Source organism: Enterobacter sp. 22452, from assembly GCF_052045065.1.
GTDB classification, from domain to species: domain Bacteria; phylum Pseudomonadota; class Gammaproteobacteria; order Enterobacterales; family Enterobacteriaceae; genus Enterobacter; species Enterobacter mori.
Window position 1 is genome coordinate 1 of the sequence record NZ_JBQEOB010000007.1, and the last position, 55,139, is coordinate 55,139.

General features: G+C 59.0%; 56 protein-coding genes (1 of these 56 running past the window's edge). 32 read left to right on the forward strand and 24 right to left on the reverse strand.

Going from position 1 to position 55,139, the window contains the following annotated elements; genetic code table 11:
- Positions 1-160: 160 nt before the first annotated feature.
- Entirely contained in the window at positions 161-1,204 is a 1,044-nt protein-coding gene (locus tag ACTJJA_RS18635; protein WP_108416375.1) for an aminopeptidase, read from the reverse strand.
- A gap of 236 nt (positions 1,205-1,440) precedes the next feature.
- Here ACTJJA_RS18635 and cysG point away from each other — a divergent pair, with 236 nt between their 5' ends.
- From cysG to rpoS, 13 genes are all read left to right on the forward strand, one after another.
- Complete coding sequence (cysG, locus tag ACTJJA_RS18640; RefSeq protein WP_440668898.1) at positions 1,441-2,799, forward strand: siroheme synthase CysG; 1,359 nt, start codon at positions 1,441-1,443, stop codon at positions 2,797-2,799.
- A gap of 9 nt (positions 2,800-2,808) precedes the next feature.
- Positions 2,809-3,717, forward strand: coding sequence for a sulfate adenylyltransferase subunit CysD (cysD, locus tag ACTJJA_RS18645; RefSeq protein ID WP_010434549.1), 909 nt, complete (start codon positions 2,809-2,811; stop codon positions 3,715-3,717).
- A 9-nt stretch (positions 3,718-3,726) separates the two neighbouring features.
- Entirely contained in the window at positions 3,727-5,151 is a 1,425-nt protein-coding gene (gene cysN / locus ACTJJA_RS18650) for a sulfate adenylyltransferase subunit CysN (protein WP_431139012.1), read from the forward strand.
- Positions 5,151-5,756: an adenylyl-sulfate kinase gene (gene cysC / locus ACTJJA_RS18655; protein WP_010434543.1), complete on the forward strand. Its 606-nt coding sequence runs from the start codon at positions 5,151-5,153 to the stop codon at positions 5,754-5,756. The genes cysN and cysC overlap by 1 nt, the downstream gene beginning before the upstream one ends.
- Before the next feature lie 58 nt (positions 5,757-5,814).
- Complete coding sequence (locus tag ACTJJA_RS18660; protein WP_042716229.1) at positions 5,815-6,141, forward strand: DUF3561 family protein; 327 nt, start codon at positions 5,815-5,817, stop codon at positions 6,139-6,141.
- Positions 6,142-6,220: 79 nt separating this feature from the next.
- The gene (gene ftsB / locus ACTJJA_RS18665) at positions 6,221-6,532 is read left to right on the forward strand and encodes a cell division protein FtsB (protein ID WP_003862095.1); all 312 of its coding nucleotides are present in this window, start codon (positions 6,221-6,223) and stop codon (positions 6,530-6,532) included.
- Positions 6,533-6,551: 19 nt separating this feature from the next.
- Positions 6,552-7,262, forward strand: a complete 711-nt coding sequence (gene ispD / locus ACTJJA_RS18670) for a 2-C-methyl-D-erythritol 4-phosphate cytidylyltransferase (RefSeq protein ID WP_126544879.1) — start codon at positions 6,552-6,554, stop codon at positions 7,260-7,262.
- On the forward strand, positions 7,262-7,741 hold the full coding sequence (gene ispF, locus ACTJJA_RS18675; RefSeq protein ID WP_008499607.1) for a 2-C-methyl-D-erythritol 2,4-cyclodiphosphate synthase: 480 nt from the start codon (positions 7,262-7,264) through the stop codon (positions 7,739-7,741). The genes ispD and ispF overlap by 1 nt, the downstream gene beginning before the upstream one ends.
- Positions 7,738-8,787: a tRNA pseudouridine(13) synthase TruD gene (gene truD, locus ACTJJA_RS18680; protein ID WP_421510933.1), complete on the forward strand. Its 1,050-nt coding sequence runs from the start codon at positions 7,738-7,740 to the stop codon at positions 8,785-8,787. The genes ispF and truD overlap by 4 nt, the downstream gene beginning before the upstream one ends.
- Positions 8,768-9,529: a 5'/3'-nucleotidase SurE gene (gene surE / locus ACTJJA_RS18685; protein WP_421510932.1), complete on the forward strand. Its 762-nt coding sequence runs from the start codon at positions 8,768-8,770 to the stop codon at positions 9,527-9,529. Before truD ends, surE begins: the two co-directional genes overlap by 20 nt.
- Positions 9,523-10,149, forward strand: a complete 627-nt coding sequence (locus tag ACTJJA_RS18690; protein ID WP_010434533.1) for a protein-L-isoaspartate(D-aspartate) O-methyltransferase — start codon at positions 9,523-9,525, stop codon at positions 10,147-10,149. Before surE ends, ACTJJA_RS18690 begins: the two co-directional genes overlap by 7 nt.
- A 116-nt stretch (positions 10,150-10,265) precedes the next feature.
- Positions 10,266-11,390, forward strand: coding sequence for a murein hydrolase activator NlpD (nlpD, locus tag ACTJJA_RS18695; protein ID WP_431139008.1), 1,125 nt, complete (start codon positions 10,266-10,268; stop codon positions 11,388-11,390).
- A 59-nt stretch (positions 11,391-11,449) separates the two neighbouring features.
- Positions 11,450-12,442, forward strand: a complete 993-nt coding sequence (rpoS, locus tag ACTJJA_RS18700) for an RNA polymerase sigma factor RpoS (protein WP_013098493.1) — start codon at positions 11,450-11,452, stop codon at positions 12,440-12,442.
- Between the two features lie 54 nt (positions 12,443-12,496).
- Here rpoS and ACTJJA_RS18705 read toward each other — a convergent pair whose 3' ends face one another.
- Together ACTJJA_RS18705 and ACTJJA_RS18710 are read right to left on the reverse strand one after the other, a co-directional pair.
- Positions 12,497-12,874, reverse strand: coding sequence for a DUF4440 domain-containing protein (locus ACTJJA_RS18705; protein WP_440668899.1), 378 nt, complete (start codon positions 12,872-12,874; stop codon positions 12,497-12,499).
- The gene (locus ACTJJA_RS18710) at positions 12,871-14,079 is read right to left on the reverse strand and encodes an MFS transporter (protein ID WP_440668900.1); all 1,209 of its coding nucleotides are present in this window, start codon (positions 14,077-14,079) and stop codon (positions 12,871-12,873) included. The genes ACTJJA_RS18705 and ACTJJA_RS18710 overlap by 4 nt, the downstream gene beginning before the upstream one ends.
- 109 nt (positions 14,080-14,188) lie before the next feature.
- On the opposite strand from ACTJJA_RS18710, the gene ACTJJA_RS18715 reads away from it, so the two are divergent.
- The gene (locus tag ACTJJA_RS18715) at positions 14,189-15,076 is read left to right on the forward strand and encodes a LysR substrate-binding domain-containing protein (protein WP_440668901.1); all 888 of its coding nucleotides are present in this window, start codon (positions 14,189-14,191) and stop codon (positions 15,074-15,076) included.
- Here ACTJJA_RS18715 and ACTJJA_RS18720 read toward each other — a convergent pair.
- Positions 15,073-15,480, reverse strand: a complete 408-nt coding sequence (locus tag ACTJJA_RS18720) for a MarR family winged helix-turn-helix transcriptional regulator (RefSeq protein WP_100166286.1) — start codon at positions 15,478-15,480, stop codon at positions 15,073-15,075. The two genes, ACTJJA_RS18715 and ACTJJA_RS18720, sit on opposite strands and share 4 nt — an antisense overlap.
- A 172-nt stretch (positions 15,481-15,652) precedes the next feature.
- Here ACTJJA_RS18720 and ACTJJA_RS18725 point away from each other — a divergent pair, with 172 nt between their 5' ends.
- Genes ACTJJA_RS18725 through ACTJJA_RS18735 form a run of 3 tightly spaced genes read left to right on the forward strand, consistent with a single transcriptional unit; the run spans position 15,653 to position 17,904 of the window.
- Positions 15,653-16,255 (forward strand): non-oxidative hydroxyarylic acid decarboxylases subunit B, encoded by a 603-nt coding sequence (locus ACTJJA_RS18725; RefSeq protein WP_440668902.1) that lies wholly within the window; start codon positions 15,653-15,655, stop codon positions 16,253-16,255.
- The gene (locus tag ACTJJA_RS18730; RefSeq protein ID WP_010434519.1) at positions 16,245-17,672 is read left to right on the forward strand and encodes a non-oxidative hydroxyarylic acid decarboxylases subunit C; all 1,428 of its coding nucleotides are present in this window, start codon (positions 16,245-16,247) and stop codon (positions 17,670-17,672) included. The genes ACTJJA_RS18725 and ACTJJA_RS18730 overlap by 11 nt, the downstream gene beginning before the upstream one ends.
- Positions 17,673-17,682: 10 nt before the next feature.
- Complete coding sequence (locus tag ACTJJA_RS18735) at positions 17,683-17,904, forward strand: non-oxidative hydroxyarylic acid decarboxylases subunit D (RefSeq protein WP_440668903.1); 222 nt, start codon at positions 17,683-17,685, stop codon at positions 17,902-17,904.
- Positions 17,905-17,997: 93 nt separating this feature from the next.
- Here ACTJJA_RS18735 and mutS read toward each other — a convergent pair whose 3' ends face one another.
- Positions 17,998-20,559, reverse strand: coding sequence for a DNA mismatch repair protein MutS (gene mutS, locus ACTJJA_RS18740; RefSeq protein ID WP_440668904.1), 2,562 nt, complete (start codon positions 20,557-20,559; stop codon positions 17,998-18,000).
- Between the two features lie 113 nt (positions 20,560-20,672).
- Entirely contained in the window at positions 20,673-20,903 is a 231-nt protein-coding gene (locus tag ACTJJA_RS18745) for a SymE family type I addiction module toxin (RefSeq protein ID WP_440668905.1), read from the reverse strand.
- A gap of 175 nt (positions 20,904-21,078) precedes the next feature.
- Between ACTJJA_RS18745 and ACTJJA_RS18750 the strand changes: the two genes are divergently transcribed.
- Positions 21,079-21,423, forward strand: a complete 345-nt coding sequence (locus ACTJJA_RS18750) for a nitrous oxide-stimulated promoter family protein (protein WP_214598222.1) — start codon at positions 21,079-21,081, stop codon at positions 21,421-21,423.
- Positions 21,424-21,431: 8 nt separating this feature from the next.
- On the opposite strand, the gene ACTJJA_RS18755 is transcribed toward ACTJJA_RS18750, so the two are convergent.
- From ACTJJA_RS18755 to hypA, 10 genes are all read right to left on the reverse strand, one after another.
- The gene (locus tag ACTJJA_RS18755) at positions 21,432-22,649 is read right to left on the reverse strand and encodes an MDR family MFS transporter (RefSeq protein WP_440668906.1); all 1,218 of its coding nucleotides are present in this window, start codon (positions 22,647-22,649) and stop codon (positions 21,432-21,434) included.
- 15 nt (positions 22,650-22,664) lie between these two features.
- Positions 22,665-23,426: an ABC transporter ATP-binding protein gene (locus ACTJJA_RS18760; protein WP_010434502.1), complete on the reverse strand. Its 762-nt coding sequence runs from the start codon at positions 23,424-23,426 to the stop codon at positions 22,665-22,667.
- A complete protein-coding gene (locus ACTJJA_RS18765; protein ID WP_042717167.1) occupies positions 23,426-24,463 on the reverse strand; it encodes a FecCD family ABC transporter permease in 1,038 nt (345 codons plus the stop codon). Before ACTJJA_RS18765 ends, ACTJJA_RS18760 begins: the two co-directional genes overlap by 1 nt.
- A complete protein-coding gene (locus ACTJJA_RS18770) occupies positions 24,463-25,461 on the reverse strand; it encodes an ABC transporter substrate-binding protein (RefSeq protein ID WP_440668907.1) in 999 nt (332 codons plus the stop codon). Before ACTJJA_RS18770 ends, ACTJJA_RS18765 begins: the two co-directional genes overlap by 1 nt.
- Positions 25,462-25,613: 152 nt before the next feature.
- Positions 25,614-27,686, reverse strand: coding sequence for a formate hydrogenlyase transcriptional activator FlhA (gene flhA, locus ACTJJA_RS18775; protein WP_440668908.1), 2,073 nt, complete (start codon positions 27,684-27,686; stop codon positions 25,614-25,616).
- A gap of 62 nt (positions 27,687-27,748) precedes the next feature.
- A complete protein-coding gene (gene hypE / locus ACTJJA_RS18780; RefSeq protein ID WP_440668909.1) occupies positions 27,749-28,759 on the reverse strand; it encodes a hydrogenase expression/formation protein HypE in 1,011 nt (336 codons plus the stop codon).
- Positions 28,756-29,877: a hydrogenase formation protein HypD gene (hypD, locus tag ACTJJA_RS18785; RefSeq protein WP_440668910.1), complete on the reverse strand. Its 1,122-nt coding sequence runs from the start codon at positions 29,875-29,877 to the stop codon at positions 28,756-28,758. Before hypD ends, hypE begins: the two co-directional genes overlap by 4 nt.
- Positions 29,878-29,880: 3 nt before the next feature.
- Positions 29,881-30,153, reverse strand: a complete 273-nt coding sequence (locus ACTJJA_RS18790) for a HypC/HybG/HupF family hydrogenase formation chaperone (RefSeq protein WP_010434489.1) — start codon at positions 30,151-30,153, stop codon at positions 29,881-29,883.
- Positions 30,144-31,007 carry a hydrogenase nickel incorporation protein HypB gene (hypB, locus tag ACTJJA_RS18795; protein ID WP_440668911.1) on the reverse strand — a complete coding sequence of 288 codons (864 nt, stop codon included), beginning with the start codon at positions 31,005-31,007 and terminating at the stop codon, positions 30,144-30,146. Before hypB ends, ACTJJA_RS18790 begins: the two co-directional genes overlap by 10 nt.
- 3 nt (positions 31,008-31,010) lie before the next feature.
- The gene (gene hypA, locus ACTJJA_RS18800) at positions 31,011-31,361 is read right to left on the reverse strand and encodes a hydrogenase maturation nickel metallochaperone HypA (protein WP_126816862.1); all 351 of its coding nucleotides are present in this window, start codon (positions 31,359-31,361) and stop codon (positions 31,011-31,013) included.
- 211 nt (positions 31,362-31,572) lie between these two features.
- Here hypA and hycA point away from each other — a divergent pair, with 211 nt between their 5' ends.
- From hycA to hycI, 9 genes are all read left to right on the forward strand, one after another.
- The gene (gene hycA / locus ACTJJA_RS18805) at positions 31,573-32,037 is read left to right on the forward strand and encodes a formate hydrogenlyase regulator HycA (protein ID WP_440668912.1); all 465 of its coding nucleotides are present in this window, start codon (positions 31,573-31,575) and stop codon (positions 32,035-32,037) included.
- Positions 32,038-32,109: 72 nt separating this feature from the next.
- Complete coding sequence (locus tag ACTJJA_RS18810; protein WP_089601242.1) at positions 32,110-32,718, forward strand: 4Fe-4S dicluster domain-containing protein; 609 nt, start codon at positions 32,110-32,112, stop codon at positions 32,716-32,718.
- The gene (gene hycC / locus ACTJJA_RS18815) at positions 32,715-34,529 is read left to right on the forward strand and encodes a formate hydrogenlyase subunit 3 (RefSeq protein WP_440668913.1); all 1,815 of its coding nucleotides are present in this window, start codon (positions 32,715-32,717) and stop codon (positions 34,527-34,529) included. Before ACTJJA_RS18810 ends, hycC begins: the two co-directional genes overlap by 4 nt.
- Before the next feature lies 1 nt (position 34,530).
- On the forward strand, positions 34,531-35,454 hold the full coding sequence (locus ACTJJA_RS18820) for a respiratory chain complex I subunit 1 family protein (RefSeq protein ID WP_440668914.1): 924 nt from the start codon (positions 34,531-34,533) through the stop codon (positions 35,452-35,454).
- Positions 35,455-35,469: 15 nt separating this feature from the next.
- Positions 35,470-37,179 (forward strand): hydrogenase large subunit, encoded by a 1,710-nt coding sequence (locus tag ACTJJA_RS18825; RefSeq protein WP_440668915.1) that lies wholly within the window; start codon positions 35,470-35,472, stop codon positions 37,177-37,179.
- 9 nt (positions 37,180-37,188) lie between these two features.
- Positions 37,189-37,731, forward strand: a complete 543-nt coding sequence (locus ACTJJA_RS18830; protein WP_010434471.1) for a formate hydrogenlyase complex iron-sulfur subunit — start codon at positions 37,189-37,191, stop codon at positions 37,729-37,731.
- Positions 37,731-38,498, forward strand: a complete 768-nt coding sequence (locus ACTJJA_RS18835) for an NADH-quinone oxidoreductase subunit B family protein (protein ID WP_063622348.1) — start codon at positions 37,731-37,733, stop codon at positions 38,496-38,498. Before ACTJJA_RS18830 ends, ACTJJA_RS18835 begins: the two co-directional genes overlap by 1 nt.
- Positions 38,495-38,905, forward strand: a complete 411-nt coding sequence (locus ACTJJA_RS18840) for a formate hydrogenlyase maturation HycH family protein (RefSeq protein ID WP_032660335.1) — start codon at positions 38,495-38,497, stop codon at positions 38,903-38,905. Before ACTJJA_RS18835 ends, ACTJJA_RS18840 begins: the two co-directional genes overlap by 4 nt.
- The gene (gene hycI / locus ACTJJA_RS18845) at positions 38,898-39,371 is read left to right on the forward strand and encodes a hydrogenase maturation peptidase HycI (RefSeq protein ID WP_440668916.1); all 474 of its coding nucleotides are present in this window, start codon (positions 38,898-38,900) and stop codon (positions 39,369-39,371) included. The genes ACTJJA_RS18840 and hycI overlap by 8 nt, the downstream gene beginning before the upstream one ends.
- Positions 39,372-39,437: 66 nt before the next feature.
- Here the strand turns inward: hycI and ACTJJA_RS18850 are convergent, their stop codons facing one another.
- Positions 39,438-40,862: a 6-phospho-beta-glucosidase gene (locus tag ACTJJA_RS18850; RefSeq protein WP_440668917.1), complete on the reverse strand. Its 1,425-nt coding sequence runs from the start codon at positions 40,860-40,862 to the stop codon at positions 39,438-39,440.
- An 18-nt stretch (positions 40,863-40,880) separates the two neighbouring features.
- Entirely contained in the window at positions 40,881-42,332 is a 1,452-nt protein-coding gene (gene ascF, locus ACTJJA_RS18855; RefSeq protein WP_440668918.1) for a PTS cellobiose/arbutin/salicin transporter subunit IIBC, read from the reverse strand.
- Positions 42,333-42,545: 213 nt separating this feature from the next.
- On the opposite strand from ascF, the gene ACTJJA_RS18860 reads away from it, so the two are divergent.
- From ACTJJA_RS18860 to ACTJJA_RS18875, 4 genes are all read left to right on the forward strand, one after another.
- Positions 42,546-43,559 (forward strand): LacI family DNA-binding transcriptional regulator, encoded by a 1,014-nt coding sequence (locus ACTJJA_RS18860; RefSeq protein ID WP_214606284.1) that lies wholly within the window; start codon positions 42,546-42,548, stop codon positions 43,557-43,559.
- A gap of 134 nt (positions 43,560-43,693) precedes the next feature.
- Positions 43,694-44,239, forward strand: coding sequence for an electron transport protein HydN (gene hydN / locus ACTJJA_RS18865; RefSeq protein ID WP_440668919.1), 546 nt, complete (start codon positions 43,694-43,696; stop codon positions 44,237-44,239).
- Positions 44,240-44,245: 6 nt separating this feature from the next.
- Positions 44,246-46,462, forward strand: a complete 2,217-nt coding sequence (gene hypF, locus ACTJJA_RS18870) for a carbamoyltransferase HypF (protein WP_440668920.1) — start codon at positions 44,246-44,248, stop codon at positions 46,460-46,462.
- Position 46,463: 1 nt separating this feature from the next.
- A complete protein-coding gene (locus ACTJJA_RS18875) occupies positions 46,464-47,486 on the forward strand; it encodes a HoxN/HupN/NixA family nickel/cobalt transporter (protein ID WP_010434446.1) in 1,023 nt (340 codons plus the stop codon).
- Here the strand turns inward: ACTJJA_RS18875 and ACTJJA_RS18880 are convergent.
- From ACTJJA_RS18880 to norV, 4 genes are all read right to left on the reverse strand, one after another.
- Complete coding sequence (locus tag ACTJJA_RS18880) at positions 47,459-49,123, reverse strand: SgrR family transcriptional regulator (protein ID WP_440668921.1); 1,665 nt, start codon at positions 49,121-49,123, stop codon at positions 47,459-47,461. The two genes, ACTJJA_RS18875 and ACTJJA_RS18880, sit on opposite strands and share 28 nt — an antisense overlap.
- A gap of 98 nt (positions 49,124-49,221) precedes the next feature.
- Positions 49,222-49,380: a hypothetical protein gene (locus tag ACTJJA_RS18885; RefSeq protein WP_311391850.1), complete on the reverse strand. Its 159-nt coding sequence runs from the start codon at positions 49,378-49,380 to the stop codon at positions 49,222-49,224.
- A gap of 277 nt (positions 49,381-49,657) precedes the next feature.
- On the reverse strand, positions 49,658-50,791 hold the full coding sequence (gene norW, locus ACTJJA_RS18890; RefSeq protein WP_440668922.1) for an NADH:flavorubredoxin reductase NorW: 1,134 nt from the start codon (positions 50,789-50,791) through the stop codon (positions 49,658-49,660).
- Complete coding sequence (norV, locus tag ACTJJA_RS18895; RefSeq protein WP_440668923.1) at positions 50,788-52,233, reverse strand: anaerobic nitric oxide reductase flavorubredoxin; 1,446 nt, start codon at positions 52,231-52,233, stop codon at positions 50,788-50,790. The genes norW and norV overlap by 4 nt, the downstream gene beginning before the upstream one ends.
- A gap of 186 nt (positions 52,234-52,419) precedes the next feature.
- Between norV and norR the strand changes: the two genes are divergently transcribed.
- Entirely contained in the window at positions 52,420-53,934 is a 1,515-nt protein-coding gene (gene norR, locus ACTJJA_RS18900) for a nitric oxide reductase transcriptional regulator NorR (protein ID WP_440668924.1), read from the forward strand.
- Here norR and gutQ read toward each other — a convergent pair.
- Both gutQ and srlR read right to left on the reverse strand, forming a co-directional pair.
- A complete protein-coding gene (gene gutQ, locus ACTJJA_RS18905; protein ID WP_440668925.1) occupies positions 53,931-54,896 on the reverse strand; it encodes an arabinose-5-phosphate isomerase GutQ in 966 nt (321 codons plus the stop codon). The genes norR and gutQ overlap by 4 nt on opposite strands.
- Positions 54,889-55,139: the 3' end of a glucitol operon DNA-binding transcriptional repressor SrlR gene (gene srlR / locus ACTJJA_RS18910; protein ID WP_010434430.1), read on the reverse strand. It continues 523 nt past the right edge of the window; 251 of the gene's 774 nt are visible here — the last part of the coding sequence; the start codon falls outside the window, past its right edge; it ends in the stop codon at positions 54,889-54,891. Before srlR ends, gutQ begins: the two co-directional genes overlap by 8 nt.

Consider the following 55,139-nt stretch of genomic DNA (forward strand, 5'->3'; position numbering starts at 1 on the left):
AAAGTGGGGGTGATCGACCTGAAGAAAAAGTCGATCACCATGGGTAAAGGATGTTAAAAAGTGTTCACCATGTCCCCGAACACCTGTCTACCATGTCCCCGGACTGTACAGTGGGAGAGGGTTGGGGTGAGGGCATCAGGCCTCGCTATACTTAAAAACCTCAGGCTTTCCCCGCTTTCGCCAGCTCCTTCACCAGCGGCAGCATCACCTTCACCACATCACGGCTGCGGCGCTCAATTCGCTGAGGCAGCGCGCTGTCAATGTGCTGCTGGTTGTCCAGCATCACGTTATGCCAGCTTGTCCCCTCCGGGAACGCTTTCGTTTTCGCCCGCTGTTGATACCCATCTTTCTTGCCCAGACCCCAGTTCGTCGCCTCAACGTACAACACCGGAATGCCCGCTTTATCAAACACTTCGCCGTCGTTACAACAGCCGGTTCCTTTCGGATAATCCGGGTTGCCGCCGGGATTGGTGGTGGCATACACACCGTGGCTACGGGCGATGGCTAATGCCCGGTCGCGTGTTAATTTACGCACGCTGCTGGGGGTGCTCTGCCCACTATTAAAATAGAGCTTATCGCCGACGATCAAATTATCGAGATTGATCACCAACAGCGTATTTTTTTTCTCCTCATTGCTCATGCGTTTAAGGAGATTCTCAGCGCCAAGCTTTCCTTCTTCTTCTCCGCTGGTGGCAATAAAGCGAATCCCGTATTTCGTTGGGATATTTTTCATTCGCTCGGCCAGTTCAAGCATGACGCCCAGACCCGCCGCGTTGTCGTCCAACCCCTGCAACGTCAACCCGCCGAGGTTATTGTCGGTGTCGGCGTCGCTCATCGGGGCGAAGGTATCGAGATGCGCCATGATAATGATCTGCTCAGCCGCTTTCCCTTCGTGTGCGGCAATGACCGTACTGCCCGTCACGTTGTGCCAGTTTTTTGTTTTATTACGTGAGGTATAGATGTAGCGGCTGTGAAACGAGCGGATATCGCTCTGGTAGCCCATGTCGGCAAACTGCTGACGAATATAGTCTGCGGAGAGCATCTCGGCCGGTGTGCCGGTCATGCGTCCAGGGAAGACCGTGGCAATATGCCGCGCCTGCATATTGGCGATTTCACCATAAGGTTGGTTTTTTGCCTGAACCGGAAGGATGAAGCAAACGCCGAGCGCCAGGGCAGCAATACGGTGGCGCGTTGCGGAAAACATAGTGAGTCCTTAAAAACAGAGCAAATTTTTAACCCGCTTAGTATGAAACTGTGATCGTGCATACACAATTTGAATTGCTCTTAAATGCCCGAAATTTCGCGTGTTAAGCACTTTTTGATATTTGCTTTTCCAGGGCGTTATTCCATTGAGTAACTACTCATTCCAATTCGTAATTTCATTCGGTCTAAGTCGCCCCCTATAGTCCCACTATTCCTGTTGTTAGTGAGTTGTTGCCTGTGGACTATCTGCCCTTATTTGCCGCAATTAAAGAGAGACCGGTGCTGGTTGTTGGTACGGGTGAAATTGCCGATCGCAAAATCGCGTTCCTGCAACGGGCAGGCGCGCAGGTACGGGTAGTCGAAGAGGCGGATTTCGAGGAGTCGCAAATCGACAGCGTGGTGCTGGTGATTGCGGCCACCGAAAATCGTGAACTCAATCGTCGAATTTCTGACGCGGCGCAAGCCCGTTACCGCCTGGTGAACGTGGTGGACGACCAGCCTTTGTGCTCGTTTATCTTCCCGTCGATTGTTGACCGCTCGCCGCTGCTGGTGGCGATCTCCTCCGGCGGCACCGCGCCGGTGCTGGCGCGCGTGCTGCGGGAAAAAATCGAAGCGCTGCTGCCGACCAGCCTTGGGCGCATGGCGGAAAAAGCCAGCTTTTGGCGTAACCACCTGAAAACCCGCCTGACCAGCGTGGCGGAACGTCGTCGCTTCTGGGAGCGCGTGTTTCGCGGCCGCTTTGCCAGCCTGATGCATGCCGGTAATGAGACGGCGGCGCAGAAAATCCTCGAGGACGAACTGGATAACCCCGGCAGCACGAGCGGGGAGATCATTCTGGTGGGGGCAGGGCCGGGCGATGCCGGGCTGCTGACGCTGCGTGGCCTGCAGGTGCTGCAGGACGCGGACGTGGTGTTCTACGACCATCTGGTCACCGACGGCGTACGCGAGCTGATCCGTCGCGACGCGGAGCAAATCTGCGTCGGCAAACGGGCTGGCGAGCACTCGGTGCCGCAGCACGACACTAACCAGATGCTGGTTAACGCCGCCAAAGCGGGTAAAACCGTGGTGCGCCTGAAAGGGGGCGATCCGTTTATTTTCGGTCGCGGCGGCGAAGAGTTGCAGGCAGCAGCCGAAGCGGGCATACCGTTCCAGGTGGTGCCCGGCATCACGGCGGCCTCTGCGGTGACGGCCTACGCCGGTATCCCACTAACCCATCGAGATTATGCCCAGAGCGTGACTTTTGTGACCGGACACTACAAGGCCGACAGCACGCCGTTTGACTGGTCGCATCTCGCCCAGAGCCGCCAGACGCTGGCGATCTACATGGGCACGATGAAAGCGGCAGACATCAGCGAACAACTTATTCAGCACGGTCGCGAGGCGACGACGCCCGTTGCCGTGATTTCTCGCGGCACGCACGTCGATCAGCATGTTGCGACGGGCACGCTGGAACATCTTGCAACCCTGGCGAAAGACGCCCCGATGCCCGCCCTGATCGTGGTGGGGGAAGTGGTGCAGCTGCACAGCACGCTCGCCTGGTTTCAGAACACAACCGATACAGAAGGCTTTGGTTCTTCTGTCGTAAATTTGGCTTAAGGAACGGTTATGGACCAAAAACGTCTTACACACCTGCGGCAGCTTGAAGCGGAGAGTATCCATATTATCCGCGAAGTGGCCGCCGAGTTTTCTAACCCGGTGATGATGTACTCCATCGGTAAAGATTCCAGCGTCATGCTGCATCTGGCGCGTAAAGCGTTTTATCCGGGCACGCTGCCGTTCCCGCTGCTGCACGTGGATACCGGCTGGAAATTCCGCGAAATGTACGAGTTCCGCGACCGTACCGCGAAAGCCTACGGCTGCGAGCTGCTGGTGCATAAAAACCCGGAAGGGGTGGCGATGGGCATTAACCCGTTCGTGCACGGTAGCGCCAAGCACACCGATATCATGAAAACCGAAGGGCTGAAGCAGGCGCTGAACAAATACGGTTTTGACGCGGCCTTCGGCGGCGCGCGCCGCGACGAGGAGAAATCCCGCGCCAAAGAGCGTATCTACTCCTTCCGCGACCGCTTCCACCGCTGGGACCCAAAAAACCAGCGTCCGGAGCTGTGGCACAACTACAACGGCCAGATCAACAAAGGCGAAAGCATTCGCGTCTTCCCGCTCTCTAACTGGACCGAGCTGGATATCTGGCAGTACATCTACCTGGAAAACATCGAGATCGTTCCGCTGTATCTGGCCGCCGAGCGTCCGGTGCTGGAGCGCGACGGCATGCTGATGATGATCGACGACGATCGCATCGACCTGCAGCCGGGCGAAGTGATCAAACAACAGATGGTGCGCTTCCGTACCCTCGGCTGCTGGCCGCTGACCGGCGCGGTGGAATCCAGCGCGCAGACGCTGCCGGAGATCATCGAAGAGATGCTGGTGTCCACCACCAGCGAGCGACAGGGGCGCGTGATTGACCGCGACCAGGCAGGCTCCATGGAGCTGAAGAAACGTCAGGGTTATTTCTAAGGAGCCGCCATGAACACCACTATTGCTCAACAAATTGCCAATGAAGGCGGCGTGGAAGCGTATCTGCACGCGCAACAACACAAAAGCCTGCTGCGTTTTCTGACCTGCGGCAGCGTGGATGACGGGAAAAGTACCCTGATTGGCCGCCTGCTGCACGATACGCGCCAGATTTATGAAGATCAGCTCTCTTCCCTGCATAACGACAGCAAGCGTCACGGCACCCAGGGTGAAAAACTCGACCTGGCCTTGCTGGTGGACGGCCTGCAGGCGGAGCGCGAGCAGGGCATCACCATTGACGTGGCCTACCGCTACTTCTCTACCGAGAAGCGCAAATTTATTATTGCCGACACCCCGGGGCACGAGCAGTACACCCGTAACATGGCGACCGGTGCGTCTACCTGCGACCTGGCAATCCTGCTGATGGACGCGCGGAAAGGCGTGCTGGATCAGACCCGTCGTCACAGCTTTATCTCGACGCTGCTGGGGATCAAACACCTGGTGGTGGCGGTCAACAAGATGGATCTGGTTAACTTCAGCGAAGAGAAGTTCGAGGAGATCCGCCAGAGCTACCTGACCTTTGCCGAACAGCTGCCGGGCAACCTGGATATTCGCTTTGTACCGCTCTCGGCGCTGGAAGGGGATAACGTCGCCTCCCAGAGCGCGAACATGCCGTGGTACAGCGGCCCGACGCTGCTGGAAGTGCTGGAAACCGTTGAAATTCAGCGCGTCGTCGACACCCAGCCGATGCGCTTCCCGGTACAGTACGTGAACCGTCCTAACCTCGATTTCCGCGGCTTCTCCGGCACCCTCGCGTCAGGCTTCGTGAAGGTCGGCCAGCGCGTTAAGGTGCTGCCATCCGGCGTGGAATCCACCATCGCCCGCATCGTCACCTTCGACGGTGACCTGCAGGATGCGGGTGCCGGTGAAGCGGTAACGCTGGTGCTGAAAGACGAAATTGATATCAGCCGGGGCGATCTGCTGGTGGATGCCCACGAAACGCTGGCGGCAGTGCAGGGCGCGTCCGTGGATGTGGTGTGGATGGCCGAACAGCCGCTGACCGCAGGCCAAAGCTATGACATCAAAATTGCCGGTAAGAAAACCCGCGCCCGCGTGGACGGTATTCAGTTCCAGGTGGATATCAACAACCTGACCCATCGTGACGTCACCGAACTGCCGCTGAACGGTATTGGTCTGGTGGATCTGACCTTCGACGAACCGCTGGTGCTGGATCCGTATCAGCAGAATCCGGTTACGGGCGGGCTGATCTTTATCGACAGGCTGACCAACGTGACCGTCGGAGCTGGTATGGTGCGCGAGCCTAAAGAACAGGCTGCCGTGGCGTCAGAATTCAGCGCCTTCGAGCTGGAACTGAACGCGCTGGTGCGCAAGCACTTCCCGCACTGGGGCGCACGCGATCTGCTGGGAGGCAAGTAATGGCCGCCCATGATGAGAACGTCGTCTGGCATCCTCATCCGGTCACTGTCGCCCAGCGCGAACAGCTCCACGGCCACCGTGGCGTTGTACTGTGGTTTACCGGGCTGTCCGGCTCGGGTAAATCCACGGTGGCGGGCGCGCTGGAAGAGGCGTTGCATCAGCAGGGCGTAAGCACGTACCTGTTGGACGGCGACAACGTGCGTCACGGCCTGTGCAGCGATTTGGGGTTTAGCGACGATGACCGCAAAGAGAACATCCGCCGGGTGGGCGAAGTCGCCAGCCTGATGGCGGATGCCGGGCTGGTGGTGCTGACCGCGTTTATCTCACCGCACCGCGCCGAGCGCCAGATGGTGCGCGAACGCGTGGGTCAGGACCGCTTTATTGAGGTGTTTGTCGATACGCCGCTGGAGATTTGCGAAGCGCGCGACCCGAAAGGGCTGTACAAAAAAGCCCGTGCCGGAGAACTGCGTAACTTCACCGGCATTGACGCGGTCTACGAAGCGCCTGAATCGCCAGAGATTCACCTGGAAGGTCAACAATTGGTAACAAATTTAGTAAGCCAATTATTAGACCTGCTCAGACGGGACGATATTATCAGATCCTGAGACGGTATCGTTCGGGAGCTGTCTTCCCGAACGATGAGTCATGGTCACAGGATCAGCTATGCGCAACAGTGAAAACTACATTATCACCACCGGGTCGGAGCCGTTAACGACCGACGACGAGACGACCTGGTCCTTCCCTGGGGCCATTGTCGGCTTTATCTCGTGGTTACTGGCGCTGGGCATCCCGTTTCTCATTTACGGCGGTAACACGCTGTTCTTCTTCCTCTATACCTGGCCTTTCTTCCTGGCGCTGATGCCTGTGGCGGTGGTGGTGGGTATTGCGCTGCACTCCCTCTTCAATGGCCGACTCCTGTATAGTACGGTTATCACGATTGTGACCGTTGTGGTGATGTTTGGCCTGCTGTTTTTATGGCTGATGGGCTAACTTGCGACATAATTAAAACCCCGGAGTAGAGTCGAACGGAAAGTTATGGGATGATGATGCCGTTTTTTCAGGGGGCAGGATGGGTAAACTAACGCTGCTGTTGCTGGCTTTGCTGGTCTGGCTGCAATATTCGTTGTGGTTCGGTAAGAACGGACTGCACGACTATAGCCGGGTAAGCGATGACGTCGCGGCTCAGCAGGCAACAAACGCCAAACTCAAGGCGCGAAACGATCAACTCTTTGCTGAAATTGATGACCTCAATGGCGGGCAAGAGGCGATTGAGGAACGCGCACGCAATGAACTCAGTATGACTAAGCCGGGCGAAACTTTTTATCGTCTGGTTCCGGATGCGTCTAAACGCAATCAGGGCTCAGCACAAAACAATCGATAATCAGGCCCAGGATTACGACATGGCAGCAACTTTTTCGGACGTCTGTGCCGTGGTGCCGGCCGCAGGTTTTGGCCGGCGCATGCAGACAGAATGTCCCAAGCAGTACCTTTCAATTGGCGATAAAACGATCCTTGAGCACGCCGTGGCGGCGCTGCTGGCGCACCCGAGGGTGACGCACGTGGTCATCGCCATCAGCCCAGGCGATGCGCGCTTCGCGCAGCTCCCGCTGGCAAACCACCCACAGATTACCGTCGTTGACGGTGGCGCCGAGCGCGCCGATTCCGTGCTGGCGGGCATTCAGGCTGCCGGAAACGCATCGTGGGTACTGGTACATGACGCGGCGCGTCCGTGTCTGCATCAGGACGATCTTGCGCGTCTGCTGGCCCTGAGCGAAACAAGCAAGGTCGGCGGGATTCTGGCTGCCCCCGTGCGTGACACCATGAAACGCGCCGAGCCGGGCAAACAGGCTATCGCCCATACCGTTGAGCGCGTTGATTTATGGCATGCGCTGACGCCACAGTTTTTCCCCCGCGAACTGCTCCACGACTGCCTGACGCGTGCGCTTAAAGAAGGTGCGACCATCACGGACGAAGCCTCAGCGCTGGAGTATTGCGGTTTTCACCCTGAGCTTGTTGAAGGGCGCGCTGATAATATAAAAGTGACGCGCCCGGAAGATTTGCAGCTCGCGGAATTTTATCTTACCCGTTCGACCCATCAGGAGAAGGCATAATGCGAATTGGACACGGTTTTGATGTACACGCCTTTGGCGGAGAAGGCCCAATTATCATTGGCGGCGTGCGTATTCCTTACGAAAAAGGACTGCTGGCGCATTCTGATGGCGACGTGGCGCTGCATGCGCTGACCGATGCGCTGCTGGGCGCGGCGGCGCTGGGTGATATCGGCAAGCTGTTCCCGGACACCGACCCGGCATTTAAAGGGGCAGACAGCCGCGAACTGCTGCGCGAAGCGTGGCGTCGCATTCAGGCGAAAGGCTACACCCTGGGTAACGTCGATGTGACCATCATCGCTCAGGCACCGAAAATGCTGCCGCATATTCCGCAGATGCGTGTGTTTATTGCGGAAGATCTGGGCTGCCATATGGATGACGTCAACGTCAAAGCGACCACCACCGAGAAGCTGGGCTTTACGGGCCGTGGCGAAGGCATTGCCTGTGAAGCCGTGGCGCTGCTGGTGAAGGCGAGCAAATGACCGATTTTGACAACCTGACATACCTGCACGGTAAACCGCAGGGGAACGGGGTGCTGAAAGCCAGCCCGGAAGATTTCCTCGTGGTGGAAGATCTGGGCTTTGAGCCGGATGGCGAAGGCGAGCACATTCTGGTGCGCATTCTGAAAAACGGCTGCAACACACGGTTTGTGGCCGACGCGCTGGCAAAATTCCTGAAAATTCATGCCCGCGAAGTGAGCTTTGCCGGACAGAAAGATAAACATGCGGTTACTGAACAGTGGATCTGCGCGCGCGTGCCGGGCAATACGATGCCGGATTTAAGCCAGTTTGAGCTTGAAGGCTGTAAAGTGCTGGAGTACGCCCGTCACAAGCGCAAACTGCGTCTGGGCGCGTTGAAAGGCAACGCCTTTACGCTGGTGCTGCGTGAAGTGACTGACCGCGAAGACGTTGAAAAACGCCTACAGGCGATAAACGAACGCGGCGTACCGAACTACTTTGGCGCACAGCGTTTTGGTATCGGTGGCAGCAACCTGCAGGGCGCATTGCGCTGGGCGCAAAGCGATGCGCCGGTACGCGACAGGAATAAACGCAGTTTTTGGTTGTCTGCGGCCCGCAGTGCGTTGTTTAATCAGATTGTGAGCGAACGTCTGAAAAAATCGGACGCTAATCAAGTTGTTGTCGGCGATGCGCTACAATTAGCGGGACGCGGAAGCTGGTTTGTGGCAACGGTCGATGAAATGGCCGATGTCCAGTCTCGTGTGGACGCCAAAGCGCTGATGATTACTGCCGCGATGCCCGGAACGGGCGACTGGGGCACGCAGGGCGACGCGCTCGCTGCCGAGCAGTCAGCCGTCGCGGATGCGCCAGAATTACAATCACTGCTGGTGCGGGAAAAAGTCGAAGCAGCACGCCGCGCGATGTTGCTCTACCCGCAGCAGTTAAGCTGGAACTGGTGGGATGACGTGACCGTTGAGTTACGCTTCTGGCTACCTGCAGGTAGCTTTGCCACCAGTGTTGTCAGGGAACTTATCAACACCTCGGGTGATTATGCGAATATTGCTGAGTAACGATGACGGGATCCACGCGCCAGGTATACAGACCCTGGCGAAACACCTTCGCGAATTTGCGGATGTGCAGGTTGTGGCTCCCGATCGTAACCGCAGTGGAGCGTCTAACTCACTGACGCTGGAGTCGTCGCTTCGCACCTTTACCTTTGAAAATGGCGATATCGCCGTACAGATGGGCACGCCGACCGACTGCGTGTTCCTCGGCGTGAATGCGCTGATGCGCCCGCGCCCGGACATTGTGGTGTCAGGTATCAACGCCGGACCCAATCTCGGCGATGACGTGATCTACTCCGGTACCGTGGCGGCAGCGATGGAAGGCCGTCATCTGGGGTTCCCGGCGCTGGCGGTTTCGCTTAACGGCCATACGCATTACGACACGGCAGCGTCGGTCACCTGTGCGATTCTTCGCGCGCTGGGGCGCGAACCCCTGCGTACCGGCCGTATCCTGAATATCAACGTACCCGACCTCCCGCTCAATGAGATCAAGGGGATCCGCGTGACGCGCTGTGGCAGCCGTCATCCTGCTGACCAGGTTATTCCGCAGCAGGATCCGCGCGGCAATACCCTCTACTGGATTGGGCCTCCGGGCGAAAAATGCGATGCCGGTCCAGATACGGACTTCGCTGCTGTAGATGAAGGGTATGTTTCCGTTACGCCACTGCACGTAGATTTAACCGCGTATAGCGCGCATGATGTGGTGTCGGACTGGTTAGATCGGGTCGGGGTGAACGTGCAATGGTAAGCAAACGTGTACAAACTCTTCTGGAACAACTTCGCGCTCAGGGGATCACCAACGAGCATGTGCTGGATGCGCTTGCCCAGGTTCCGCGCGAGAAGTTTGTAGACGAGGCGTTTGAGCACAAAGCGTGGGAAAACGTGGCGCTGCCTATTGGGCAAGGCCAGACTATTTCTCAGCCCTACATGGTCGCGCGCATGACGGAACTGCTGGAGCTAACGCCGGAATCTCGCGTGCTGGAGATTGGCACCGGGTCGGGGTATCAAACCGCAATCCTCGCGCATCTTGTTCGCCATGTTTGTTCCGTCGAACGCATCAAAGGTTTACAGTGGCAGGCGCGTCGTCGCCTGAAACAACTTGATTTACATAATGTTTCAACACGTCACGGTGATGGATGGCAGGGTTGGCAGGCTCGCGCCCCGTTTGATGCCATTATCGTTACGGCCGCACCGCTGGAGATCCCGGCAGCACTCTTGTCGCAGCTGGATGAAGGCGGCATTCTCGTCTTGCCTGTGGGCGATGAACACCAGCTTCTGAAGCGTGTTCGTCGGCGTGGCGGCGAGTTTATTATCGATACCGTAGAAGCCGTACGCTTTGTGCCTCTGGTTAAGGGGGAGCTGGCCTGAGACTCGGATTTATCCAGGGTTATTAAGGCAAATTCAGCGTATTGTGTGGCGCAAAAGGTTCGTGCCATCACGGTTATTTTTAAGTCACTGGTAGTTAACACATTCCTGGGGGATAAATGAGCGCGGGAAGCCCAAAATTCACCATCAGCCGTGTTGCGGCATTATCACTGGTTTCGCTCTGGCTGGCAGGCTGTACAAGTTCGAATAACGCACCTGCGCCTGTAAGCTCCGTCGGCGGGAACAGCGGCTCGGGTAACACGTCCAGCGGAATGTTGATCACTCCTCCGCCGAAAATGGGCACCTCTACGGCGCAGCAAACTCCGCAGATCCAGCCGGTTCAGCGTCCAGCCACGCAGCCAACACAGATTCAGCCAGTTGAACAACCTGTTCAGACGGAAAATGGCCGCATAGTATACAACCGCAAGTATGGGAACATTCCGAAAGGGAGCTATACCGGCGGCAGCACCTACACCGTGAAGCGCGGCGACACGCTGTTCTATATTGCCTGGATCACCGGGAACGATTTCCGTGACCTGGCACAACGCAATAACGTGCAGGCCCCGTATGGACTGGAAGTCGGCCAAACGCTCCAGGTGGGCAACGCGACGGGTACGCCACTCACGCCGGGGAACACAGTTTCTGCGGCGGATGTGACCGCGCAAAATAACAGCGTTATGCCTGCACAAAAATCCACCACGGTGGTTGCTTCACAACCTGTAATTACGTATTCTGAGGATTCAGGTGATCAGAGTGCTAACAAAATGTTGCCGAATAATAAAGGGACTGCGACTGCTGTCACAGCACCGGTTACGGCACCTGTGGTTAGCTCTACTGAACCGACTGCCAGCAGTACCTCCACCAGTTCGCCTATCTCTGCATGGCGCTGGCCGACTGACGGCAAGGTTATCGAAAACTTCTCTTCCTCCGAGGGAGGAAATAAAGGGATCGATATCGCAGGGAGTAAGGGACAGGCTATCATCGCGACCTCAGACGGACGCGTTGTCTATGCCGGTAACGCTCTGCGCGGTTACGGTAATCTTATTATCATCAAACATAACGATGATTACCTGAGTGCCTACGCCCATAACGACACAATGCTGGTCCGGGAACAACAGGAAGTTAAGGCGGGGCAAAAAATCGCTACCATGGGTAGCACCGGAACCAGTTCTACACGCTTGCATTTTGAAATTCGTTACAAGGGGAAATCCGTAAACCCGCTGCAGTATCTGCCGCAGCGATAATTTGACGGGGCATGCCAGCCAGGGTGTCTCGTTCAGGGATCACGGGTAGGAGCCACCTTATGAGTCAGAATACGCTGAAAGTTCATGATTTAAATGAAGATGCGGAATTTGATGAGAACGGAGCAGAGGCTTTTGACGAAAAAGCCTTAGTAGAAGAGGAACCCAGTGATAACGATTTGGCTGAAGAAGAGCTGTTATCGCAGGGCGCCACACAGCGTGTACTGGACGCGACTCAGCTTTACCTTGGGGAGATTGGTTACTCCCCACTGTTAACGGCCGAAGAAGAAGTCTATTTCGCACGTCGTGCTTTGCGTGGTGATGTTGCCTCGCGCCGTCGCATGATTGAAAGTAACCTGCGACTGGTCGTGAAAATTGCTCGCCGTTACGGCAATCGTGGTCTGGCTCTGCTGGACCTGATTGAAGAGGGCAACTTAGGTCTCATCCGCGCAGTTGAGAAATTTGACCCGGAACGCGGGTTCCGCTTCTCAACCTACGCGACCTGGTGGATTCGTCAGACCATCGAACGGGCAATTATGAACCAAACCCGTACGATTCGACTGCCGATTCACATCGTCAAAGAGCTGAACGTCTATCTGCGTACCGCGCGTGAGTTGTCCCATAAACTGGACCACGAACCGAGCGCGGAAGAGATTGCCGAACAGCTTGATAAACCGGTTGATGACGTAAGCCGTATGCTGCGTCTCAACGAGCGCATTACCTCGGTTGACACCCCGCTGGGTGGCGACTCCGAAAAAGCGCTGCTGGACATCCTGGCCGACGAAAAAGACAACGGCCCGGAAGACACCACGCAGGACGATGACATGAAACAGAGCATCGTCAAATGGCTGTTCGAACTGAACGCCAAACAGCGTGAAGTGCTGGCACGTCGTTTCGGTTTACTGGGGTATGAAGCTGCGACACTGGAAGACGTCGGCCGCGAAATTGGCCTGACCCGCGAACGTGTTCGTCAGATTCAGGTTGAAGGTCTGCGTCGCCTGCGTGAAATCCTGCAGGGGCAAGGTCTGAATATCGAAGCGCTGTTCCGCGAATAAGCAACCTTTCGTCAAAAAATGGCTCGTCGTAAGACGGGCCATTTTTCTTTGGTGCTACGGCTGCGCCGTTTCGTGCAGCAGACGCCACGCAATTCTGTCGCCTTCCTGATTCAGCACCGCCGTCGACCAGCGCACGTTTACCGGCATATCGGGGCGGGTTTGTGTCTCGCGATAGTGAAGTACTGCGCCGTTATCCCAGGCTTCTATCGTGGCGAGTTCATCAATGACGATTTTCAGGCCGGGCCGGCTTCCACGCTGGGTGTCGAGAAAATGGGCAAGGGCGCGATAGTCAAGATGGGCGCCGCCCGGTGGTATCATCAGAAAATCCGGTCGAAAGCGGGTGAGCAAGGTTTCAGCCTCACCTTCACCTTTGCCTAACCAGTTTTCAAGCGCAATGTGGAGGTCGATAATGTCGTGTTCAAAAAGCGTCATGAATTCTCCTGTCGCAGCTGGCTGAGCACCTGCATCGTGTTAAGACGAAAAACGCACAATACAGGCACTAAAGTGATGCCTGCGGCAAAAATAAACATCCCGTGCCAGGCGACGAGCGGCGCAAGATAAACCTGCGCAATGCTCAGCACCTGCGCCAGTAGCAGGGTTCCCGCAAAAAAGCTTAGCTGACGATTAAGATTCCACAGGGCGCTGGCGTCAGGCATATCGTCCAGGGCTGTCGTCAGAAACGCGCTGCTCTGCGCCGTGCTGCTGCAAAGACTGCCTCCGGCCCCCATCAACACAAAGGCCGCGACAGATAACAGCGCTGGCGATGCCGAACTGACGTTCAGTAAAAGCAGAATGCCCGTTGCCTGCAAAAGGCACCCGATAACCACCAGAGGCCGGGGTCCGACGCGGTTAAAATAGCGTCCCGTTACCATAATGGCCATAAACGATGCCGCGGACCATGGCAGCATAAGCATGCCCGTTGCGGCGGGCGTCATGCTGGCTTCGCTCTGAAGATAATACATGCACGTTACGTTTACCCCGATAAAGATGCCGGGCACGCACACGTAGACAAGCATGGAAAAACGCAAAAGTGGATCGGTCAGCAAGGAGAGGTTTAATAGCCTGGCTGTTTTCTTCGGCGGCATTTCAGCGTTAAGCCATACGCAGGCTAAAACAAAGGTGACGATGGCGACGGGCAACGTGGCAAAAAAGATCCAGCGCCAGCTTAGCGTCTGCACCAGCAGTCCGCCGATAGCAGGAGAGCAGGCAGGGGCAAGCAACGCGACCAGCATCACCGCCGAGGAGAGTCTGGCGCGTTCGTGAGGCTTAAACTGTTGCCAGGTTAGCGCCTGTCCAACCGGGATCAGCAAGCCACCGCCAATCCCTTGCAGTGCACGCCAGGCAATCAGGCTTTCCAGTGAGGAAGACAGTCCCGCAGCAGCGGAGGCCGCGCTAAAGAGAGCCAGAGAGAGGAGGATGACGCGCTTTGGCCCGATACGTCGCGTCAGCGCGCTGCCGAAAGGGATCGCTAGCGTCAGACCGGCAATGTACCCGTTACTGACCCAGGCAAGCGCTGAGGGAGTGGTGTTGAACGCGCGCGCCATGGCCGGAAAGGCGACGCTGGCAATAAACATATTTATCAAATCAAGGAAAAAGCCGAGCAGATAGACAACGGCGACTTTGCTGCGATACGTCATGGTGGATCCTCCGGTGAGGTGGCGTATCGTATCGGCCCGCAAGCTACGGATAAACGCGACAAACAGCGATATACTGTCAAAATATTTTTGACAGTGATAAAGGTTAACGATGTTTACTCTACAGCGTACGGCGATGTTTATCGCAGTCGCGGAGGCGGGCAGCTTCACCGCCGCGGCAGAGGCAATGGGGCTGACAAAAGCCGTGGTGAGTTTCAACATTCGCCAGCTTGAAGACGAGCTGGGCGTTACGCTGCTGCTGCGGTCAACCCGCCGTCTGACGTTAACCGAGGCGGGCGCGCTTTTTCATCAGCGAAGCGTCGCGCTTCTGAAGGAGGCAGAACAGCTGCAGGACGATGTCCGCGCGAATCATGCGGGACTCTCCGGAGAATTGCGGATAACCACAACGCCCGAGTACGGCTCGCAGGTTGTGGTGCCTTTGTTGGCGGAATTTAGTCGGCAGCACCCGGAACTTCGCGTGCGCCACGTTTCGTCCTCTTTGCATGCCGACCTTATCTCTGAGCGCTTTGACGTCGCCATCCGGCTGGGAACGCTCGCCGATTCACGCTACCACGCCGCGATGATTACCTCTTTCGCCATATTGCCGGTGGCAGCGCCGGAATGGCTGGCTAACCATCCGGTAGAGACCCTTGAACAGCTGGCGAAAGCCGACTGGATCATTCACGAGCGTTTGCCCTCTCCACTGCGCTGGCAGGTGAAAGCGAGCAGCGGAGAGCTTGTCTCGTTTGAAATCACGAAAGCCCCGCGTCTCTATGCTGACAGTGCTCAGGCGCTGATGGCTTTCGCACGTGCCGGAAGCGGCGTGGCGTTACTGCCTGACTGGCTGGTGCGAAATGCGCTGGATGCAGGGCAACTGGCGTCGGTATTACCTGGCTACACCTTTGCACAGCAGGGCATCTATGCGGTTTATCCCGATGCCCAACACGTGCCCGCGAAAGTCCGAAAGTTTATCGATTTTATGCGTGCGAGGGTGAATTAGTCGTGCATCATCTTTTTGATAAGCGCAGAAAATTGCTCGCGTTCGGCCTTACTCAGGCGTCCTAAAAACGCCTCATCCACGTCATTGCCGACCGGTTTACAGCCTGCAAGCAGGGCTTCACCTTCTGGCGTCAGGAAGACAAACCGGCGGCGCTTATCTGCGGGATCGTGCTCGCGTTTTACCAGCCCACGCGCCTCCATGCGGCTGAGCATCTCTGCCAGCGTCGCTTTCGTGCTGACTGCCACTTCGGTCAATGCCACCTGTTCGATGCCCGGATGTTCGGCAATTGAGCGCAGAACCGCATATTGCGGCTTGGTCAGCTCCGGCAAAGCATGCTGCCATTGCGCAGTATGTTGTTGAAAAAGCTGGCGCAACAGGTGGAACGCTTCTTGTCTTAGTTCCATGAACACTCCGACGAAAAAAATCACTCTCTATGATAGCCGCTAACGCCCTGGATTATAACGCGGGAGTTTTTAGCATTTAGTGTGATCGTATGCGAACGATCTTGTCATGAACAGGTTCCAGGAGTAGGTTACTCCATATGTTCGTATACGAACAAAATGATTGAGGTACTGAATGAGATTGATAGTAGGAATGACGGGAGCAACGGGCGCGCCGCTGGGTGTGGCTTTATTGCAGGCACTGCGAGAGATGCCGGAGGTGGAAACCCATCTGGTGATGTCGAAGTGGGCAAAAACCACCATTGAGCTGGAAACGCCTTACACCGCGCATGACGTCGCCGCACTGGCTGACGTTGTTCACAGCCCGGCTGACCAGGCCGCTACCATCTCCTCCGGCTCGTTTCGCACCGACGGCATGATCGTCATTCCCTGCAGCATGAAAACGCTGGCGGGCATCCGCGCGGGCTACGCCGAGGGGCTGGTGGGGCGTGCGGCGGATGTGGTGCTGAAAGAGGGGCGAAAGCTGGTGCTGGTCCCCCGTGAAACGCCGCTCAGCACCATTCATCTGGAGAACATGCTTGCACTTTCCCGCATGGGCGTGGCGATGGTGCCGCCCATGCCTGCGTATTACAACCACCCGCAAACCGCCGATGACATTACCCAGCATATCGTGACCCGCGTGCTCGACCAGTTCGGTCTGGAGCATAAAAAGGCGCGCCGCTGGAACGGCTTGCGTGAGGCGAAACATTTTTCACAGGAGACTAACGATGGCATTTGATGATTTGAGAAGCTTCCTGCAGGCGCTCGATGAGCAAGGGCAACTGCTGAAAATTGAGGAAGAGGTGAACGCCGAGCCGGATCTGGCGGCGGCCGCCAACGCGACCGGCCGCATTGGCGACGGCGCGCCCGCGCTGTGGTTCGACAATATTCGCGGCTTTACCGATGCCCGCGTGGTGATGAACACCATCGGCTCCTGGCAAAACCACGCCATTTCGATGGGGCTGCCTGCGAACACCCCGGTAAAAAAACAGATCGACGAGTTTATTCGCCGTTGGGATAAATTCCCCGTTACGCCAGAGCGTCGCGCTAACCCCGCCTGGGCGCAGAATACGGTGGATGGTGAAGAGATCAACCTGTTCGACATTCTGCCGCTATTTCGCCTGAACGACGGTGACGGCGGTTTTTATCTCGATAAAGCGTGCGTCGTCTCGCGCGATCCGCTCGACCCGGACCACTTCGGCAAGCAGAACGTCGGCATCTACCGCATGGAAGTGAAGGGCAAGCGCAAGCTCGGCCTGCAGCCGGTTCCGATGCACGATATCGCTCTGCATCTGCATAAAGCGGAAGAACGCGGTGAAGATCTGCCGATTGCGATTACCCTCGGCAACGATCCGATCATCACGCTGATGGGCGCGACGCCGCTGAAATACGATCAGTCCGAGTATGAAATGGCCGGCGCACTGCGTGAAAGCCCGTACCCGATTGCCACCGCGCCGCTGACCGGCTTCGACGTGCCCTGGGGTTCTGAAGTGATCCTTGAAGGGGTCATCGAAGGCCGCAAGCGTGAAATTGAAGGGCCGTTCGGCGAGTTTACGGGGCACTATTCCGGTGGACGTAACATGACGGTTGTACGTATCGACAAAGTCTCTTACCGCACCAAACCGATTTTTGAGTCGCTCTACCTCGGCATGCCGTGGACCGAGATTGATTATCTGATGGGCCCGGCAACCTGCGTACCGCTTTACCAGCAGCTAAAAGCAGAATTCCCGGAAGTGCAGGCGGTGAACGCGATGTACACCCACGGCCTGCTGGCGATTATCTCCACCAAAAAACGTTACGGCGGTTTTGCCCGCGCGGTCGGTTTACGTGCCATGACCACGCCGCACGGTCTGGGCTACGTGAAGATGGTAATCATGGTGGATGAAGATGTCGATCCGTTCAACCTCCCGCAGGTGATGTGGGCGCTGTCGTCGAAAGTGAACCCGGCAGGGGATCTGGTACAGCTGCCGAACATGTCGGTCCTTGAACTTGACCCTGGTTCCAGCCCGGCGGGCATTACCGACAAGCTGATTATTGATGCCACCACGCCAGTTGCACCGGACACCCGTGGTCACTACAGCCAGCCGGTACAGGATCTGCCTGAAACCAAAGCCTGGGCTGAAAAATTGACCGCGATGCTGGCAGCACGCCAATAAGGAGGAAAAGATGATTTGTCCACGTTGTGCCGATGAGCATATTGAAGTGATGGCAACATCACCGGTGAAAGGGGTCTGGACGGTTTACCAGTGCCAGCATTGTTTGTATACCTGGCGCGATACCGAACCGCTGCGCCGCACCAACCGCGAACATTACCCGGAAGCGTTTCGCATGACGCAGAAGGATATTGATGAGGCACCGCAGGTGCCGACGATCCCACCGCTGCTGTAAAAAAAAGCCCGGTGGCGCTGCGCTTACCGGGCCTACGGGTTTTGTAGGTCGGGTAAGGCGAAGCCGCCACCCGACAAAACAGACTGCAGAAAACTAAACCAGGCTCTTCAACCGGTAAATCCACTCCAGCGCCTGACGCGGCGTCAGGGAATCCGGGTCGAGATTCTCCAGTGCTTCCTCGGCTGGCGACGTCTCTTCCGCAGGCACCAGCAGCGACATCTGCGTACCATCTATCTGCGTCGCCGCCGCGTTCGGCGACAGGCTTTCCAGCTCGCGCAGTTTCTGTCGCGCGCGCTTGATCACCTCTTTCGGTACACCTGCCAGCGCCGCTACAGCCAGCCCATAGCTCTTGCTCGCCGCGCCATCCTGCACCGTGTGCATAAAGGCGATGGTTTCGCCGTGCTCCAGCGCATCAAGGTGCACGTTCGCCACCCCTTCCATTTTCTCCGGCAACTGCGTCAGTTCGAAGTAATGGGTCGCAAACAGCGTCATAGCCTTGATTTTATTCGCGAGGCTTTCCGCACAGGCCCACGCCAGGGACAAACCATCATAGGTAGACGTTCCGCGACCGACTTCGTCCATCAGCACCAGGCTGTGCTCGGTGGCGTTATGCAGAATGTTGGCCGTTTCGGTCATCTCGACCATGAAGGTTGAGCGACCGCTCGCCAGATCGTCCGCAGCACCGACGCGGGTAAAGATGCGGTCGATTGGGCCAATCTCCACGTTTTGCGCCGGGACGTAGCTGCCGATATACGCGAGCAGCGCAATCAGCGCCGTCTGACGCATATAGGTACTTTTACCGCCCATGTTCGGTCCGGTAATGATCAGCATGCGTCTCTGCGGCGACAGGCTGAGCGGGTTAGCGATGAACGGTTCGTTCAGCACGCGCTCCACCACCGGATGACGCCCTTCGGTAATGCGAATGCCGGGCTTGTCGGTAAAGGTCGGGCAGGTATAGTTCAGCGTTTCAGCGCGTTCAGCAAGGTTGACCAGCACGTCCAGTTCGGCCAACGCGGCGGCGCTTAGCTGCAGATCGGCCAGGTGCGGCATCAGCATGTCGAACAGCTCGTCATACAGCTGCTTTTCCAGCGCCAGCGCTTTTCCTTTCGAGGTGAGAACTTTGTCCTCGTACTCTTTCAGCTCGGGGATAATGTAGCGCTCAGCGTTTTTTAGCGTCTGGCGGCGCACGTAGTGAATCGGCGCCAGGTGACTCTGCCCGCGGCTGATCTGAATGTAGTAGCCGTGGACCGCGTTATAGCCCACTTTCAGGGTATCAAGACCCAGACGCTCGCGTTCACGGATCTCCAGCTTATCAAGGTAGTCCGTTGCGCCGTCTGCCAGCGCGCGCCACTCGTCCAGCTCTTCATTATATCCGGGGGCAATCACGCCGCCATCGCGCACCAGAACCGGAGGCGCATCGATGATGGCGCGCTCAAGCAGTTCGCGGAGCTCGGTGAACTCGCCCATCGTTTCGCGCAATTTTTGCACCGGTGCGCTGTCGACGTTGCCCAACTGAGCGCGCAGTTCCGGCAGCTGCTGGAAAGCATGGCGCATACGTGCGAGGTCGCGCGGGCGTGCCGTACGGAGAGCCAGACGGGCGAGGATACGCTCCAGATCGCCCACCTGACGCAGTACCGGCTGTAATTCGGTGTAACTGTCCTGCAATGCGGCGATGGTTTGCTGGCGGCCGATAAGCGTATTGGTGTCGCGAATCGGCATATGCAGCCAGCGCTTAAGCATGCGGCTGCCCATCGGCGTAACGGTACTGTCGAGGACGGAAGCCAGGGTGTTTTCAACGCCGCCCGCCAGATTCTGGGTTATCTCCAGGTTACGGCGCGTGGCGGCGTCCATGATGATGCTGTCCTGCTGACGCTCCATGGTGATAGAGCGGATATGCGGCAGGGCAGTGCGCTGGGTATCTTTTACATATTGCAGCAGGCAGCCTGCCGCACACAGTCCGCGCGGGGCGTTTTCCACGCCAAAGCCAATCAGGTCGCGCGTGCCAAACTGCAGGTTGAGCTGCTGGCGCGCAGTATCAATTTCGAATTCCCACAGCGGACGACGACGCAGACCACGACGACCTTCAATCAGCGCCATTTCAGCGAAATCTTCGGCGTAGAGCAGCTCTGCCGGGTTAGTACGCTGCAATTCGGCAGCCATCGTTTCACGGTCAGCCGGTTCACTCAGGCGAAAACGCCCGGAGCTGATATCCAGCGTCGCATAGCCAAACCCTTTCCCGTCCTGCCACAGCGCGGCCAGCAGGTTATCCTGGCGTTCCTGCAGCAGCGCTTCGTCGCTGATGGTGCCGGGCGTGACGATGCGCACGACTTTGCGTTCAACCGGACCTTTAGAGGTTGCCGGATCGCCGATCTGTTCGCAGATGGCAACGGACTCACCCTGATTCACCAGCTTCGCCAGGTAATTTTCTACCGCGTGATGCGGGATGCCAGCCATGGGAATGGGCTCGCCTGCCGATGCGCCACGTTTGGTCAGCGAGATGTCGAGCAGCTGCGATGCACGTTTGGCATCGTCATAAAACAGCTCGTAAAAATCGCCCATACGGTAAAACAGCAGGATTTCAGGATGCTGTGCTTTCAGCTTTAGATACTGCTGCATCATCGGCGTATGTGCGTCGAAATTGTCGATTGTGCTCATGGAGTTATGATGTCCATTTCTTTGAAAATAAACCGTTTTGAGCGGCTCAGTGGCCGTTTGTTCCCTCTATTGTCGCATGAAAAAAAGGTACGGCGCAGAAAAATGTCGTCGCTTTACGAGGTGCCTTCCAACATAAGCTCGATGATGATTTTACCGTGCTCCACGCCCACTCTGACCCGGGAATGAGTGGTAAACCCCGCCTGTTCAAGCCAGTCACCTTTTAAGCTCAGCGCCGCATGCACGCTATAACGCTTCGGTATCTTGGTATTGCGGTCTTCATGGCGCTTTCTAAAATATCCCACTTTTAAATGGCGATAGGGTTTGCTGATCGCTCTCTCTTGCATAGGGTCTCCCGGCAACACGGACAAAGGTCATTTCTGATGCCTGTATAAAATACCAGTGATTGTCGGGAGATGCAGGGCTAAAACTGGAATCAGGCTTCAGAAAACGGGATGCAACAACTGAAATCCAGTGCTTAAAAATGTATTATCAATGCACGTTATTATTCGGTGAACCGTTATGTCAGGTAAACGCATATCACGAGAAAAAGAGACCATCGCGAAGATGATCGCGTTGTATGAAAAGCAATGCCCGCAGGCTTCTCAGGACGAAGGGCATTATCAGGCGCTTAGGGCCTATGCCGATAAGCGCCTCGATAAATGTGCGTTTGGGGAAGAAAAGCCGGCCTGTAAACAGTGTCCCATTCACTGCTACCAGCCCGCGAAGCGAGAAGAGATGAAGCAGGTGATGCGCTGGGCGGGGCCGAGAATGCTGTGGCGTCATCCGATTCTGACTCTTCGTCATTTGATTGACGATCGTCGTCCAGTACCGGCGTTGCCGCAAAAGTATCGTCCGAAAACGTAACGTATTTATTACCGAAGCGGTCGACAGATAATATGCAAGGCGACAGCGCTGCAGAGTGGGAAAATGGCCAGCAGCAGCCAGGGATAAACGGCCTCCAGCGAGGGCACCAGCGCGCGATCCAGCAGGCTGCCAAACAGCAGGTTTCCTGCCAGTACCGCAATGCCCCCGGCGGTTGAGAGTGCGCCATAGTGGGCCCCAAGCGTCGATTCCTCGGCGAAGCGGGGGATGAGATCTTTTGCCGATGGCACCAGCAGCATCTGCCCCAGCGTTAACAGCGTGACCATGCTCGCAGAGGGCAACAGCCGCAGCCAGCCTTCCGGCGGCTCCTTTGCGGCAAACAGCGCCACGCTGGCAAAGGCCGCAGAGAGCAGCAAAAAGCCCACGGGCAAAATTCTGACCGCGCCGATCCGCCTTGCAACACGCGCAAGAGGAAGCTGAAACGCGACGATCAGCACCGAGGCCAGCATAAACAGTGGGCCCAGATCTTTCTCGCTGCCTCCGGAGCGCTGGATCTCCACCGGTAGCGCCAGGTAGAGCTGGTTATAGCTAAACAGCCACGAGCTGTAGGCGATGATAAAGGCGACGAATCGCGTCTGGCGAAACGTTGTCCACCAGGGCTGAATAGCGAGCGGACGCTGGCTATGGCGGGCAGCCGGCAGGCAGAAGTAGAGCACCGCGAGCGCGACAACAAACACGCCGGCGCCGGCCAGCGCAACCTGACGAAAGCCAAGCCCCGTCAGCAGGGCACCCGCAATCGGGCCCAGCACCGCGCCCAGTTCTCCGCAAACGGCAAAGAGCGCAAACCACTCTGCGCGGCTCCGTTTACCTTTTGCCTCACTTTGCGTTCCCGCTTTCGCCAGCAGCGCTTCAATGGAGGGCGAGAAGAGCGCGCCGCCGATGCCGGTCAGACACGCCCCGAGAATAATAGGCCACAGCGATTGCCCGAAGGCCAGCAGCAGATAACCCGCTACGCGGATGACGCAGCCGCTCAGGATAACGATTTTCGCGCCGTAGCGGTCCGACAGCGCACCGCCAACGATAAACATCCCCTGCTGCGAAAACGTGCGCAGACCAAGCACCAGCCCGATCAGCCCGCCGGAAAGCAGCAGGTCATCGCGCAGGAATATCGCCAGGAAGGGCACAACGGCATAAAAGCCAATGTTGAAAACAAACTGGCTGCCCAGCAGAACGGGCGGCCAGAGGGTGGCGGCAGGGCGCAATGGCATGCTGTTTACTCGGCTCTACACAATAAAGTGAATGTGCTTTTTACCATGGTACGGCGAGATCTCAATTTTGGTTTTCACTCTGAAAACGTCCCATAGCAGCTCCTCCGACAGGATCGCCTGCGGGGTGCCGGTTGCGACGATCTGCCCTTTTTGCATAACGATCAGCGAATCGCAGAACATCGAGGCGTGGTTAAGATCGTGAATGGCGACGATGCTGGTCACCGGCAGCTCGCTGATGAGATGCATCAGCTGCATCTGATGGTGAATGTCCAGGTGGTTGGTGGGTTCATCCAGCAGGATTTCGGTTGGCGTTTGCGCCAGCGCGCGGGCGATATGCACCCGCTGCCGTTCTCCGCCGGACAGGCTCATCCAGCCCTGCTCGCTGCGGTCCAGCATATCGACACGCTGCAAGGCGGCAGTGACGGTTTCGTCATCCTGCGCGCTCCAGTTCGAAAAAGGGGAGTGGTGCGGAATGCGCCCGAGCTTCACCACGTCGCGCACGCGCATGTTGGCATCGGTCATGCCGTGCTGCTCAACGAATGCCACGCGGCGCGCCAGCTGCTTTTTGGCGATGCGGGAGATGTCCTGACCGTCCAGGGTAACGCTGCCGCTGTCCGGGCGACGCAGGCCTGCCAGAATGCGCAAAAGCGACGATTTTCCGCAGCCGTTAGGGCCGAGCAGGCCTACCGTTTCGCCGCGTGAAACCTTCAGCGAGACGCCGTTGACGATGACCTTTTTGCCTACCTTCCAGGTAATATTTTCAGCGCAGATGCTCATCACTTATTCCTTGAACGGTAGATAATTACGGCAAAGAACGGCACGCCCACCAGCGCGGTGACTACGCCGACGGGCAGGCTCTGTGGGGCTATCAGCATGCGCGAGGCGATATCGGCCAGCACCATCAGGATTGCGCCCGCCAGCGCGCTGGCAATCAGCAGCGTGCGGTGCAGCGGCCCGAACAGGAAGCGCATGACGTGCGGCACCACCAGACCCACAAAGCCGATTGAGCCCGCCATGCTGACGATGGTCGCGGTAATCAGTGCGGTGGTGGTGAACAAGGCAAGACGCACCCAGGGTACGGCAATGCCTAAAGAGGCGGCGGCATCGTCACCGAAGGTGAACGCATCCAGCGCCCGGGAATAGTAAAGACAGACGGCCAGGCCCGCCAGCACGACCACCAGCGCCAGCTGGAATTCCGGCCAGCGTACGCCGCTGAAGCTGCCCAGCAGCCAGAACATCACGTCGCGCGCCTGCTGCGCGCTGGCGGAGGTGCTGATGGTATAGGCGGTAATGGCGTTGAACAGCTGTGAGGCGGCTACGCCCGCCAGAATGGTGCGTTCATTGCCGCCGCGCGCGCCGTTCGTCAGGAAGGCGACAAACGCAAAGGCGGCAAACGCCCCGGCAAACGCGCCCGCAGAGAGCGACACCGCGCCGGTGCCAATCCCTAATACGACGACCGACACCGCACCGGTTGACGCACCCGCCGACACGCCGAGCACGTAAGGTTCCGCCAGCGCGTTCTTCAGCAGGCTTTGCAGCACGGCGCCGCAGATGGCTAACCCCGCCCCGCAGCAGGCCGCCACCAGCGCGCGGCTCAGGCGAAAGTCCCAGATCACGCTCTCATAGATGCGGTTGAGCGGAACGTCGGTCAGCCCCAGCTTATTGCCAATAGCGTAAAAGACGTTGGACAGCGGAATCGACAGCTCGCCGACGCTGACGCCGAGGGCGATCACTAGCAACAGCAGGACGACGGCAAGCAGAGCAGAGGTGGTCAGGAACAGGCCCTGTCGGGCCTGAAGTACGGCTGCCGTCATCAGTTCAGCCCCAGCTTTCTGAGCTGCTCGCCCACCTGTTCAGCGCCGTAAATCGTGCGGATTGTCGGGTTCATAGCCTGGCCGTCCATCACCACGATATGGCCTTTCTTCACCGCGTCCAGCTGGCTGACGGCGGGATCGCTTTTCAGGAATTTGATTTTCTCTTGCGCGTTATCCAGCGCCCAGCGGTTACGATCCAGGCTGGAGACAACAATCACGTCCGGGTTCGCGGCGATAATGCTTTCCCAGCCAACGGTTGGCCATTCGGTCTCAGCGGTAATGGCGTTATGGCCGCCCAGCACGTTGGCAATAAAACCGGAGGCGCTGTTTTTCCCGCCGACATAGGCATCCGCCGAAGGCGAGGCGCTTGAGAACCAGAAGACAAACGAGAGATCTTTTTTGTTTTTACCAAATTCCTGACGCAGGTCGGCCTCGCGTTTTTTGAAATCGGCAATGACGGCCTGGCCGCGCGCTTCAACGTTGAAAATCTTCGCGAAATCTTCAATCTCTTTATAAAGATACGTCATATCCCACAGCGTCTGGCGGCTGCCGTACATATCGCCTGCAGCCTTTTTGGTGGCGCACATGCCTGGTGATAAATAGCTGTTCACGCCGACGGTGGCCAGATCTTCACGTTTTGCGACCTTACTTTCCGGCCCGAGCAGCAGAGGAAGCTGGGCAGGAACAAAATCGGGGTTTTGCGAAAGGATGGATTCCAGCGTCGGGATTTCTACCGTCAGGGTTTTGATTTTTGCATTCTTTTCAGCCAGCTGCGGCAGCACTTTGGTCGGCCAGAAGGCGCTGGCTTTAACCTTATCTTCCAGACCCAGCAGAAGCAGGATCTCAACGGTATTCTGACCCAGGGCCACGACGCGTTCCGGCGCTTTGGTGAACGTCTCTTTATACCCGCAGTTTTCAATCGTCAGGGGATATGTGGTTGCCAGAGCAGAACCGACCGACGCAATCGCCAGGCCTAACGCGCAGATGACCTTTTTCATTAAACGCTACCCTTCATTAATATTATTGTTGTTGCAAATGAAACTCATTATTAAGGCGGAATTTTATACAGAGGAAACGATTTGGTGTCAATGAGGGACAATTGCGCAGGGTAACGAAAGGCGGTGTCAGAAAACACCGCCGGAATGCGGACTTAAACCAGGCTCTCTTTATCAATCCCAAGCCGCTTCATGCGCGACAGCAGGGTAGTGCGTTTTAACCCCAGGCGCTGGGCGGCACCTTTAGGCCCGGCCACCACGCCGTTGGTCTCTTTCAGCACGCGCATAATCAGCTGATACTCATCTTCGCCGTTCTGCGCCACTTCTGCCGCAACGAGGGTTTCGTCCGGCAGGGAGATTTCGGGCAGAGAAAGCTGCAGAACGTTCCCGCGCGTCAGCAGCACCGCGCGCTCGATAACGTTTTCCAGTTCGCGCACATTGCCCGGCCACTCCATCGACGAGAGGGTGCGTAACGTCTCGGCGGGGATGCTGTCGATGTTCCTGCCCATCCGCCGCGCAATCTTCGCGGTAAACGCTTTGACCAGCAGGGGGATATCTTCCGGGCGTTCGCGCAGCGGCGGCAGGAAGATCGGGAAGACGTTCAGGCGGTAATAGAGATCGCTGCGAAACTCGCGGTCGGCGACCATTTTTTTCAGGTCACGGTTGGTGGCGGCAATCAGCCGCACGTCGGTCTGAATCAGCTTATTGCTGCCAAGCCGCTCAAACTCTTGCTCCTGCAGGACGCGCAACAGCTTCGGCTGCAGCTCCAGCGGCATATCGCCCACTTCGTCGAGGAACAGCGAGCTTTTGTCCGCCAGCTCAAAGCGGCCCAGCCGCTGGCTGCTGGCCCCGGTAAAGGCCCCGCGTTCGTGGCCGAACAGATCGCTTTCCAGCAGTCCCGCAGGCATCGCCGCGCAGTTCATCTTCACCATCCGGCGGCTGTTGCGGTTGCTCAGGTTATGGATAGCGCGGGCAATCAGCTCTTTACCCGTACCGGTTTCGCCGAGGATCAGCACCGTGCTGTCGCTCTGCGCCACCATCTCAACCTGCTTGAGCACGCTGTACATGGCGTCGCTGCGCCCGATGATTTCGCCAAACTCGCTGTCCACGTTGTTGAGCTGTTCGGTCAGGGCGAGGTTTTCGTCCACCAGCCGCTCTTTCAGGCGGTGGATCTCCTGGTAGGCGAGGGCGTTATCCAGCGCGATGGAGATACGCTCGGCAATCTGGCGCAGCAGCTTCAGGTTGGCGGTGGTGAATACGCCTTCCTCACACTGCGCCAGCTTCAGCACGCCCAGCATGGTGTTGCCGGACATCAGCGGCAGCAGGCACAGGGTCTGAATTTTGTTGCCCCAGGTGTTGAACAGCATTCGCTCGTAAGGCGCCACCGGATCCTGTTCGTTCAGGTTGAGCAGCAGGATCTCTTTGCTTTTAAACACCCGCTCGGAGAGCGTACCGGCCTCATCGACCTCGCTCTGCTCATGCGCCGGATTGGCCTCATCAAGATAGTGGGTGGAGTAGATGTTCAGCTTGCCCTTGCGATGGCCGCGAAGCGCAATGCTGATGGCATCGATTTTGAAATAGTGGTGGATCTCTTTCGAGACTTCGCTGACCAGCTCATCCATGTCGAGGCGCGACAGTACGGCGTTGGTGATGGCGACCAGAATGCGGAAGTTGTCGCGCTCGCGGCTCAGCAGGTCGTAATCCACGTTGTTGGTGACGCGGCTCTGGATCTGCTCAGCCACCACGGCCACTATCTGGGTAAAGGTGTGCAGGCGCTCGTACTCCGCCTCGCTCCAGGGCTGGTCGGTCGTGCGGATAAACTCGCAGCCGCCAAAAATCTGACCCTCTGCCGCTAGCGGCAACATGCAGTAATGGCCGAAAGGCTGATAGAGATTGCTCTGTGCCAGTCGCGGCCACGCCATCCTGAACTCCGCAAAATTGCAGTGCAGCACTTCAGGCCGGGAGAGTATACGGCGCACCGGGCCATGCGCGAGGTACGTTTCGTCCTCATACTCAAACGCTTTGCCGTTATCACGCGTCGAGTAGTAGCTCGCGCGATGCGTTCCGCTATGCCACAGCACAATCGCGGCGTTGTCCGCCAGCGCCGATTGCCTGACCAGCCGGGTAAGGGCATCGCTCAGCGCGCCGAGATCGGGCTGCTGTAAAAGTGTGCGCGTGATGTCAAACAGGCCCTGCTGTCCAAGATCGCTCATCGGTGTATACGGCATATTGCTTTCCAATAGAAACTGGCAAAAAAAGAGATTCAGTGCTGACCGCTTATGGCGCGGTTCTAGCAAATTCGGGGTAAGGGTTCCGCGTGCGGCAGATCCAGCGTGCGTTTAACGCCATACAGCCCGGCCAGGCGCACCCCTTTGCGCTCAACCACTTCGCCAATGATAGCGGCGTTTTTTCCTGAGGGATGGGCGCGAAGCTGTTCAAGCACCGCTTCTGCAGCGGTACGTTCCACGCCGATCACCAGTTTACCTTCGTTAGCAAAGTTAAGCGGATCAAGTCCCAGCAGTTCGCACAGTCCGCGCACGGCAGGCTTGACGGGCAGATCGCGCTCGGTCAGCTCAATGCCGCATCCGCAGCTTGCCGCAAACTCGTGCACGACGGCATTCACGCCGCCTCGGGTGGCGTCCCGCAGGGCTTTTACGCCCGGAAGGGTACGCAGGGTTTGAATCAGCGGTGTGAGTACCGCGCAGTCGCTGCGCAGTTCGCCGTCCAGACCTAAGCCTTCGCGCAGGTTAAGAATGGTTGCCCCGTGGCAGCCCAGCGTTCCGGTCACGATCAGCACGTCGCCTGCGCCAAGCTGCTGCGCTCCCCAGTGAATGTCGGCCGGTATCGCCCCCATTCCTGCAGTATTGATGAAAAGTTTATCCGCCGCGCCGCGCTGGACCACTTTGGTATCACCGGTGACGATAGCAATGCCCGCCTCGCGTGCGGTCTGCGCCATGCTGCTCACTACCGCGTTAAGCGTTGCCATCGGTAACCCCTCTTCGAGAATAAACCCGCAGGAGAGGTAGCGCGGAACCGCGCCGCTGACGGCGATATCATTGGCCGTACCGCAAATGGCGAGCTTGCCGATATCACCGCCGGGAAAGAACAGTGGGTCGATCACGTAGCTGTCGGTCGAAAACGCCACTCTGTCACCGTGAGCGGTGAGCGTTGACAGGTCAATGCGCGCCTGGTCTTCCTGCTCGGCGAGCCAGGGGTTGTTGAATGCTTCCATAAACAGCTGATTAATGAGCTGCTGCATCGCCTGACCACCGCTTCCGTGCGCCATTTCAACCGTGTTCATGCTTCACACTCCTGATTGCGGAACTGATACCACGCGGCGCAGGCTCCTTCGGAGGAGACCATCAGTGCGCCAAACGCGGTTTGCGGGTTACAGGTATTGCCATATAACGGGCAATGATGAGGTTTGCATTTGCCGGTGAGTACCTCACCACAGCGCGCGCGCGGATCGTCACACACCTGCTGTGGCTGCGGGCGAAAATGCGCCTCTGCATCGAAGGATTGATACGCGGGCGTCAGGCGCACGCCGGATTCGGCAATCACCCCCAGACCGCGCCATTCGCTGTCGCCCTCAACGCTAAACACGTCGGCTATCGCCTGCTGCGCTCGTTCATTACCCGCATCGGGCACCACGCGGCGATACTGATTTTCCACCGCGCTCAGGGCCGCTATTTTCTGCTCAACCAGCATGGTTACGCCTTGCAGTAGATCAAGCGGTTCGAAACCAGCCACCACTAACGGACGATTGTACTGTTCAGCGATAAAACCATAGGCGTCTGTGCCAATCACCATGCTGACGTGGCCCGGTGCCAGAAAGGCGTCAATGCCGTTTTGCGGCTCCTCCAGCAGGCTGCGCAGCGTGGGTATGAGCGTGATGTGCTGGCAGAAAAAGAAAAAGTTATCGACGCTACGCGCTTTAGCCTGCTGCAGCGTGATGGCGGTGGCGGGCATGGTGGTTTCAAACCCCAGGCCAAAAAACACGACCTTGCGCGCGGGGTTATCCGCTGCCAGCGTCAGGGCATCCATCGGCGAGTAGACGATCCGGATGTCGGCCCCGCGCGCTTTCGCCTGCAGCAGCGAGCCATTTTTCCCCGGCACGCGCATCGCGTCGCCAAAGGTGCAGAAAATGACGTCGGGCTGGCTGGCAATCTCTATACAGCTGTCGATACGCCCCATCGGCAAAACGCAGACCGGGCAGCCGGGGCCGTGGATAAACTCGATGTTTTCCGGCAGCAGCTGGTCGAGGCCAAATTTGAAGATGGCGTGCGTGTGTCCGCCGCACACCTCCATGATCCGCAGCGGTCTCTCTTTGGTGTAGTCCAGCAGCGCCGCGCGCGTTTTCAGGTGCCCGATAAGCTGCATCACCTGTTCCGGCGCGCGGTATTCATCAACGTAACGCATGTGCTATCGCTCCTCGCCGTACAGGAGCGCGCCCACGTCAGGCTCCACGTCGAACATGTTTTGCAGGGCGTCGAGCGTATCGCGGGCTTCCGCTTCGTTAATCACGCTCATGGCAAACCCCACGTGGACCAGCACCCACTGGCCGAGACGCGATGCGCCCGTTTCATCGCTGCTGCCCACCAGCGTGAGATCGACATCGCGCAGGATGCCGCAGACTTCAACTTTGGCCTGGTTACCGTCGATGGTGTGAATTTGTCCGGGGACGCCTATGCACATCGTTCGCTCTCCAGCCAGTTCAGCCATGCATCCATCCCGTCGCCGCGCGTGGCGGAGACCAGCAGGATCGTAATGTCCGGGTTCACTTCCCGGGCGCAGGACAGGCATTTATCCACGTCGAAATTCAGGTACGGCAGCAGGTCGACCTTGTTCAGCAGCATGATGGAGGCGGCGGCAAACATATGTGGGTACTTCAGCGGTTTGTCTTCCCCTTCGGTGACGGAGAGCACCGCGACTTTATGCCGTTCGCCAAGGTCAAAGCTCGCCGGGCAGACCAGGTTGCCGACGTTTTCAATGAACAGGATGCCGTTATCCGCCAGCGGCAGCCGCGGCGTGGCGTCGGCAATCATCTGCGCATCCAGATGGCAGCCTTTGCCGGTGTTGACCTGAATCGCCGGCGTGCCGGTTTCGCGAATGCGCGCCGCGTCGTTAACGGTTTGCTGGTCGCCTTCAATGACGGCGCAGGAAACGCGTTCGTTCAGGCGTTTGAGGGTTTCGGTCAGCAGCGTGGTTTTGCCGGAGCCGGGGCTGGACACCAGGTTCAGCACCAGCTGTTGACGGGCGGCAAAGCGGGCGCGGTTGCGGGCGGCAATCTGGTTATTTTTGTCCAGTACGTTGATCTCCACGTCCAGCATCTGGCGCTGGCTCATGCCCGGCGCGTGGGTACCCGCTTCGCCGTGGCCGTAGTGCAGATCGCCCGCAGGGGATTGCTGCGGCGCAAAGGTGATACCCGTCAGCGTCGCCGCAGGACGCGGAGCCGGTGAAAAGGGCGCGGAGCGAAACGCGGAATGAGGACGATGTTCATCCCCTTCGATATACAGGTTGCCTTCGGCGCAACCGCAGGTGCTACACATACATTACTCCTTCTCAATTTCGAGGCGTTGGATCTGCATACCGTCGTCCGCCACGATCCGCAGCCCGGTATTCTGGCACTGCGGGCAGCGCTGAACCTTTGATGACAGCAGGGTCACGTACTGCTGACACTGCCCGCACCAGCACTCCGCCTGCTGCTCTTCAATATGAAGCTCGCAGCCTTCTGCCAGCGTGCCGCGACACACCAGCTCAAAACAGAAGGTCAGGGCGCTGGTCTCGACGCAGGAAAACGCCCCGATCTTCAACCAGACGCCGGTGACGCGCTTCGCGTGGTTTTGCACTGCCTGCTGTTCGATAAGCTCCAGGGCCCGCTGGCAGAGGGTGATTTCGTGCATGACGCCTCCTCAATGAATTGCGCCATTGAATGCAATAACGGTGCCAGCTTGATTTCTGTTAAGGCGTGACGGTGTCAACACTGTCGAAATGACACGTCGACACCGCGCGGTTGACAGTGCGCTAAGAGTTAAAAGTCATATATTTCATAATCTTAAAAATTGGCATGGAATCTGCTTAACAGCCGCTATCTCCATTAACCGGATACCTTTTATGACTATTTGGGAAATCAGCGAAAAAGCGGATTACATCGCGCAGCGTCATCAGCAGCTCCAGGATCAGTGGCACCTCTACTGCAACTCTCTGGTTCAGGGGATCACCCTGTCAAAAGCCCGTCTGCACCATGCGATGAGCTGCGCGGCGCAGGGCGATATGCGCTTTGTCCTTTTTGGCCACTTCACGGTCTTTGTCACCCTGGCGGACAGCTTTAACAGCCACACCATTGAGTACTTTGTTGAGAACAAAGAGGGTGAAAAACAATGTATTGCGCAAGCGCAGTTGATGGCTGACGGCATGGTCGATGGTTACGTCAGCAACCGCGATCGCCAGCAGGTGCTCGAGCACTATCTGGAGAAAATCGCGCCGGTTTATAACGGGCTTTATACCGCGGTTGAGCACGACCTGCCGGTCGATCTGAAGCAGCTGACGGCGGGAAATACCTCCGCAAACGTTGCCTGATCACCAAGTGTCGAAAGTGTCGATAAGACAGTTTTTCTTCGTCAAAAATGACCATCACCTGAGGATTGCCCGGTGAACCGTTTTGTAATTGCTGACTCGACGGTCTGTATTGGCTGTCGAACCTGTGAGGCGGCGTGTTCGGAAACCCACCGCCTGCACGGGCTGCAGTCCATGCCGCGTCTGCGCGTCATGCGTAATGAAAAAGAGTCTGCTCCGCAGCTCTGCCACCACTGTGAAGATGCCCCGTGCGCGGGTGTCTGCCCAGTGAATGCCATCACCCGCGTTGATGGCGCTGTCCAGCTCAACGAAAGCCTGTGCGTAAGCTGCAAACTGTGCGGCATTGCCTGCCCGTTCGGCGCGATTGAATTTTCCGGCAGCCGCCCACTGCATATTCCGGCAAACGCAAATACCCCGAAAGCGCCGCCCGCACCACCCGCTCCGGCGAAGGTGAGCACGCTATTGGACTGGGTGCCCGGCATCCGCGCCGTCGCGGTGAAATGCGATCTGTGCAGCTTTGACGAACAGGGTCCGGCCTGCGTGCGCACCTGCCCGACCAGGGCGCTGATTCTGGTCAACATTCGCGACATCGCCCGCACCAGCAAACGCAAGCGCGAGCTGACCATCAACAGCGATTTTGGCGATCTTTCGCTTTTGCAGGCGCTTAACGAGGGGGCGAAATGAACGCGATATTCATGATTAACAGCGCCGTGGCGTGCTTCACTGCCGCCGCCGTGCTGGCGCTGGTGTTCTCTTTCCATAAAACCCTGAGCGGTGGGATCGCCGGTATCGGCGGGGCGGTCGGTAGCGTGATGACGCTCGCTGCGGGCGGTGTCGTTCTGATCGGCGGGCAATCTGTTGAAACACTCATGCCGCTGATTCGTCATACCGTGGCTATTACTCCGCTGAATGCCATCTGGCTGGTGACCTTTGGCCTGTGCGGACTGTTTATCAGCCTGTTCAATATCGACTGGCACCGCCATGCGCACGCCAAAGCCAACGGCCTGCTGGTTAACCTGCTGATGGCAACGGCGGTCTGTACCGTTATCGCCAGCAACCTCGGCGCGCTGGTGGTGATGGCGGAGATCATGGCGCTGTGCGGCGTGTTCCTGACGGGCTGTAGCGCCTCCGGCAAGCTGTGGTTTGCGCTGGGACGCCTCGGCACGCTGCTGCTGGCGCTGGCCTGCTGGCGGGTGTGGCAACGCTTCGGCACGCTAGACTTCGCTGCGCTCAACGGGCATCCGCTAGGGAATGACGTCTGGCTGCTCGGCACTGTGGGCTTTGGCCTGCTGGCCGGAATCATCCCGCTGCACGGCTGGGTGCCGCAGGCGCATGCCAATGCCTCTGCACCTGCCGCTGCATTGTTTTCCACCGTCGTCATGAAGGTAGGACTGTTCGGTATTCTGAGCATCACGTTGGCCGGCGGCCAACCGCCGCTGTGGTGGGGCGTCGTGCTGCTGATTGCCGGTATGATCACCGCGTTCGTCGGCGGGCTGTACGCGCTGATGGAGCACAACATCCAGCGCCTGCTGGCGTACCACACGCTGGAAAACATCGGCATCATCCTGCTCGGAATGGGCGCGGGCGTGACCGGGCTGGCACTCAATCATCCTGCGCTGATCGCGGCCGGGTTTATCGGCGGTCTTTATCACCTCGTCAACCACAGCCTGTTTAAAAGCACCCTGTTCCTCGGCGCGGGAAGCGTCTGGTTTCGCACCGGCCATCGGGATATTGAAAAGCTGGGCGGGATTGGCAAAAAGATGCCGGTGATTTCACTGGCGATGCTGGTCGGGCTGATGGCAATGGCCGCGCTGCCGCCGCTGAACGGCTTTGCCGGGGAGTGGGTGATCTATCAGTCCTTCTTCGCGCTCGGCCAGAGCGATGTCTTTATTGCACGCCTGCTCGGCCCGCTGCTGGCGGTCGGGCTGGCGATTACCGGGGCGCTGGCGGTGATGTGTATGGCGAAAGTCTACGGCGTGACCTTCCTCGGCGCGCCGCGCACCCGCGAAGCGGAAAACGCCTGCTGCGCGCCCGTGTTGATGGGCGTGAGCGTGGTCGCGCTGGCGCTGTGCTGCATCGCGGGTGGTGTCGCCGCGCCGTGGCTGCTGCCGCTGCTGGGTAACGCTATTCCACTGCCGCTCGCGACGGCGCATACCGTCGTATCCCAGCCGATGATGGCGCTTCTGCTGATTGCCGCGCCGCTGCTGCCGTTCGTGCTGATGCTGTTCTTCAGGCGCGACCGCCTTGCCTCCCGCTCTCGCGGGGCGGCGTGGGCCTGCGGCTACGAACACGAACAGTCGATGGTTATCACCGCCCACGGTTTCGCCATGCCGGTGAAGGAGAACTTCGCCGTCGTGCTGAAGCTGCGCCACTGGCTGAATCCGAAGGGTTGGGTGCCGGGCTGGCAGAGTGCCGCCGCGCCCGTGTTGTTCCGTCGTCTGGCGCTGATCGAACTGGCGGTGCTGGTGATCATTGTGATTTCACGAGGAGCCTGACATGAGTTTGTTACTGGCCATTCTTCAGGCGCTGGTCCTGTTCGCCGCTGCGCCGCTGCTGTCGGGCATCACGCGCGTGGCACGCGCCCGAATGCACAACCGTCGCGGGCCCGGGGTGCTCCAGGAGTATCGCGATCTCTTCAAACTGCTTTCTCGTCAGAGCGTGGCTCCGGATGCCGCAGGCTGGGTCTTCCGCCTGACGCCGTTCGTGATGGTGGGCGTGATGCTGACCATCGCCACCGCGCTGCCGGTGGTCACGGTGGCGTCGCCGCTGCCCGTGCTTGGCGATCTGATTACGCTTATCTACCTCTTCGCCATCGCCCGCTTCTTCTTTGCGATTGCGGGCCTGGATACCGGGAGCCCATTTACCGGCATCGGTGCCAGCCGCGAGGCGATGCTGGGCGTGCTGGTTGAGCCGATCCTGCTGCTGGGGCTGTGGGTCGCCGCGCAGGTCGCGGGTTCAACCCATATCAGTTTTATCACCGACACCGTTTATCACTGGCCTGTGACGCACTCGATCCCGCTGGTGCTGGCGCTCTGCGCCTGCGCGTTCGCCACCTTTATCGAGATGGGCAAACTGCCGTTCGATCTGGCGGAAGCCGAGCAGGAGCTGCAGGAAGGGCCGCTCACCGAATACAGCGGCTACGGCTTTGCGGTGCTGAAGTGGGGCATCAGCCTCAAACAGCTGGTGGTGCTGCAGATGTTTGTCGGCGTCTTCTTCCCGTGGGGGCAGATGACGCACTTCTCCGCGGGCGGTCTGGTGCTGGCCGTCGTGATTGCCGCCCTCAAGCTGCTGGTCGGCGTGCTGGTGATTGCCCTGTTTGAAAACAGCATGGCGCGCCTGCGTTTTGTCGAAACCTCGCGCATCACCTGGGCCGGTTTTGGTTTTGCATTTTTAGCGTTCGTCTCCTTGCTGGTGGCGTGATTAAAGAGAGTTTTTATGTCTGAAGAAAAGAAAGGTCAGCAGTATCTCGCCGCGTTGCATCAGGCTTTCCCCGGCGTGGTGTTGGAGGAGTCCTGGCAAACCAAAGACCAGATAACCGTCACCATTAAGGTGAACTACCTGCCGGAAGTGGTGGAGTTCCTCTATTACCAGCAGGGCGGCTGGCTGTCGGTGCTGTTCGGCAACGACGAACGCCAGCTGTGCGGCAGCTATGCGGTGTACTACGTGATGTCGATGGAGCAGAGCGAAAAGTGCTGGCTGACCGTGCGCGTCGAAGTTGACCCAAATAAGCCGGAATATCCGTCCGTCACGCCGCGCGTGCCTGCCGCCGTCTGGGGCGAGCGCGAGGTGCGCGACATGTACGGCCTGGTGCCGGTCGGCCTGCCGGACGAGCGCCGCCTGGTGCTGCCGGACGACTGGCCGGATGAACTCTACCCGCTGCGCAAAGACAGCATGGACTACCGCCAGCGCCCGGCGCCGACCACCGACAGCGAAACCTACGAGTTCATCAACGAGCTGGGCAGCAAGAAGAACAACGTGGTGCCGATTGGCCCGCTGCACGTCACCTCCGACGAACCGGGCCACTTCCGCCTGTTCGTCGACGGCGAAAACATTATCGACGCCGACTACCGCCTGTTCTACGTCCACCGCGGCATGGAAAAGCTGGCGGAAACCCGCATGGGCTACAACGAAGTGACGTTCCTCTCTGACCGCGTGTGCGGCATCTGCGGCTTCGCCCACAGCACCGCCTACACCACCTCGGTGGAAAACGGCATGGGGATCGTGGTGCCGGAGCGCGCGCAGATGATCCGCGCCATTCTGCTGGAGGTGGAGCGCCTGCACTCGCACCTGCTGAACCTCGGCCTGGCCTGCCACTTCGTCGGTTTTGACTCCGGGTTTATGCAGTTCTTCCGCGTGCGCGAGGCGTCGATGAAGATGGCGGAGATCCTCACCGGGGCGCGTAAAACCTACGGTCTGAACCTGATTGGCGGGATCCGCCGCGACCTGCTGAAGGACGACATGATCCAGACCCGCCTGCTGGCGCAGCAGATGCGCCGCGACGTGCAGGAGCTGGTGGACATGCTGCTCAGCACGCCAAACATCGAGCAGCGCACCGTCGGCATCGGCCGCCTTGACCCGGAAATCGCCCGTGACTTCAGCAACGTCGGCCCGATGGTGCGCGCCAGCGGCCACGCCCGCGATACCCGCGCCGATCACCCGTTTGTCGGCTACGGCCTGCTGCCGATGACCGTGCACAGCGAGCAGGGCTGCGACGTCATCTCCCGCCTGAAGGTGCGCATCAACGAGGTGTTCACCGCCCTGAATATGATCGACTTCGGCCTCGATAACCTGCCGGGCGGACCGCTGATGGTGGAGGGTTTCACCTACATCCCGAACCGCTTTGCCCTCGGCTTTGCCGAAGCGCCGCGCGGGGACGACATTCACTGGAGCATGACCGGCGACAACCAGAAGCTCTACCGCTGGCGCTGCCGCGCGGCCACCTATGCCAACTGGCCAACCCTGCGCTACATGCTGCGCGGCAACACGGTTTCCGATGCGCCGCTGATCATCGGCAGCCTCGACCCGTGCTACTCCTGCACCGACCGCATGACCGTCGTGGACGTGCGCAAGAAGAAAAGCCAGGTGGTGCCTTACAAAGAGCTTGAGCGCTACAGCATCGAGCGTAAAAACTCGCCGCTGAAATAAGGACTCGCCATGTTTACCTTTATCAAAAAAGTGATCAAAACCGGCACGCAGACCAGCCGTTATCCGCTGGAGCCGATGCCGGTGGATAAAAACTTTCGCGGCAAGCCGGAGCACAATCCGCAGCAGTGCATCGGCTGCGCGGCCTGCGTCAACGCCTGCCCGTCGAATGCCCTGACGGTGGAAACGGATCTCAAAACCGGCGAGTTGGCCTGGCAGTTTAACCTCGGGCGCTGCATCTTCTGCGGCCGCTGCGAGGAGGTCTGCCCGACGGTGGCCATTCGTCTGTCGCAGGAATTCGAGCTGGCGGTGTGGAAGAAAGAAGACTTCCTGCAGCAGTCGCGCTTTGACCTGTGCAGCTGCCGCGTCTGTAGACGCCCGTTCGCCGTGCAGAAAGAGATCGACTACGCCATCGCGCTGCTGCAGCACAACGGCGACGCCCGCGCGGAGCATCACCGTGAAAGCTTTGAAACCTGCCCGGAGTGCAAGCGTCAGAAGTGCCTGCTGCCGTCCGACCGCATTGATATCACCCGCCATATGAGAGAGGCCAGCTGATGGACAATTTACTCGGCCCGCGCGACGCAAACGGCATTCCGGTGCCGATGACGGTGGACGAATCCATCGCCAGCATGAAGGCGTCGCTGCTAAAAAAAATCAAACGCTCGGCCTACGTCTACCGCGTGGACTGCGGCGGCTGCAACGGCTGCGAGATTGAGATCTTCGCCACGCTGTCGCCGCTGTTTGACGCTGAGCGCTTCGGCATCAAGGTGGTGCCGTCTCCGCGCCATGCGGACATCCTGCTGTTCACCGGGGCAGTGACACGCGCCATGCGATCCCCCGCGCTGCGCGCCTGGCAGTCTGCGCCGGACCCGAAAATCTGCATCTCGTACGGGGCTTGCGGCAACAGCGGCGGCATCTTCCACGACCTGTACTGCGTCTGGGGCGGCACCGACAAAATCGTGCCGGTGGACGTCTACATCCCGGGCTGCCCGCCGACGCCCGCCGCGACGCTGTACGGCTTTGCGATGGCGCTCGGCCTGCTGGAGCAGAAAATCCATGCGCGCGAGCCGGGCGAGCTGGATAACCAGCCTGCGGCCATCCTGCACCCGGACATGGTGCAGCCGCTGCGGGTGAAGGTCGACCGCACGGCGCGCAGGCTGGCAGGCTACCGTTACGGGCGTCAGATTGCCGACGATTATCTGCGCCTGCTGAGCCAGGGCGACCATCAGGTGGCGCGCTGGCTGGAGGCGGAAAACGATCCGCGTCTCAATGAGATCGTGGCGAACCTGAACAGCATTGTGGATGAGGCGCGTATCCGATGAGTGAAACGGTGGTGTTCAGCCAGCTGAGCCGTAAGTTTATTGATGAGAACGATGCCACGCCGGATGCGGCGCAGCAGGTGGTCTATTACAGCCTGGCGATTGGGCACCACCTCGGGGTGATCGACTGCCTGGAGGCGGCGTTAAGCTGCCCGTGGCCCGAGTACCTGGCGTGGATCGCCACGCTGGAGGAGGGCAGCACGGCGCGGCGCAAAATGGAGGGCGTGCCGAAGTACGGCGAGATCGTCATCGACGCCAACCACATTGCGATGCTCGCCAACGCCTTTGACGCGGCGCTGAGCAGGCAAACCCCCGAGCAGCAGGCGTGGAGCAAAACGCTGCTCGGCATGCTGCACGATATTCATCAGGAGAGCGCCATCTACCTGATGGTGAGGAGATTACGTGACTGACGTTTTACTGTGTGTTGGCAATAGCATGATGGGCGACGACGGCGCGGGCCCCCTGCTCGCAGAGATGTGCGCCACGAACCCGCAGGGCAGCTGGGTAGTGATTGACGGCGGCAGCGCGCCGGAAACCGATGTGGTCGCCATTCGCGAGATGCGTCCGGAGAGGCTGTTAATCGTCGATGCCACCGATATGGGGCTCAACCCCGGTGAGATCCGCCTGATTGACCCGGAAGACATCGCCGAGATGTTTATGATGACGACGCACAATATGCCGCTGAACTACCTGGTCGATCAGATTAAAGACGACGTGGGCGAGGTGCTGTTTTTGGGCATTCAGCCGGACATCGTCGGGTTTTATTACCCGATGACGCCGCCGGTGAAAGAGGCGGTGGACGTGGTCTATTCACGGCTTGCGGAGTGGGTTGGGGACGGTGGGTTTGAACCCCTCACCCCGGCCCTCTCCCCATAGGGGAGAGGGTGTATTTTGTCCCCTCTCCCCCGTGGGGAGAGGGTTAGGGTGAGGGGTAAGCACAGGCTACTCCAGATCCGACCCGTTACTCGCAATCACCTTCTTATACCATCCGAACGATTTCTTGCGCTTGCGGTCCAGCGTGCCGTTTCCGGCGTCGTCCCGGTCAACGTACACAAACCCGTAGCGCTTGCTCATCTCGCCCGTTGAGGCGGCCACCAGGTCGATGCAGCCCCAGGTGGTGTAGCCCATCAGCGGCACGCCGTCCTCAATCGCGTCGCCCATCGCGCGGATATGCTCGCGCAGGTAGCTGATGCGGTAGTCGTCGTTAATCTCGCCATTCGCATCGATCTCGTCCTTCGCTCCTAGCCCGTTTTCCACCAGGAACAGCGGCTTCTGGTAGCGGTCGTAGATCATGTTCATGGTGATGCGCAGGCCGAGCGGGTCAATGCCCCAGCCCCATTCGCTCACCTGAATATGCGGGTTACGCAGGGACTTCACGATGTTCGCCGCGCTGGTATTGCCCGCGTTCATGTCCGCCGACGCGCAGCGCGAGGCGTAATAGCTGAACGAAACAAAATCGACGGTGTTTTTCAATAGGTCGTCGTCGCCCGGGTCTTTCACAATCACCACGCCTTTTTCGCGGAACACGCGGGCGGAGTAGGCTGGGTAGCTGCCGCGTGCCTGCACGTCGATAAAGAACAGGTTCTCGCGGTCTTTCTCCAGCGCCATCCACACGTCTTCCGGCTTGCAGGAGTACGGGTAGAAATTGCCGCCCGCCAGCATGCAGCCGACCTGGTTTTCCGGGTTCACCTCGTGGGCGATTTTGGTCGCCAGCGCGCTCGCCACCAGTTCGTGGTGCGCGGCCTGGTACTTCACCTGGTCCTCGTTTTCACCTTCCTCAAACACCAGCCCCGCGCCGGAGAACGGGCTGTGCAGCATGATGTTGATTTCGTTGAAGGTCAGCCAGTATTTCACCAGCCCGTTAAATTCTTCAAAGCAGGTGCGGGCGTAGCGGGCGAAGAAATCGACCATCTTGCGGTTGCGCCAGGAGCCGTACTCCGTCACCAGGTGCATCGGCACGTCGAAGTGGCACAGGGTCACCAGCGGCTCAATGTTGTACTTTTTGCACTCCTCGAACACCGCGCGGTAGAAGGCAATACCCTCTTTGTTCGGCAGCGGCTCGTCGCCGTTCGGGTAGAGGCGGCTCCAGGCAATCGAGGTGCGGAACACCGTAAAGCCCATCTCCGCCATCAGGGCGATGTCTTCTTTATAGCGATGGTAAAAATCAATCGCCTCGTGGCTCGGGTAGAACTCGTCGTCACGCAGCGAGAAACGCTTTTCCTTACCGACCTTCACCGCCAGGCGATTCGCGCCGTGCGGGATCATATCGACCGTGGTTAGCCCTTTGCCGCCTTCACGGTAAGCACCTTCACTCTGGTTGGCGGCAAGCGCGCCGCCCCATAAAAATCCTTGTGGAAAAACAGACATTCTTACCTCGCTTTCAATTTATGCTTCTGCTGCTTTGTTCTGAACCGGTGCGGTCTGCAGGGCGCGCGCTTTTTCGGCCTCGTCTTCGACCGGGATGTCCTCAAAGCCGAGAATCAGGGTCAGAACAAACGACAGCACTACTGCCAGCCCCATCACGCCAAACACCCACACGATGGTCATCGGGTTGGCCGGGTCGAAGAACTGCACGCTGGTGAACAGCCCCGGTGCCGCCATCGAATGGCTGGCAAGACCGGCCATGCCCGCCACCGCACCGCAGATAAAGCCGCTGATCAGGCTCGCAATCAGCGGACGTTTCAGACGCACCGCCACGCCGTACAGCGCCGGTTCAGAGATCCCCGCCATGATGGCGGAGGCTGCCGCCGCCAGCGCCGTCTGGCGCAGCTCCGGGTTTTTCGTTTTCCACGCCACCGCCAGCGACGAGCCGCCGAGCGACAGGTTGGCGCCGATTTCCGACGGCATTACCATCCCTTCCTTGCCCGTCTCGGCAATGGTCTGAATGATGGTCGGCGTAAACACGCGGTGCATCCCGGTCATCACCAGCAGCGGCCACAGCGCGCCCATAATGGCGACGGAGAGCCAGCCCAGATAGCCGTGAATGGTGTAGACCAGCGCGGAGATGGCGCTACCGATCCAGATGCCCAGCGGGCCGATCAGCACGATGGCGAGCGGGGCGGCAATCAGCACGATCAGCATCGGCTTGAGGAAGTTTTTGGTGACCGCCGGGGTAATGCGATCCACCCAGCGCTCGATGTACGACAGGCACCAGGTCATGACCAGCGCCGGGATGACGGTGTAGGTGTATTTCACCGCCGTCACCGGGATAAAGGCGAACTCAACGTGCTCGCCCTGCGCGGCTTTCGCCATCAGCTCGATAAAGCTCGGGTGCACCAGCACGCCTGCAATGGCAATCGCCAGCGACATGTTGGTTTTGAACTTCACCGCCGCCGAGGCCGCCACCATCAGCGGCAGGAAGAAGAACGCGCCGTCGCCAATGACCGTCAGGATGGTCAGCGTGGGATCGCCCTTGCCCAGCACGCCGGTCATCTCGAGGATCATCGCCAGCAGCTTGACCATCGAGCCGCCAATGATCGCCGGGATCAGCGGAGACATGGTACCGATAAGCGCGTCGAGGATCCCGGCGCCGATGCGGCGTAATGTTAGCTTCTGCGGGCCTTCCGGTACGGCAGGCTGCAGGTTGGTTGGCAGCAGGCTCACCACTTCGCGGTACGCCTGAGAAACGGTGTTGCCAATAATGACCTGACACTGGTTGTCATTGCGTACCACGCCGAGCACGCCGCTGATGCTTTTCAGGCGCGCGGCATCGGTAAGGCTTTCGTCTTTCAGGACGAAGCGCAGACGCGTCATGCAGTGAGTGACGGCGACAATGTTCTCTTTGCCGCCCAGCGCGCTGACAACGTCGTTCGCCAGCGCGGCGTAATTTTTGGCCATCGGATGTGATCCTGTTATCGTTGTGAGAAATGTAGGAAACCGGTTTCACATAATCATCATGAGTTTCTTTGAATGAAACAAGATCGCTTTTTGTACATTTTTCACATTCGTGATGACGATCACCTATCGTCACTCAAAGCGTGATTTCGCCGCTGCGACAATTTTTTTGCAGTGCAGTACACTGCGCTCATCAGTTTCAAACGGAATAACAACATGACCACGATGCTGGAAGTGGCGAAGCGGGCAGGCGTTTCGAAAGCGACGGTCTCCCGGGTGCTGTCGGGAAATGGCTACGTCAGCCAGGAGACCAAAGACCGGGTGTTTCAGGCTATTGAAGAGAGCGGCTATCGCCCGAATTTGCTGGCGCGCAACCTGGCGACCAGGCGTACCCAGACGCTGGGGCTGGTGGTGACGAACACCCTTTACCACGGCGTTTACTTTAGCGAACTGCTGTTCCACGCCGCGCGCATGACGGAAGAAAAAGGGCGGCAGCTGATCCTCGCGGACGGTAAGCACAGCGCCGACGAGGAGCGCGAGGCAATTCAATATCTGCTCGACATGCGCTGCGACGCGGTGATCATCTACCCGCGTTTCCTGAGCGTCGAGGAGATGGACGAGATCGTCGAAAAGTGCGAGCAGCCGATTATGGTGCTCAACCGACGATTGCGGAAAAACAGCAGCCACAGCGTCTGGTCCGATCATAACGCCTCCTGCCAGGACGCTGTGTCGAAGCTGATTGCGAAAGGTCACCGGGATATTGCGTTTATCACCGGCTCACTCGATTCCCCGACCGGCGTTGAGCGTCTTTCCGGTTACCGGGCAGCACTGATGCAGCACGGCATTCCACTGCGCCAGGAGCTGATTGCGCAGGGGAAATGGAACCCGGCCAGCGGCGCGGCGGCAGTGGTGGAGCTGCTATCCCGGGGCGAACGCTTTACGGCGCTGGTGGCGAGTAACGACGATATGGCGATTGGTGCCATGAAGCAGCTGCACGACAGCGGTGTCGCCACGCCGGACGCGGTGTCGGTGATTGGTTTCGATGATGTTGCCATCGCGCCGTACATGGTGCCGTCTCTGTCCAGCGTGCGCATTCCGGTGACGGAGATGATCAAGGAGACCATCAGCCGCCTGATCTTCATGCTTGACGGCGGTGAGTTCAAATACCAGCAAACCTTCTCCGGTGAGCTTATCCTGCGCGACTCCGTGATCGACGGTCCGCATCGGTGACGTCGACAGCTGTCATCGTCATAAGTGACGATGACAGCACCACGCTCATTTTTAAAATCATTAAAAATCATAGTGTTAATAATTGGCACGGTTTATGAATATCTCCGCGCATAACTGTAATGCTGGAGAAGCAGATGAACCGTTTTATTATGGCCGATGCCAGTAAGTGCATAGGTTGCCGTACCTGTGAAGTGGCGTGCGTGGTTTCCCATCAGGTGGAGCAGGACTGCGCGTCGCTGACTCCTGACACGTTCCTGCCGCGCATCCACGTCATTAAAGGCGTGAATATTTCTACCGCCGCCATCTGTCGCCAGTGCGAAGACGCGCCGTGCGCGAACGTCTGTCCGAATGGGGCGATTAAACGCGAGAAAGGCTTTGTGCACGTGATGCAGGAGCGCTGCATTGGCTGCAAAACCTGCGTGGTCGCCTGCCCGTACGGCGCGATGGAGGTGGTTGTCCGTCCGGTGGTGCGCAACAGCGGTTTGGGGCTGAGCGTGCGGGCGGAGAAAGCCGAAGCCAACAAATGTGACCTGTGCTACCACCGCGACGCTGGCCCGGCCTGCATGGAAGCCTGCCCGACGCACGCGCTGGTCTGCGTGGATCGCGACAAGCTTGAGCAGATGAGCGCCGAAAAGCGCCGTCGTGCGGCGTTCGATACGTCAGCATCACTGCTGTTCTGATCCGCCATGAGCAGTAACGGCGTACAGCTGCGCGTGCGCGGCAAGGTGCAGGGCGTGGGGTTTCGGCCCTTCGTCTGGCAGCTTGCGCATCAGCTTCAGCTAACGGGCGATGTCTGCAACGACGGAGAGGGCGTGCTGGTGCGCCTCGCGGGTAATGGGGGGGCCTTTACCGCGAGGCTGCATCAGGACTGCCCACCGCTGGCACGCATTGACCACGTTGAAACGCAGCCGTTCACCTGGACGAACCTGCCGGACGCGTTTGTTATCCGCCACAGTGCGGGCGGCGCGATGGACACCCAGATTGTGCCGGACGCCGCCACCTGTCCGGCGTGTCTGGCTGAAATGCGCGACCCCGGCGAGCGCCGTTATCGCTACCCGTTTATCAACTGCACCCACTGCGGGCCGCGGTTTACCATTATCCGCGCCATGCCCTATGACCGTCCGGCCACGTCGATGGCCGCATTTTCCCTTTGCGCACCCTGTGAGACGGAGTACCGCAATCCTGCCGACCGACGTTTTCACGCCCAGCCGGTGGCGTGCCCGGACTGCGGGCCAGCGCTGGAATGGCGTGCGGGCGACGTTGTTGCCACCCGCGAAACGGCACTGCGTGCGGCGGTGGCGATGCTCAAGGACGGCGGTATCGTCGCGGTTAAAGGGCTGGGCGGTTTTCACCTCGTCTGCGACGCGCTCAACCCGCAGGCGATACTGACATTGCGGTCACGCAAGCAGCGTCCATCGAAGCCGCTGGCGGTGATGATCCCGCAGGCGGATAAGCTGCCTGAGTCGATTCAGACGCTGCTGCGCTCACCCGCGGCACCTGTCGTGCTCACGCCAAAAGCCTGGCTGCCGGTGTTCCCCGAGGCAATCGCGCCGGGTCTGGATAGCGTGGGCATCATGCTTCCCGCAAACCCGCTGCAACATTTGCTGATGATGGACTGCCAGCGCCCGCTGGTGATGACCTCCGGCAACCTCAGCGGCAGGCCGCCAGCCATCAGTAATCAACAGGCACTGGATGAACTGGGCAACATTGCGGACGGATTCCTGATGCACAATCGCGATATTCTTCAGCGGATGGACGATTCGGTGATGGATCGGGACGGTGCGATGCTGCGCCGGGCGCGCGGTTTTGTGCCGGATGCCATCACGTTACCTGCGGGTTTTGAGAATATCCCCGCCATGTTATGCACCGGTGCGGAGATGAAAAACACCTTCTGCCTGGTGCGTGGCAGCCAGGCGGTGCTGAGCCAGCATTTTGGCGATCTCGGCGACGAGGGTGTCGAAGCGCAGTGGCGCGGCGCGCTCTCGACGATGCAGGACATCTACGCCTTCCAGCCGGAACGCGTGGTGTGCGACGCCCATCCGGGCTATCACACGCAACAATGGGCGCAAGCGCAGGCGCTGCCGGTCGAAACCGTACTGCACCATCACGCCCACGCGGCGGCGTGCCTGGCGGAAAACGGCTGGCCGCGTGAGGGCGGAGACGTTATCGCCCTCACGCTGGACGGGATCGGCATGGGTGAGAACGGCGCGCTGTGGGGCGGGGAGTGCCTGCGGGTGAACTATCTCGCGTGCGAGCATCTGGGCGGGCTGCCTGCCGTTGCGCTGCCGGGCGGCGATCTCGCGGCGCGGCAGCCGTGGCGCAATTTACTCGCCCACTGTCTGGCATTTGTCCCTGACTGGCAGCAGTATCCGGAAACGCGCGCGGTACAGCGCCAGAACTGGCCTCTGCTGGCGACGGCGATCGGGCGCAGCATCAACGCGCCGCAGGCCTCGTCATGTGGTCGCCTGTTTGATGCGGTCGCCTGCGCGCTTGGTATCGACGCGCAGTCCTGGGAAGGTGAAGCGGCCTGCCGGCTGGAAGCGTTGGCCTCGCAGTGCGCGGGCGTCGACCATCCGGTGACGCTATCTGTCGACAACCTCGCGCTTTTCTGGCGGCAGTGGCTGAACTGGCAGGCTGAGCCGTGCGCGCGCGCATGGGCGTTTCACGATGCGCTGGCAAAAGGGTTGGCAGAACTCGCCGCGTTCCATACCCGACGCTTATCGCTGTCGACAATCTGCCTCAGCGGCGGCGTGGTTCACAACCGTCTGCTGCGCGCGCGCCTGCGTCATTATCTTTCTGACTTTACGCTTCTTTTTCCTTCGCACCTGCCCGCAGGTGACGGAGCGATCTCCTTCGGGCAGGCGGTGGTCGCCGCCGCCCGGTCATGTTCACAAAGGACTTAAAATGTTACGACTCTTACGCAATGAACCTCGCGCCGCGCTTCTGCTGCTGGCTCTGGTAATGGCAAACCTGCTGGCCTGGGGATGGGCATGGCACGCCTTTAGCGGCAGCACGGCGCTGATGGCCGCCAGCCTGCTGGCGTGGTGCTACGGGCTGCGTCACGCGGTGGACGCCGACCACATCGCGGCCATTGATACCGTGACGCGTAAGATGATGCAGCAGGGCAAGCGCCCGTCCGGCGTGGGGGCGTGGTTCTCGCTGGGGCACTCCACCATCGTGGTGCTGGCCTCGATTGCCATCGCCGCTACCGCGACGGCGTTTCAGAAAAACATGGAATGGTTCCACGAAACTGGCAGCCTGATTGGCACGGCGGTGTCGGCGACCTTCCTGCTGGCGATGGCGCTGGTGAACATGGTGATCCTGCGCGGCGTCTGGCGTAGTTTTCAGGCGCTGAAACACGGCAGGCCAGTGCAGGGAGACATCACGCTACCTGCCCAGGGCGGCGTCATGAACTGGCTGTTCGGCAAAACCTTCCGCCTGGTGAATAAAAGCTGGCAGATGTACCTGGTTGGTTTCCTGTTTGGTCTCGGCTTTGACACGGCCACCGAGATTGGCGTGCTGGGGATCTCTGCTGCCAGCGCCTCCAGCGGGATGTCGGTGTGGTCAATCATGATTTTCCCGGCGCTCTTCGCCAGCGGCATGGCGCTGGTGGATACCCTCGACAATCTGCTGATGGTCGGTGCCTACGGCTGGGCGTTTAACAAGCCGCAGCGCAAGCTCTACTACAACATGACCATCACCGGCACCTCCGTGGTGGTGGCGCTGTTTATCGGCGGGCTGGAAGCGCTGGGCCTGCTGATGGACAAATTCGCCCTCAGCGGCGGCGTCTGGGATCTGATTGGTGCGGTAAACGACAATCTGGGCAACGCCGGGTTTGTGGTAGTTGGGCTGTTTGTTGCCTGCTGGCTGATCTCCATGGTCAATTACCGCTGGCGCGGCTACGACGCGCTGGTCGTGCGTTCCTGAACCGGCGGCAGCCAGGCGCGGGTAAAATCAAGCCAGCCGCTGGCGGTCAGCACAATGTCCTGCACGTTTTCGAGGGTGTTAAGACGATAGCGGTAGTGGAACAGCGGCGTGCAGGCGCCGCTTTCCAGCAGGTGCTGAAAGAAAGCGGGCAGGTGTGATTTTAGCGTCTCCTCGCTTTCGCAGTATGTCATCAGCGTCTGCTTTGCTTTTTGCCAGGCTGCCTGCCCTAGCGCGGCGGCCCACGCGGGCTCTTCAGTAAACCATTCTGCCAGCGCAAATACCGGTACTTCACCCGCCAGATAATCCCCCAGCAAGATATCTCCCTGCGCCAGCGCGTCGGGCGCATGCCACGCCTCGCGGTCTTTCCGCTGGATGTTAACGTCACAGCCGCGCTTTTTCAGGCGCGTTTGCAGCATGCTGGCCAGATCGCACAGCCCCGGCGTGTCGTAACAGATCAGAGAAAGGACTGCGGGGAGCGCCACGTCGCAGGCATCCGCAAACGCGGGCGTTGTGATGCCGGGCAGGATCTCCGTGCGGGTATCGACATCCTCCCGGCGGAGGTGCTGCTGGTTAATGTGCTGAATCTCCTGACGCAGCCACGCGGCCAGCGGCTGCGGCAGCCCGGCGTTCAGCATCAGCCAGGCAAACCCGCCGCTGGTGGAGGTGACGGATTCCCGGGCATTGTCGCCTTTACCCACGGTTATCCACGCGGGTTTTTCCGCCTCGCTGAGGGTGCGCCAGAACTCAATCGCGTGCAGCAGCGGGTGCGCGGCAAAGTACCAGGGCTGACGCTCAAGGCGCAGGTAATGCGAGTGGTGATGGGCAATAGCAAAAGGGCCCGCGCCGATATCAGGCTGCTGCGGATGCGGCAGACGACAGGCGTGATGCGCGAGACGATGCGCCAGCATGGCATCGGGCACGTTCAGCGCAATCTCCAGACACCAAGGGGCGACAAGCGACACCGTTTGAACGTGCGTGAGCCCCGCGCTGCGTGCCGGATCGTCCAGCAGCAGCTGCATCGCGCTGAGAATATCTTCGTCGCTGATGGCCTGACCGTTATGCCAGTGCGCGCCGCTTCGCAGGTAAAAGCGCCAGCGAAGCGTGTCTTCGGAGGCATCCCAGTGATGGGCTAAATCCGCTACTGGCTGCGCGTTACCGGATGCATAGCGTGTCAGACCTGCGTGAACCGCGCAGATAATATGCTGTTCGGCGCGGCGACGCTGAAGGGCAGGATGCAGCGAGGTCAGCGGGCGATACCACGGAATGCGCAGCGTCGGCTGGTGCTTAAGCCATTTGCCGCCTAAAAACGGGGTGATGATGTGGTGCAGGCTGGCCGGATCGCCGTCGGCCAGCTGCAGCGCGCTCTGGTAATCGCCTTTTTCCAGGCAGGCGTGCATCAGCGGCGCGCTCAGTTCGCTGGTGGTTGTCAGGCAGTGCAGGGTGGCACGATGCCCGCGCCCCGGCTGCGCATCCCAGCTTAGCCAGCCGCTTTGCGCGAGCTGGCGCAGAAGGGTACGCGCATGACGTTCGCTGCACAGCGCAACCTCCGCGACTTCCGCGATAGTCGTGGACGCTGGCGCTGCGCCGTAGTGCTGATAAAGCCGTTGATAATGACGGATTTTCTGAAGCTGGCGCATAGCGGCATACCGATGAAAAAGGGATGCTGAGAGTGTAGGATTTTTTTGCGGAAGAAAAAGTGCTGGTTTACGTAAAGTGTTCCGGTTTTGCCCGGCGATTACCGCTCATGTTCACTGACCGGCATCATCAGCTCGCGCAGACGCTCAATGCGCGCCTCCGGGCTCAAATAAAGCCAGCGAAATAAAATGTGTTCAGCATGCTTCGCTTCTTTGAAATAACGAGAAAGATAATTGAGTTCTTTATGAAAAGTCGCCATGATTTGTCTCCGGCTGATTAATACCTTTTCAGACTAAGCCGGATGCGAATAATAAAACAGGGTGAGGTTTTTAAGCTGTTCCGCATTTAAGTATTAATGGAAATAATAAATAAGGGATTGATAGCGATGATATACCTGCTTTGCATTTATTTGATGAATAGAATCCGTAAAAAAAAGCCCCGGGACATCGGGGTGATGGATAATTAAATCCAAAGGTTAAGTAAGCGTGGTCGTGCTGTAGGCCGGGTAAGCGAAGCGCCGCCCGGCAAAAAGAGGGTCAGGCAGGTAACAGTTTCAGCAGAGCGAAAGCCTCCTTCATCCGGTCTTCACTGACGACAAAAGCGCGTAGTTGACCCTCATTATCGGCACCGCGTGCGACCATTCCCTGCGGCTCGAGGGTAATTTGCCAGTTCAGATCCTGACGCTGCGTTTCACCGGCAAGATGCAGCGGTAATGCCGGCGTTTTGACTTTAATCAGCATGGCGGGTAATTTCAGCGGCGCGCTGCCGCCGAGCAGGTTTTTCGCCAGATACATCGCGCTTAATTGAATTGGCTGTAAAAAGGGCAGCACCTGACCGTTAATTTCAGCGCAGTCGCCCAGGGCGTAAATATCCGGCTGCGTGGTTTGCAGGTCGCTATTTACCTTCACGCCACGGCCTGTTTCTGCCCCTGCACGATGCGCCAGCGCAATTTCCGGGCGCAGGCCCGTCGCCGCGATAACCACGTCTACGTTAACGCTGCGGCTGCGGTCGAGCGTGGCACGAATGCCGCCTTCGGTTTTGCTCAGGCTGTGCAGCTGCGATTTCAACAGCAGATGGACGCCCATATCGGTCAGGCGATGCTGTAAGCGACTGCTTACTTCTGCGGGCATCAGCGCCGACAGAATGCTCGCCGCGTGGTCAACCAGGGTGACGGATTTGCCCGCCCGGCAGAAATCCATCGCCAGCTCGGTGCCGATCAGCCCGCCGCCGACAATCATCACGCGCTGTGCGTCGCGAAGCCCCGTTTCGCTTGCCTGGTACTCCTGCTGGCTGTTGAGCGTGATCATCAGCTCGCGGCCTTCAATCGGCGGCACGAAGGCAGAGGCACCCGTGGCCAGCACCAGCTTGTCATACTGCCAGGTTTTCTCTTTCGCTTTCACTACGCGAGCACCGGCGTCGATATCGGTGACCCAGGTGTACGGGAACAGACGCAGGTTAAACTGCTCTGCGAACTCCCCCGCCGTCTGGCGGGTGAGGTCTTCGGCGCGCTGATTCTGGCTAATGACGTGGCTTAAATCAGGCTTGTTGTACTCGTCCATGCTGTCGGCGGCAATCACCGTCAGCGGCACGCTGGCATCATGCTTGCGGATGTTTTTCACCAGCTGGCGGGCGGCAAAGCCCGAGCCGATGATGACGATACCGTTGCTCATTTTGCCTCCGTACCCAGTTCGTCAAAGACGTCCTTACCGAGTGAACATTCCGGGCAGAGGAAGTTGTCCGGCACGTCTCGCCACGGCGTGCCCGGGGCAACATCCTGCAGCGGTTCGCCCAGTTCAGGATCGTAAATCCACTGGCAGACGCTGCACTGCATGCGCGGGCCGAGATCGGCGGCTGCCGCGGCGGCACAGGCGCAGGCTTCCTGCTGTTCGGTTGATTTCGCAGCTTGTGGAAGCGGTGCGAGCGCCCACTGGCGGGCAATGTCGCGGCCATGCTGGCGACAGATCTCCAGGGCGTCGATATCCGGACGCCATTTCGCCTTCAGGCTCAGGGACATTTCGAAACCGGCATCCTGCAGACGCGTAGACAGACGGTCTACCGCGCCGCCGCTCCAGCCGTGGGAGCCAAAGGCGCTGGCGCGTTTGTTGCGAAAACGCAGGCCGGTCATCTCTTCCACCAGACCGGCAATTTTCGGCATCATGACGTTGTTCATGGTGGAGGTGCCCACCAGCACGCCCTTAGAGCGGAACACGTTGGTCAACACCTCGTTCTTATCGCTGCGCGCCACGTTGAAGATTTTCACCGCCACGTTCGGGTCCACTTCGTTGATGCCCTGGGCAATGGCGTCCGCCATCATGCGGGTGTTGTTGGACATGGTGTCGTAGAAGATCGTGATGCGGTCTTCCTGATAGTCCGCCGCCCACTTCAGGTACAGCTCGACGATCTGGGTCGGGTTCTCACGCCACACCACGCCGTGGGAGGTGGCAATCATGTCCACCGGCAGGTTAAAGCCGAGGATTTCGGTAATTTTTGGCGTTACCAGGCGGCTGAACGGCGTCAGGATGTTGGCGTAGTAGCGCTGGCACTGCTCGAACAGCTCGGTCTGGTCCACTTCGTCGTTGAACAGGCGCTCGTCGCAGTAGTGCTGGCCGAAGGCATCGTTGCTGAACAGTACCGCGTCGCCGGTCATGTAGGTCATCATGCTGTCCGGCCAGTGCAGCATCGGGGTTTCCACGAAGATCAGCTGTTTGCCGTTGCCGATATCCAGCGCGTCGCCGGTTTTCACGGTGTGGAAGTTCCACTCCGGATGGTGGTGGTGGCCGTTGATCGAGTCGATGGCGTTGGTGGTGCAGTAGATCGGGGTGTTCGGAATGTAAGACATCAGCTCGGTCAGCGCGCCGGCGTGATCTTCTTCCGCATGATTGATGATGATGTAGTCGATGGCGTCCAGGTCGATTTCACTGCGCAGGTTCTGCACGAACTCGCGGCTGAATTTGTGATCGACGGTATCGATCAGCACATTTTTACCTTCCCGGATGAGATAGCTGTTGTAGCTGCTGCCGCGCAGCGTTTTGTACTCCGTCCCGTGGAAATCGCGCACTTCCCAGTCACGTTGACCGACCCAATGAATATTATTTTTAACCAGAATAGACATAGCAACCTCAGCGTAATATCGCATTTTCAAATAAGATGTTTTGCTTATATCAAGTTGCATGCCAACTTTTAATTTATTGATTTTGTTTGATAAAAATTCTTATGATCCGTAATGGGTAGTCATTATGACTATTAAAATTAGTGTCAATATGACAACATGCATTGTCAAAATGACAGCGAGGTCACTATGAGCTTTTCCGTCGACGTGCTGGCGAAGATCGCCATTGAGCTGCAAACCGGTATCGGCCATCAGGACCGCTTTCAGCGGCTGATCTCCACGCTGCGCCACGTGCTGGCGTGTGACGCCTCGGCGCTGCTGCGCTATGAAGGGCGGCAGTTTATTCCGCTGGCTATCGACGGGCTGGCGAAGGACGTGCTCGGACGGCGTTTTACCCTTGAAGGCCATCCGCGTCTGGAAACTATCGCCCGGGCGGGTGACGTGGTGCGCTTCCCGGCAGACAGCGACTTGCCCGACCCGTACGACGGGCTTATTCCCGGACAGGAGAGCCTGAAGGTGCACGCCTGTATCGGCCTGCCGCTGTTTGCCGGGCAAAACCTGATTGGGGCACTGACGCTCGACGGTATGTCGCCGGACCAGTTCGACACCTTTAGCGACGAAGAGCTGCGCCTGATTGCCGCCCTGGCTGCCGGGGCGCTGAACAATGCCCTGCTGATTGAACAGCTGGAGAGCCAGAACATTCTTCCCGGCAGCCCGGCGGCGTTTGAGCAGGTAACGCACACGGAGATGATCGGCCTTTCTCCGGGCATGGCGCAGCTCAAAAAAGAGATTGAGATTGTTGCCGCCTCAGATTTAAACGTGCTGATCTTCGGGGAAACCGGCACCGGTAAGGAGCTGGTGGCGAAGTCCATTCACGAAGCCTCGCCGCGCGCGGTGAACCCGCTGGTGTACCTCAACTGCGCCGCGCTGCCGGAAAGCGTGGCGGAAAGCGAGCTGTTTGGTCACGTTAAAGGGGCGTTTACCGGGGCCATCAGCAACCGCAGCGGCAAGTTCGAAATGGCCGATAACGGCACGCTGTTTCTGGATGAAATTGGCGAGCTGTCGCTGTCGCTGCAGGCCAAGCTGCTGCGCGTGTTGCAGTACGGCGACATCCAGCGCGTGGGGGATGATCGCAGTCACAGAGTGGACGTGCGCGTGCTGGCGGCCACCAACCGCGACCTGCGTGAAGCGGTGCTGGCAGGGCAGTTTCGTGCCGACCTGTTCCATCGCCTGAGCGTGTTCCCGCTAACCGTGCCGCCGCTGCGCGAGCGCGGGGACGACGTGCTGCTGCTGGCGGGCTTTTTCTGCGAGCAGTGTCGTCTCAGGATGGGGCTTTCCCGCGTGGTGCTGAGCCCGGGGGCGAGGTCACATCTGCTGAGTTACGGCTGGCCAGGCAACGTGCGCGAGCTGGAGCATGCGATCCACCGCGCGGTGGTGCTGGCGCGGGCGACGCGCTCGGGTGACGAGGTAGTGATCCACGCACGGCATTTTGCGCTTCAGGATGAAACCGCACCGGCTGTCGCGCAGGCGGCACCAGAGATAGCGAATGAAAATCTGCGTGAAGCCACGGAGGCGTTTCAGCGTCAGATGATTACCCGCGCGCTGGAGCAGAATAACCGCAGCTGGGCGGCGTGCGCGCGGGCGCTGGAGATGGACGTCGCCAACCTGCACAGGCTGGCGAAGCGTCTGGGACTGAAGGGCTAGATAATTCCGGCCTGGTAGAAATCCTGCAGGTTGATAGCACCGCACAGCCTGCCGGTGTCATCCACCACCGGCGCGGCGGTGATTTTGCGCTTCATCAGCACCTCTTTGGCTTCAATGGCGCGGCTCTCGGCGTTGAGCGTCAGCCCGCCTTTGGTCATGGCGTCCGACACTTTTGTTTCCAGCCTGCCGCCGCCTACCAGCCAGCGGCGCAGGTCGCCGTCGGTGAACACGCCCTTGACGCTCCCGCTGTCATCGCAGACCGCAACCAGCCCCAGACCGGTGCGGCTGAGCTCCAGCATCGCGTCCATGACGCTGGTATCGAGTTTGACCTGCGGAATGGCATCGTCGGTGCGCATCAGGTGGTGAACCTTGTTGAGCAGGCGTGCGCCGAGCGCACCTGCCGGATGCGAACGGGCGAAATCTTCTTCGTTAAAGCCGCGCGCCTGCATCACCGCCATGGCCAGCGCGTCGCCCATCATCAGGGTGTTAACGGTGCTGGAGGTCGGGGCGAGGTGCATCGGACAGGCTTCACGCTCAACGGAAATATCCAGCGTCGCTTTGGCGGCCAGCGCCAGCGGCGAGCGGGATTTTCCGGTCATCGCCAGCAGGGCGACCGATTTTTCCTGCAGGCGTGGAATAATCAGGTCCAGCTCTTTTGCCGAACCGGAGTAGGAGATAAACAGCATCACGTCGCGGCTTTCAATCATCCCGAGATCGCCATGCAGCGCTTCTGCCGGATGCACAAAGAACGCCGGGGTGCCGGTGCTGGCGAGCGTCGCGGCAATCTTTTTGCCGATATGGCCAGATTTACCGATGCCCGCCACGATCACTTTGCCTTCGCAGTGGATAATGGTGTTGGCGGCGCGGACAAAATCCTCGCCCAGACGTTCCGGCAGGCGGCTGGCTTCCTGCAGTTCCAGCATCAGCGTCTGGCGGCCCGTTTCTAACAGAAAATCACTCATCTCTTTCTCCGGTTACGATCACGTCGATTCCTTTCTCTTCCAGCGCTTTCTTGAACGCCGGGTCGATACCCGCGTCGGTAATTAGCTTATCAACGCTTTCAAGGCTACAGACAATGTTGGGGCTTTTGCGGCCAAACTTCGACGAGTCTGCCATCAAAATCACTTCCCGCGCGGCGTTGCACATCGCTTTACTGACGCTGAACACCTCGTTGAACGTCGTAACGCCCGCGTTCAGGTCGATGC

What these genes read in the sequence shown, in the direction of transcription:
- ACTJJA_RS18635 (WP_108416375.1), bottom strand. Translation starts at nt 1,204, where the DNA reads ATGTTTTCCGCAACGCGCCACCGTATTGCTGCCCTGGCGCTCGGCGTT.
- cysD (WP_010434549.1), top strand. Translation starts at nt 2,809, where the DNA reads ATGGACCAAAAACGTCTTACACACCTGCGGCAGCTTGAAGCGGAGAGT.
- cysN (WP_431139012.1), top strand. Translation starts at nt 3,727, where the DNA reads ATGAACACCACTATTGCTCAACAAATTGCCAATGAAGGCGGCGTGGAA.
- cysC (WP_010434543.1), top strand. Translation starts at nt 5,151, where the DNA reads ATGGCCGCCCATGATGAGAACGTCGTCTGGCATCCTCATCCGGTCACT.
- ACTJJA_RS18660 (WP_042716229.1), top strand. Translation starts at nt 5,815, where the DNA reads ATGCGCAACAGTGAAAACTACATTATCACCACCGGGTCGGAGCCGTTA.
- ftsB (WP_003862095.1), top strand. Translation starts at nt 6,221, where the DNA reads ATGGGTAAACTAACGCTGCTGTTGCTGGCTTTGCTGGTCTGGCTGCAA.
- ispD (WP_126544879.1), top strand. Translation starts at nt 6,552, where the DNA reads ATGGCAGCAACTTTTTCGGACGTCTGTGCCGTGGTGCCGGCCGCAGGT.
- ispF (WP_008499607.1), top strand. Translation starts at nt 7,262, where the DNA reads ATGCGAATTGGACACGGTTTTGATGTACACGCCTTTGGCGGAGAAGGC.
- truD (WP_421510933.1), top strand. Translation starts at nt 7,738, where the DNA reads ATGACCGATTTTGACAACCTGACATACCTGCACGGTAAACCGCAGGGG.
- surE (WP_421510932.1), top strand. Translation starts at nt 8,768, where the DNA reads ATGCGAATATTGCTGAGTAACGATGACGGGATCCACGCGCCAGGTATA.
- ACTJJA_RS18690 (WP_010434533.1), top strand. Translation starts at nt 9,523, where the DNA reads ATGGTAAGCAAACGTGTACAAACTCTTCTGGAACAACTTCGCGCTCAG.
- nlpD (WP_431139008.1), top strand. Translation starts at nt 10,266, where the DNA reads ATGAGCGCGGGAAGCCCAAAATTCACCATCAGCCGTGTTGCGGCATTA.
- rpoS (WP_013098493.1), top strand. Translation starts at nt 11,450, where the DNA reads ATGAGTCAGAATACGCTGAAAGTTCATGATTTAAATGAAGATGCGGAA.
- ACTJJA_RS18705 (WP_440668899.1), bottom strand. Translation starts at nt 12,874, where the DNA reads ATGACGCTTTTTGAACACGACATTATCGACCTCCACATTGCGCTTGAA.
- ACTJJA_RS18710 (WP_440668900.1), bottom strand. Translation starts at nt 14,079, where the DNA reads ATGACGTATCGCAGCAAAGTCGCCGTTGTCTATCTGCTCGGCTTTTTC.
- ACTJJA_RS18715 (WP_440668901.1), top strand. Translation starts at nt 14,189, where the DNA reads ATGTTTACTCTACAGCGTACGGCGATGTTTATCGCAGTCGCGGAGGCG.
- ACTJJA_RS18720 (WP_100166286.1), bottom strand. Translation starts at nt 15,480, where the DNA reads ATGGAACTAAGACAAGAAGCGTTCCACCTGTTGCGCCAGCTTTTTCAA.
- ACTJJA_RS18725 (WP_440668902.1), top strand. Translation starts at nt 15,653, where the DNA reads ATGAGATTGATAGTAGGAATGACGGGAGCAACGGGCGCGCCGCTGGGT.
- ACTJJA_RS18730 (WP_010434519.1), top strand. Translation starts at nt 16,245, where the DNA reads ATGGCATTTGATGATTTGAGAAGCTTCCTGCAGGCGCTCGATGAGCAA.
- ACTJJA_RS18735 (WP_440668903.1), top strand. Translation starts at nt 17,683, where the DNA reads ATGATTTGTCCACGTTGTGCCGATGAGCATATTGAAGTGATGGCAACA.
- mutS (WP_440668904.1), bottom strand. Translation starts at nt 20,559, where the DNA reads ATGAGCACAATCGACAATTTCGACGCACATACGCCGATGATGCAGCAG.
- ACTJJA_RS18745 (WP_440668905.1), bottom strand. Translation starts at nt 20,903, where the DNA reads ATGCAAGAGAGAGCGATCAGCAAACCCTATCGCCATTTAAAAGTGGGA.
- ACTJJA_RS18750 (WP_214598222.1), top strand. Translation starts at nt 21,079, where the DNA reads ATGTCAGGTAAACGCATATCACGAGAAAAAGAGACCATCGCGAAGATG.
- ACTJJA_RS18755 (WP_440668906.1), bottom strand. Translation starts at nt 22,649, where the DNA reads ATGCCATTGCGCCCTGCCGCCACCCTCTGGCCGCCCGTTCTGCTGGGC.
- ACTJJA_RS18760 (WP_010434502.1), bottom strand. Translation starts at nt 23,426, where the DNA reads ATGAGCATCTGCGCTGAAAATATTACCTGGAAGGTAGGCAAAAAGGTC.
- ACTJJA_RS18765 (WP_042717167.1), bottom strand. Translation starts at nt 24,463, where the DNA reads ATGACGGCAGCCGTACTTCAGGCCCGACAGGGCCTGTTCCTGACCACC.
- ACTJJA_RS18770 (WP_440668907.1), bottom strand. Translation starts at nt 25,461, where the DNA reads ATGAAAAAGGTCATCTGCGCGTTAGGCCTGGCGATTGCGTCGGTCGGT.
- flhA (WP_440668908.1), bottom strand. Translation starts at nt 27,686, where the DNA reads ATGCCGTATACACCGATGAGCGATCTTGGACAGCAGGGCCTGTTTGAC.
- hypE (WP_440668909.1), bottom strand. Translation starts at nt 28,759, where the DNA reads ATGAACACGGTTGAAATGGCGCACGGAAGCGGTGGTCAGGCGATGCAG.
- hypD (WP_440668910.1), bottom strand. Translation starts at nt 29,877, where the DNA reads ATGCGTTACGTTGATGAATACCGCGCGCCGGAACAGGTGATGCAGCTT.
- ACTJJA_RS18790 (WP_010434489.1), bottom strand. Translation starts at nt 30,153, where the DNA reads ATGTGCATAGGCGTCCCCGGACAAATTCACACCATCGACGGTAACCAG.
- hypB (WP_440668911.1), bottom strand. Translation starts at nt 31,007, where the DNA reads ATGTGTAGCACCTGCGGTTGCGCCGAAGGCAACCTGTATATCGAAGGG.
- hypA (WP_126816862.1), bottom strand. Translation starts at nt 31,361, where the DNA reads ATGCACGAAATCACCCTCTGCCAGCGGGCCCTGGAGCTTATCGAACAG.
- hycA (WP_440668912.1), top strand. Translation starts at nt 31,573, where the DNA reads ATGACTATTTGGGAAATCAGCGAAAAAGCGGATTACATCGCGCAGCGT.
- hycC (WP_440668913.1), top strand. Translation starts at nt 32,715, where the DNA reads ATGAACGCGATATTCATGATTAACAGCGCCGTGGCGTGCTTCACTGCC.
- ACTJJA_RS18820 (WP_440668914.1), top strand. Translation starts at nt 34,531, where the DNA reads ATGAGTTTGTTACTGGCCATTCTTCAGGCGCTGGTCCTGTTCGCCGCT.
- ACTJJA_RS18825 (WP_440668915.1), top strand. Translation starts at nt 35,470, where the DNA reads ATGTCTGAAGAAAAGAAAGGTCAGCAGTATCTCGCCGCGTTGCATCAG.
- ACTJJA_RS18830 (WP_010434471.1), top strand. Translation starts at nt 37,189, where the DNA reads ATGTTTACCTTTATCAAAAAAGTGATCAAAACCGGCACGCAGACCAGC.
- ACTJJA_RS18835 (WP_063622348.1), top strand. Translation starts at nt 37,731, where the DNA reads ATGGACAATTTACTCGGCCCGCGCGACGCAAACGGCATTCCGGTGCCG.
- ACTJJA_RS18840 (WP_032660335.1), top strand. Translation starts at nt 38,495, where the DNA reads ATGAGTGAAACGGTGGTGTTCAGCCAGCTGAGCCGTAAGTTTATTGAT.
- ACTJJA_RS18850 (WP_440668917.1), bottom strand. Translation starts at nt 40,862, where the DNA reads ATGTCTGTTTTTCCACAAGGATTTTTATGGGGCGGCGCGCTTGCCGCC.
- ascF (WP_440668918.1), bottom strand. Translation starts at nt 42,332, where the DNA reads ATGGCCAAAAATTACGCCGCGCTGGCGAACGACGTTGTCAGCGCGCTG.
- ACTJJA_RS18860 (WP_214606284.1), top strand. Translation starts at nt 42,546, where the DNA reads ATGACCACGATGCTGGAAGTGGCGAAGCGGGCAGGCGTTTCGAAAGCG.
- hydN (WP_440668919.1), top strand. Translation starts at nt 43,694, where the DNA reads ATGAACCGTTTTATTATGGCCGATGCCAGTAAGTGCATAGGTTGCCGT.
- hypF (WP_440668920.1), top strand. Translation starts at nt 44,246, where the DNA reads ATGAGCAGTAACGGCGTACAGCTGCGCGTGCGCGGCAAGGTGCAGGGC.
- ACTJJA_RS18875 (WP_010434446.1), top strand. Translation starts at nt 46,464, where the DNA reads ATGTTACGACTCTTACGCAATGAACCTCGCGCCGCGCTTCTGCTGCTG.
- ACTJJA_RS18880 (WP_440668921.1), bottom strand. Translation starts at nt 49,123, where the DNA reads ATGCGCCAGCTTCAGAAAATCCGTCATTATCAACGGCTTTATCAGCAC.
- ACTJJA_RS18885 (WP_311391850.1), bottom strand. Translation starts at nt 49,380, where the DNA reads ATGGCGACTTTTCATAAAGAACTCAATTATCTTTCTCGTTATTTCAAA.
- norW (WP_440668922.1), bottom strand. Translation starts at nt 50,791, where the DNA reads ATGAGCAACGGTATCGTCATCATCGGCTCGGGCTTTGCCGCCCGCCAG.
- norV (WP_440668923.1), bottom strand. Translation starts at nt 52,233, where the DNA reads ATGTCTATTCTGGTTAAAAATAATATTCATTGGGTCGGTCAACGTGAC.
- norR (WP_440668924.1), top strand. Translation starts at nt 52,420, where the DNA reads ATGAGCTTTTCCGTCGACGTGCTGGCGAAGATCGCCATTGAGCTGCAA.
- gutQ (WP_440668925.1), bottom strand. Translation starts at nt 54,896, where the DNA reads ATGAGTGATTTTCTGTTAGAAACGGGCCGCCAGACGCTGATGCTGGAA.